56 protein-coding genes (2 of these 56 only partly in view) are annotated in these 55,606 nt (G+C 63.7%); 24 read left to right on the top strand and 32 right to left on the bottom strand.

What is annotated here, in order from left to right:
- On the bottom strand, positions 1 to 10 hold the start of the coding sequence (locus tag QQL28_RS31370; protein ID WP_284271730.1) for an IclR family transcriptional regulator. 773 nt of this gene lie to the left of the window's left edge; the window shows 10 of its 783 coding nt (coding positions 1-10); the start codon lies at positions 8 to 10; its stop codon lies beyond the left edge, outside the window.
- 180 nt (positions 11 to 190) lie between these two features.
- Here QQL28_RS31370 and QQL28_RS31375 point away from each other — a divergent pair, with 180 nt between their 5' ends.
- The 10 genes from QQL28_RS31375 to QQL28_RS31420 all read left to right on the top strand — a co-directional run bounded on the left by QQL28_RS31375 (position 191) and on the right by QQL28_RS31420 (position 10,831).
- A complete protein-coding gene (locus QQL28_RS31375) occupies positions 191 to 1,363 on the top strand; it encodes an aminotransferase class V-fold PLP-dependent enzyme (protein ID WP_284271731.1) in 1,173 nt (390 codons plus the stop codon).
- 29 nt (positions 1,364 to 1,392) lie between these two features.
- Positions 1,393 to 2,295: an amino acid ABC transporter substrate-binding protein gene (locus QQL28_RS31380; protein WP_284271732.1), complete on the top strand. Its 903-nt coding sequence runs from the start codon at positions 1,393 to 1,395 to the stop codon at positions 2,293 to 2,295.
- A gap of 64 nt (positions 2,296 to 2,359) precedes the next feature.
- A complete protein-coding gene (locus tag QQL28_RS31385) occupies positions 2,360 to 3,154 on the top strand; it encodes an amino acid ABC transporter permease (RefSeq protein WP_284271733.1) in 795 nt (264 codons plus the stop codon).
- Complete coding sequence (locus QQL28_RS31390) at positions 3,151 to 3,846, top strand: amino acid ABC transporter permease (protein ID WP_284271734.1); 696 nt, start codon at positions 3,151 to 3,153, stop codon at positions 3,844 to 3,846. Before QQL28_RS31385 ends, QQL28_RS31390 begins: the two co-directional genes overlap by 4 nt.
- A 35-nt stretch (positions 3,847 to 3,881) precedes the next feature.
- Positions 3,882 to 4,652, top strand: coding sequence for an amino acid ABC transporter ATP-binding protein (locus QQL28_RS31395; RefSeq protein WP_284271735.1), 771 nt, complete (start codon positions 3,882 to 3,884; stop codon positions 4,650 to 4,652).
- Positions 4,653 to 4,930: 278 nt separating this feature from the next.
- Entirely contained in the window at positions 4,931 to 5,782 is an 852-nt protein-coding gene (locus tag QQL28_RS31400) for a 3-hydroxybutyryl-CoA dehydrogenase (protein ID WP_284271736.1), read from the top strand.
- A 315-nt stretch (positions 5,783 to 6,097) separates the two neighbouring features.
- Entirely contained in the window at positions 6,098 to 7,555 is a 1,458-nt protein-coding gene (gene ccoG, locus QQL28_RS31405) for a cytochrome c oxidase accessory protein CcoG (RefSeq protein WP_284271737.1), read from the top strand.
- Positions 7,556 to 7,607: 52 nt separating this feature from the next.
- On the top strand, positions 7,608 to 8,072 hold the full coding sequence (locus QQL28_RS31410) for a group III truncated hemoglobin (protein WP_284271852.1): 465 nt from the start codon (positions 7,608 to 7,610) through the stop codon (positions 8,070 to 8,072).
- A gap of 266 nt (positions 8,073 to 8,338) precedes the next feature.
- The gene (locus tag QQL28_RS31415) at positions 8,339 to 8,992 is read left to right on the top strand and encodes a QcrA and Rieske domain-containing protein (protein ID WP_284271738.1); all 654 of its coding nucleotides are present in this window, start codon (positions 8,339 to 8,341) and stop codon (positions 8,990 to 8,992) included.
- Between the two features lie 111 nt (positions 8,993 to 9,103).
- Positions 9,104 to 10,831: a methanol/ethanol family PQQ-dependent dehydrogenase gene (locus QQL28_RS31420; protein ID WP_284271739.1), complete on the top strand. Its 1,728-nt coding sequence runs from the start codon at positions 9,104 to 9,106 to the stop codon at positions 10,829 to 10,831.
- 74 nt (positions 10,832 to 10,905) lie between these two features.
- On the opposite strand, the gene QQL28_RS31425 is transcribed toward QQL28_RS31420, so the two are convergent.
- The 6 genes from QQL28_RS31425 to xoxF5 all read right to left on the bottom strand — a co-directional run bounded on the left by QQL28_RS31425 (position 10,906) and on the right by xoxF5 (position 18,453).
- Positions 10,906 to 13,221 carry a xanthine dehydrogenase family protein molybdopterin-binding subunit gene (locus QQL28_RS31425; RefSeq protein WP_284271740.1) on the bottom strand — a complete coding sequence of 772 codons (2,316 nt, stop codon included), beginning with the start codon at positions 13,219 to 13,221 and terminating at the stop codon, positions 10,906 to 10,908.
- Between the two features lie 2 nt (positions 13,222 to 13,223).
- Positions 13,224 to 13,676 (bottom strand): (2Fe-2S)-binding protein, encoded by a 453-nt coding sequence (locus QQL28_RS31430; RefSeq protein ID WP_284271741.1) that lies wholly within the window; start codon positions 13,674 to 13,676, stop codon positions 13,224 to 13,226.
- 603 nt (positions 13,677 to 14,279) lie between these two features.
- Positions 14,280 to 14,843 (bottom strand): S-(hydroxymethyl)glutathione synthase, encoded by a 564-nt coding sequence (gene gfa / locus QQL28_RS31435; RefSeq protein WP_284271742.1) that lies wholly within the window; start codon positions 14,841 to 14,843, stop codon positions 14,280 to 14,282.
- Between the two features lie 33 nt (positions 14,844 to 14,876).
- Positions 14,877 to 15,986 carry an S-(hydroxymethyl)glutathione dehydrogenase/class III alcohol dehydrogenase gene (locus QQL28_RS31440; RefSeq protein WP_284271743.1) on the bottom strand — a complete coding sequence of 370 codons (1,110 nt, stop codon included), beginning with the start codon at positions 15,984 to 15,986 and terminating at the stop codon, positions 14,877 to 14,879.
- 60 nt (positions 15,987 to 16,046) lie between these two features.
- Positions 16,047 to 16,538 (bottom strand): c-type cytochrome, methanol metabolism-related, encoded by a 492-nt coding sequence (locus tag QQL28_RS31445; RefSeq protein ID WP_284271853.1) that lies wholly within the window; start codon positions 16,536 to 16,538, stop codon positions 16,047 to 16,049.
- A gap of 112 nt (positions 16,539 to 16,650) precedes the next feature.
- A complete protein-coding gene (gene xoxF5 / locus QQL28_RS31450) occupies positions 16,651 to 18,453 on the bottom strand; it encodes a lanthanide-dependent methanol dehydrogenase XoxF5 (protein WP_284271744.1) in 1,803 nt (600 codons plus the stop codon).
- A gap of 500 nt (positions 18,454 to 18,953) precedes the next feature.
- Between xoxF5 and QQL28_RS31455 the strand changes: the two genes are divergently transcribed.
- Positions 18,954 to 19,922, top strand: coding sequence for a helix-turn-helix domain-containing protein (locus QQL28_RS31455; RefSeq protein WP_284271745.1), 969 nt, complete (start codon positions 18,954 to 18,956; stop codon positions 19,920 to 19,922).
- 8 nt (positions 19,923 to 19,930) lie between these two features.
- On the opposite strand, the gene QQL28_RS31460 is transcribed toward QQL28_RS31455, so the two are convergent.
- From QQL28_RS31460 to QQL28_RS31475, 4 genes are all read right to left on the bottom strand, one after another.
- Positions 19,931 to 20,968, bottom strand: a complete 1,038-nt coding sequence (locus tag QQL28_RS31460; RefSeq protein WP_284271746.1) for an FUSC family protein — start codon at positions 20,966 to 20,968, stop codon at positions 19,931 to 19,933.
- 242 nt (positions 20,969 to 21,210) lie between these two features.
- Positions 21,211 to 22,137 carry a substrate-binding periplasmic protein gene (locus QQL28_RS31465; RefSeq protein ID WP_284271747.1) on the bottom strand — a complete coding sequence of 309 codons (927 nt, stop codon included), beginning with the start codon at positions 22,135 to 22,137 and terminating at the stop codon, positions 21,211 to 21,213.
- Complete coding sequence (locus QQL28_RS31470) at positions 22,134 to 22,436, bottom strand: c-type cytochrome (RefSeq protein ID WP_431309672.1); 303 nt, start codon at positions 22,434 to 22,436, stop codon at positions 22,134 to 22,136. The genes QQL28_RS31465 and QQL28_RS31470 overlap by 4 nt, the downstream gene beginning before the upstream one ends.
- Before the next feature lie 64 nt (positions 22,437 to 22,500).
- Entirely contained in the window at positions 22,501 to 24,165 is a 1,665-nt protein-coding gene (locus tag QQL28_RS31475; protein WP_284271749.1) for a methanol/ethanol family PQQ-dependent dehydrogenase, read from the bottom strand.
- Positions 24,166 to 24,486: 321 nt separating this feature from the next.
- Between QQL28_RS31475 and lanM the strand changes: the two genes are divergently transcribed.
- Positions 24,487 to 24,879: a lanmodulin LanM gene (gene lanM, locus QQL28_RS31480; RefSeq protein WP_284271750.1), complete on the top strand. Its 393-nt coding sequence runs from the start codon at positions 24,487 to 24,489 to the stop codon at positions 24,877 to 24,879.
- Between the two features lie 29 nt (positions 24,880 to 24,908).
- Here lanM and QQL28_RS31485 read toward each other — a convergent pair whose 3' ends face one another.
- Complete coding sequence (locus QQL28_RS31485) at positions 24,909 to 25,211, bottom strand: hypothetical protein (RefSeq protein WP_284271751.1); 303 nt, start codon at positions 25,209 to 25,211, stop codon at positions 24,909 to 24,911.
- 390 nt (positions 25,212 to 25,601) lie between these two features.
- On the opposite strand from QQL28_RS31485, the gene pqqA reads away from it, so the two are divergent.
- The 3 genes from pqqA to QQL28_RS31500 all read left to right on the top strand — a co-directional run bounded on the left by pqqA (position 25,602) and on the right by QQL28_RS31500 (position 27,160).
- Positions 25,602 to 25,682, top strand: a complete 81-nt coding sequence (gene pqqA / locus QQL28_RS31490) for a pyrroloquinoline quinone precursor peptide PqqA (RefSeq protein WP_035663753.1) — start codon at positions 25,602 to 25,604, stop codon at positions 25,680 to 25,682.
- A gap of 271 nt (positions 25,683 to 25,953) precedes the next feature.
- Complete coding sequence (locus tag QQL28_RS31495; protein ID WP_284271752.1) at positions 25,954 to 26,823, top strand: DUF6662 family protein; 870 nt, start codon at positions 25,954 to 25,956, stop codon at positions 26,821 to 26,823.
- A gap of 100 nt (positions 26,824 to 26,923) precedes the next feature.
- The gene (locus tag QQL28_RS31500; protein WP_284271754.1) at positions 26,924 to 27,160 is read left to right on the top strand and encodes a hypothetical protein; all 237 of its coding nucleotides are present in this window, start codon (positions 26,924 to 26,926) and stop codon (positions 27,158 to 27,160) included.
- A 9-nt stretch (positions 27,161 to 27,169) separates the two neighbouring features.
- Here QQL28_RS31500 and QQL28_RS31505 read toward each other — a convergent pair whose 3' ends face one another.
- Genes QQL28_RS31505 through QQL28_RS31525 form a run of 5 tightly spaced genes read right to left on the bottom strand, consistent with a single transcriptional unit; the run spans position 27,170 to position 30,824 of the window.
- Positions 27,170 to 27,520 (bottom strand): hypothetical protein, encoded by a 351-nt coding sequence (locus tag QQL28_RS31505; RefSeq protein WP_284271755.1) that lies wholly within the window; start codon positions 27,518 to 27,520, stop codon positions 27,170 to 27,172.
- A gap of 21 nt (positions 27,521 to 27,541) precedes the next feature.
- Entirely contained in the window at positions 27,542 to 28,336 is a 795-nt protein-coding gene (locus QQL28_RS31510) for a pentapeptide repeat-containing protein (RefSeq protein ID WP_284271756.1), read from the bottom strand.
- Between the two features lie 49 nt (positions 28,337 to 28,385).
- Positions 28,386 to 29,114: an ABC transporter ATP-binding protein gene (locus QQL28_RS31515; RefSeq protein ID WP_284271757.1), complete on the bottom strand. Its 729-nt coding sequence runs from the start codon at positions 29,112 to 29,114 to the stop codon at positions 28,386 to 28,388.
- On the bottom strand, positions 29,104 to 29,841 hold the full coding sequence (locus tag QQL28_RS31520; protein WP_284271758.1) for an ABC transporter permease: 738 nt from the start codon (positions 29,839 to 29,841) through the stop codon (positions 29,104 to 29,106). Before QQL28_RS31520 ends, QQL28_RS31515 begins: the two co-directional genes overlap by 11 nt.
- A 2-nt stretch (positions 29,842 to 29,843) precedes the next feature.
- The gene (locus QQL28_RS31525; protein ID WP_284271759.1) at positions 29,844 to 30,824 is read right to left on the bottom strand and encodes an ABC transporter substrate-binding protein; all 981 of its coding nucleotides are present in this window, start codon (positions 30,822 to 30,824) and stop codon (positions 29,844 to 29,846) included.
- 86 nt (positions 30,825 to 30,910) lie between these two features.
- On the opposite strand from QQL28_RS31525, the gene QQL28_RS31530 reads away from it, so the two are divergent.
- Positions 30,911 to 31,270 carry a hypothetical protein gene (locus QQL28_RS31530; RefSeq protein WP_431309668.1) on the top strand — a complete coding sequence of 120 codons (360 nt, stop codon included), beginning with the start codon at positions 30,911 to 30,913 and terminating at the stop codon, positions 31,268 to 31,270.
- A 65-nt stretch (positions 31,271 to 31,335) separates the two neighbouring features.
- Here the strand turns inward: QQL28_RS31530 and QQL28_RS31535 are convergent, their stop codons facing one another.
- Positions 31,336 to 32,160, bottom strand: coding sequence for a quinoprotein dehydrogenase-associated SoxYZ-like carrier (locus tag QQL28_RS31535; protein ID WP_284271761.1), 825 nt, complete (start codon positions 32,158 to 32,160; stop codon positions 31,336 to 31,338).
- 49 nt (positions 32,161 to 32,209) lie between these two features.
- Positions 32,210 to 33,136, bottom strand: coding sequence for a quinoprotein relay system zinc metallohydrolase 2 (locus tag QQL28_RS31540; protein WP_284271764.1), 927 nt, complete (start codon positions 33,134 to 33,136; stop codon positions 32,210 to 32,212).
- A gap of 143 nt (positions 33,137 to 33,279) precedes the next feature.
- On the opposite strand from QQL28_RS31540, the gene QQL28_RS31545 reads away from it, so the two are divergent.
- Together QQL28_RS31545 and QQL28_RS31550 are read left to right on the top strand one after the other, a co-directional pair.
- A complete protein-coding gene (locus QQL28_RS31545) occupies positions 33,280 to 34,158 on the top strand; it encodes a substrate-binding domain-containing protein (RefSeq protein ID WP_284271765.1) in 879 nt (292 codons plus the stop codon).
- 30 nt (positions 34,159 to 34,188) lie between these two features.
- Complete coding sequence (locus tag QQL28_RS31550; protein ID WP_284271766.1) at positions 34,189 to 34,752, top strand: PQQ-dependent catabolism-associated CXXCW motif protein; 564 nt, start codon at positions 34,189 to 34,191, stop codon at positions 34,750 to 34,752.
- 20 nt (positions 34,753 to 34,772) lie between these two features.
- Here the strand turns inward: QQL28_RS31550 and QQL28_RS31555 are convergent, their stop codons facing one another.
- The 6 genes from QQL28_RS31555 to QQL28_RS31580 form a co-directional block, all read right to left on the bottom strand.
- Positions 34,773 to 35,075 (bottom strand): copper-binding protein, encoded by a 303-nt coding sequence (locus QQL28_RS31555; protein ID WP_284271767.1) that lies wholly within the window; start codon positions 35,073 to 35,075, stop codon positions 34,773 to 34,775.
- A 140-nt stretch (positions 35,076 to 35,215) separates the two neighbouring features.
- A complete protein-coding gene (locus QQL28_RS31560; protein WP_284271768.1) occupies positions 35,216 to 35,830 on the bottom strand; it encodes a hypothetical protein in 615 nt (204 codons plus the stop codon).
- A complete protein-coding gene (locus QQL28_RS31565; RefSeq protein WP_284271769.1) occupies positions 35,827 to 36,678 on the bottom strand; it encodes an ABC transporter permease in 852 nt (283 codons plus the stop codon). The genes QQL28_RS31560 and QQL28_RS31565 overlap by 4 nt, the downstream gene beginning before the upstream one ends.
- A complete protein-coding gene (locus tag QQL28_RS31570; RefSeq protein ID WP_284271770.1) occupies positions 36,675 to 37,484 on the bottom strand; it encodes an ABC transporter ATP-binding protein in 810 nt (269 codons plus the stop codon). Before QQL28_RS31570 ends, QQL28_RS31565 begins: the two co-directional genes overlap by 4 nt.
- Complete coding sequence (locus tag QQL28_RS31575; RefSeq protein WP_284271771.1) at positions 37,481 to 38,440, bottom strand: YVTN family beta-propeller repeat protein; 960 nt, start codon at positions 38,438 to 38,440, stop codon at positions 37,481 to 37,483. Before QQL28_RS31575 ends, QQL28_RS31570 begins: the two co-directional genes overlap by 4 nt.
- Positions 38,441 to 38,637: 197 nt before the next feature.
- Entirely contained in the window at positions 38,638 to 39,834 is a 1,197-nt protein-coding gene (locus tag QQL28_RS31580; RefSeq protein WP_284271773.1) for an ABC transporter substrate-binding protein, read from the bottom strand.
- 128 nt (positions 39,835 to 39,962) lie between these two features.
- On the opposite strand from QQL28_RS31580, the gene QQL28_RS31585 reads away from it, so the two are divergent.
- Positions 39,963 to 40,466 (top strand): DUF3280 domain-containing protein, encoded by a 504-nt coding sequence (locus tag QQL28_RS31585; protein WP_284271774.1) that lies wholly within the window; start codon positions 39,963 to 39,965, stop codon positions 40,464 to 40,466.
- 214 nt (positions 40,467 to 40,680) lie between these two features.
- Here QQL28_RS31585 and fghA read toward each other — a convergent pair whose 3' ends face one another.
- Positions 40,681 to 41,526 (bottom strand): S-formylglutathione hydrolase, encoded by an 846-nt coding sequence (gene fghA, locus QQL28_RS31590; RefSeq protein WP_284271775.1) that lies wholly within the window; start codon positions 41,524 to 41,526, stop codon positions 40,681 to 40,683.
- Positions 41,527 to 41,600: 74 nt separating this feature from the next.
- The gene (locus tag QQL28_RS31595; RefSeq protein ID WP_284271777.1) at positions 41,601 to 42,221 is read right to left on the bottom strand and encodes a response regulator; all 621 of its coding nucleotides are present in this window, start codon (positions 42,219 to 42,221) and stop codon (positions 41,601 to 41,603) included.
- 196 nt (positions 42,222 to 42,417) lie between these two features.
- Here QQL28_RS31595 and QQL28_RS31600 point away from each other — a divergent pair, with 196 nt between their 5' ends.
- Positions 42,418 to 43,782 carry an ATP-binding protein gene (locus tag QQL28_RS31600; RefSeq protein ID WP_284271780.1) on the top strand — a complete coding sequence of 455 codons (1,365 nt, stop codon included), beginning with the start codon at positions 42,418 to 42,420 and terminating at the stop codon, positions 43,780 to 43,782.
- A 181-nt stretch (positions 43,783 to 43,963) separates the two neighbouring features.
- On the top strand, positions 43,964 to 46,360 hold the full coding sequence (locus QQL28_RS31605) for a TonB-dependent receptor (protein ID WP_431309669.1): 2,397 nt from the start codon (positions 43,964 to 43,966) through the stop codon (positions 46,358 to 46,360).
- Positions 46,361 to 46,377: 17 nt separating this feature from the next.
- Here the strand turns inward: QQL28_RS31605 and QQL28_RS31610 are convergent, their stop codons facing one another.
- The 4 genes from QQL28_RS31610 to QQL28_RS31625 all read right to left on the bottom strand — a co-directional run bounded on the left by QQL28_RS31610 (position 46,378) and on the right by QQL28_RS31625 (position 50,911).
- Complete coding sequence (locus QQL28_RS31610; protein ID WP_284271786.1) at positions 46,378 to 48,078, bottom strand: S8 family serine peptidase; 1,701 nt, start codon at positions 48,076 to 48,078, stop codon at positions 46,378 to 46,380.
- A 94-nt stretch (positions 48,079 to 48,172) separates the two neighbouring features.
- Positions 48,173 to 48,631 carry a hypothetical protein gene (locus tag QQL28_RS31615; RefSeq protein WP_284271788.1) on the bottom strand — a complete coding sequence of 153 codons (459 nt, stop codon included), beginning with the start codon at positions 48,629 to 48,631 and terminating at the stop codon, positions 48,173 to 48,175.
- Between the two features lie 80 nt (positions 48,632 to 48,711).
- Entirely contained in the window at positions 48,712 to 49,473 is a 762-nt protein-coding gene (locus QQL28_RS31620) for a hypothetical protein (RefSeq protein ID WP_284271790.1), read from the bottom strand.
- Positions 49,474 to 50,143: 670 nt separating this feature from the next.
- Positions 50,144 to 50,911: a zinc metalloprotease HtpX gene (locus QQL28_RS31625; protein WP_284271793.1), complete on the bottom strand. Its 768-nt coding sequence runs from the start codon at positions 50,909 to 50,911 to the stop codon at positions 50,144 to 50,146.
- Positions 50,912 to 51,543: 632 nt separating this feature from the next.
- Here QQL28_RS31625 and QQL28_RS31630 point away from each other — a divergent pair.
- Both QQL28_RS31630 and QQL28_RS31635 read left to right on the top strand, forming a co-directional pair.
- A complete protein-coding gene (locus QQL28_RS31630; RefSeq protein ID WP_284271795.1) occupies positions 51,544 to 53,007 on the top strand; it encodes a GH1 family beta-glucosidase in 1,464 nt (487 codons plus the stop codon).
- A gap of 308 nt (positions 53,008 to 53,315) precedes the next feature.
- Entirely contained in the window at positions 53,316 to 53,714 is a 399-nt protein-coding gene (locus QQL28_RS31635) for a RidA family protein (RefSeq protein ID WP_284271798.1), read from the top strand.
- Between the two features lie 757 nt (positions 53,715 to 54,471).
- Here QQL28_RS31635 and QQL28_RS31640 read toward each other — a convergent pair.
- Entirely contained in the window at positions 54,472 to 54,720 is a 249-nt protein-coding gene (locus QQL28_RS31640; protein WP_284271801.1) for a hypothetical protein, read from the bottom strand.
- Positions 54,721 to 54,998: 278 nt separating this feature from the next.
- Here QQL28_RS31640 and QQL28_RS46230 point away from each other — a divergent pair, with 278 nt between their 5' ends.
- Positions 54,999 to 55,606 carry the 5' portion of a hypothetical protein gene (locus QQL28_RS46230; RefSeq protein WP_431309670.1) on the top strand. The gene runs 280 nt beyond the window's last position, so only the first 608 of its 888 coding nucleotides appear in the window; its start codon is at positions 54,999 to 55,001; its stop codon lies off the right edge, out of view.

Consider the following 55,606-nt stretch of genomic DNA (forward strand, 5'->3'; position numbering starts at 1 on the left):
GCTCCGCCATTCGCGTTTCCTTCTGTCGATTAACAAATTATCATTTTTCGGAATAAAAACTACTGAAATATGAAAAATAGATTAGACGATTTCCCCTCGCTGCTCATATCGTTGGCTTCGCCGACCGGTGACCAGGATTTGTGCAGCGCAAAATTGGTCCCACCGGCGATGCGCCGAACAGGAGAGTGGGATGTCAGGTCATTACGACGTCGATGCCGTGCGGAAGGAATTTCCGGCTGCCGAGCGGATGACCTATCTCGACTCCGGATTCCAGGCGCCGCTCGCGCGCCCCGTGAAGGCGGCGATCGACCTCTTTCTCCGCGAGGGCCTCGAGACAGCCGGCCCGAAGAGCGTGTGGCTCGACCGCGTCGAGCAGACGCGCGCCAAGGTCGCGCGCTTCCTCGGCGTGTCCGCCGACGAGATCGCCTTCACCAAGAACACGTCGGAAAGCATGAACATTGCCGCGAACGCCCTGCGGCTGCGGGCGGGCGACAATGTCCTGATGGTTCACGGCGATCACCCGAACAACGCATACGCCTTCCTCAATCTTCAACGGAAGGGTGTCGAGGTGCGCTTCGTGCCGATGACCGATGTGGTGGATGCGGCGAGCTTTCGTCCTCACATCGATACGAACACCCGCGCGATCTCGATGTCGCATGTGACCTTTCACGCCGGCCACCGCTTCGATATCGAAAGCGTCGGTGGCCTGTGCGCGGAGAAGGGCCTCCATTTCATCGTCGACGTGATGCAGGCGATCGGCGTGGTGCCGATCGATGCAAAGGCCATACGCGCGAGCTTCATCGGATCCGGCAGTCACAAGGGCCTGCTCGTTCCCCAGGGACTCGGGCTCCTTTATTGGGACAGCGCGCATGCGGAGCTCGAGCCCGCTTATCTCGCTGCCGCAAGCCTTGCGGAGATCCCGGCCGATCTCATCGCCCGCCCGGACAAGCTTACGCCGGCTCCGAGCGCCCGCCGCTTCGAGCTCGGCAATTTCAATCTTCCGGCAATCCACGCGCTTGGCGCCTCGCTCGACCTGATCGCGCAGATCGGCGTCGAGAACATCCAGAACCACTGCTTCGATCTTGGTGATCATCTCATCGCAGCGCTCGATGCGCTCGATATCCGGCTCGTCGGTCCGCGCGAGCGGAAGCACCGCGCGCCGCACATCTACGTCGTCGCGTTGCCTGCGGCCGAATGGCTCGGCTACTTCGAAGAGAACGGCGTGCGCGTTTCGCCGGAACGGGACGGCATTCGCGTGTCGTTCGGCATGTTCAACACGTCAGCGGATGTCGATCGCCTGATCGAGCTCATCCGCCGGCGCGGTGTGAAGACATCATCCAAGGTAGCTGAGAAGGCCGCCTAGGCCGGAGATAAGAGAGGAGGGTGCAGGACATGAGGAATTTTGCACGGATGCTGGGGGCCCTGTCGGGCCTTGCGGCGGTCGCCGCCATGGTCGAGGCGTCGGCCGCGGCCGACAGCCCGACGCTGGCCAAGATCAAGTCCAGCGGCGCGATCACGATCGGCCACCGCGAGGCGTCGATCCCGTTCTCTTACCTCGGCCCCGACCAGAAGCCGATCGGCTTCTCGCTCGATCTCTGCGCCGCCATCGTCGAGCGCATCAAGACGGAGCTCAATCTGCCCAATCTCACCGTCAACTACACGCCGGTGAACTCGTCCAACCGGATTCCGCTGATCCAGAGCGGCACCGTCGATATCGAATGCGGCGGAACGGCCAACGACAAGAAGCGGCAGGAGCAGGTGTCGTTCTCGGTGACGACTTTCGTCAGCCAGCCGCGCTGGCTGGTCAAGGCCGACAGCGGCCTGAAGACCGCCGGCGATCTCAAGGCCAAGACCATCGTCGTCACGCAGGGCTCCAACGCGATCGGCTTCGCGCAAGGCGTGAACGCCAAGGAGCAGCTCGGTCTCAACATCGTCCAGGCCAAGGATCATGCGGAATCTTTCCTGATGCTGAACACCGGACGCGCCGCGGCCTTCATGGAAGACGATATCCTTCTCGCAGGCCTCAAGGCCGCAGCACCGAAGCCGGATGCGCTGATCTTCCTTCCCGAAGGTTATGCGAGGGTCTATTACGGGCTGATGTTCACGAAGGGCGATGCCGGCTTCAAGGCGCTCGTCGACGACGTTCTCTCCAAGCAAATGGCGTCGGGCCAGTTCGAGAAGACCTACACGAAATGGTTCACCAGGCCGATCCCGCCCAAGGGTGAGAATCTCGCGTTTCCGCTCACCGACACGCTGATGGAACGGATCGCGCAGCCCAGCGACGCGGTCGACTGACCGGAAACGCCGCGGGACTTGATCATGGTCGCCTTCGCTCGCACCGGTAACTCTGAGGTTTGCGATGTTCGGAGTGCTTTTTGAACAGACGGCGGATGGCCAGCGCTACATCGACTGGCTTCTCACGGGCCTCGGCTGGACGCTGGCGCTGGCCTTCTTCGGCTGGTGGATCGCCTTCGCCGTCGGTGTCGTCGTCGGGATCGGCCGCACCGTGCAGAACCGGTTCGTGGCGGCGCTTGCACGGCTCTATGTCGAGATCTTCCGGAACATCCCGGTGCTGGTGCAGATGTTTCTCTGGTACTTCGTGCTGCCGGAGATTCTTCCGGGCCGGCTCGGCGACGCCATCAAGCAGATCCCGCCGCCCTGGGGATCGTTCTTCCCTGCGCTGGTGTGCCTCGGTCTCTACACCGCCGCCCGCATCGCCGAGCAGGTGCGTGCGGGCATCGAGGCGTTGCCGAAGGGACAGACCGAGGCGGCAAATGCGCTGGGCCTCACTCCCCATCTGACCTATCGCCACGTCATCGTCCCGCAGGCGCTGCGGCTTATCGTGCCGAGCCTGACCAGCGAGGTCATGGGCATCTACAAGAACACCTCCGTGGCGCTCACGATCGGCCTGATGGAGCTGACGGCGCAGGCGCGGCAGATCAGCGAAGCGACCTTCCAGACCTTCACCGCCTTCGGTGCCGCGACGCTGATCTATCTCGTGCTCGCGCTCATCGCCTATCAATCGATGATGCTGATCGACAGGGCCGTGCGCATCCCGGGCTCCACGCCGGCGAAGGATGCGATCGAGCCGGCTCTGGCGGACGACGTGCAGCCGGGCGCCGCCTTGCCCCACGGGATGGAGGTCGTGAAATGAACAGCCTCGATTTCTCGATCCTCGTTCAGGCCTGGCCCTATCTCTGGTCGGGCCTGCTGTTCTCCCTCGCACTGACCGTCGCAGCTTTCGTCGTCGGCATGCTGCTGGGGACCTGCTTCGCCCTCGTGCAGCACTTCGAGCTGCCTGTCGTCAGCCAGATCGTGCGCAGCTACATCGCATTGATCCGCTCGATCCCGCTGATCCTCGTGCTGTTCTGGTTCTTCTTCCTGGTGCCGATCGTGCTCGGGCACCTCTATGGCAACGGCCGTCCGATTCCGATCGGCGCCACCTGGACGGCCTTCATCACCTTCGGCCTGTTCGAGGCAGCCTACTATTCCGAGATCATTCGCGTCGGATTGCGCGCGGTGAACAAGGGGCAGTTCGAAGCCTGCCAGGCGCTTGCCTTGTCCACCTTCGATACCTATCGATGCGTGATCCTGCCGCAGGTGATCCGGGTCGCGAGCCCGATCATCCTGAGCCAGACCATCATCCTGTTCCAGGACACCTCGCTCGTTTACGTGCTCTCGCTGACCGATCTCCTCGGCGCGGCCTCGAAGCTCGCGCAGCTCAACGGCCGGCTCGTCGAGATGTATCTCGTGGTGGCGATGGTCTATCTCGCCATCAGTTCGGCGGCGTCGCAGTGCGTCGCATCGCTCCGGCGGCGATACGCCCTCGGCGGAGCGCACCGCTAGCGAAACCGGCTCGGAAAACAGAGAGGGAGACCAAAATGCGACAGCAAGGCGCAGTGAGCCCGAGCGATGGTACTTCCGCGATCGTCGTCGTGGAGAAATTGATGAAGCGGTTCGGGCGCTTTACGGCGCTGAATGACGTCAACCTGACCGTCGCGAAGGGCGAGAAGATCGTTCTGTGCGGCCCCTCCGGCTCCGGTAAGTCGACCCTGATCCGCTGCATCAACCACATCGAGAAGCACGACGGCGGCCGGATCGTGGTCGACGGTGTGGAGCTGATGGATCGCATGGCCGATATCAACAGCGTTCGCTGCGAGGTCGGCATGGTGTTCCAGAGTTTTAACCTGTTTCCGCATCTCTCGGTCGTCGAGAACTGCATGCTGGCGCCGATGAAGGTGCGAGGGCTCTCGCGTGCCGAGGCGCACGAGCGCGCGATGGGCCTGCTCAGGAAGGTCCGCATCGACGGTCAGGCGGACAAATATCCCGCGCAGCTCTCGGGCGGCCAGCAGCAGCGCGTCGCCATCGCTCGCGCGCTGTGCATGCAGCCGAAGATCATGCTGTTCGACGAGCCGACCTCCGCGCTCGATCCCGAGATGGTCAAGGAGGTGCTGGACACGATGGTGCAGCTCGCAGGCGAGGGCATGACCATGGTGTGCGTGACCCACGAAATGGGCTTTGCGCGCGAGGTCGCCGACCGCGTCGTGTTCATGGACCAGGGCAGCATCGTCGAAGAGGGAGAGCCTGCGAGTTTCTTCCGCGCGCCTCGCACGGAGCGCGCAAGGGGCTTTCTCAACCAGATCATCCACTAGAGGCGATGTGGCCGCGGGGGGCGCCCGCGCCGGGTCTTTCCGGTGCCCTCCGCACCCGCAGGCTGACCAGGGCACATAGCTCGGGCCAAACAGGCCGCGAGAACGCCAAATCATGCCGTCTGCAATGCAAGAGGCGGCTTTATTCCCGCCATGGATGCTTTAAGGAAGGGCCTATCAGGGGCCAGGTCGGCCGCCCGCTTGCGGTGCGCGATCCTGGTTCAGGCAAAAGGGGTCGGGCCGGTTGGGCTCGCCCGACAAGATGAGAGGGATTTGAAGCAATGATCCAAACCGTTGGTATCATCGGGGCCGGCACCATGGGGAACGGCATCGCCCAGATTTGTGCCGCGGCCGGGCTTTCGGTCTTGATGGTCGATATCTCCGATGCGGCGGTCAACCGCGGGATTGCGACCGTCGGCGGCAGCCTGGAGCGCCTGGTCAAGAAGGAGAAGATGTCGGCGGCCGATCGCGAGGCGACGCTCAAGCGCATCACCGGCACGACCGACCGCGCCAAGCTCGCCGACTGCGACCTCGTGATCGAGGCCGCCACGGAAAATGAAGAACTTAAGGTCAAGATCCTCAAGGATCTCTGCGCGACGCTGTCGCCGCGCACGCTGATCGCCACCAACACCTCGTCGATCTCGATCACCAAGCTCGCCGCCGCGACCGATCGTCCCGATCGCTTCATCGGCATGCATTTCTTCAACCCGGTGCCGGTGATGCAACTGCTGGAGCTGATCCGCGGTTTGCAGACCTCCGACGACACCCACGCCAAGGCGCTCGATTTCGCCCAGCGCGTCGGCAAGGTCGCGATCACGGCCAAGAACAGCCCGGGCTTCGCCGTCAACCGCATCCTGTGCCCGATGATCAACGAGGCGATCTTCGCCCTTCAGGAGGGGATCGCGACGGCCGAGGAAATCGACGCCGGCATGAAGCTCGGCTGCAACCACCCGATCGGGCCGCTGGCGCTCGCCGATCTCGTCGGGCTCGACACCATGCTGTCGGTGATGGAGGTCTTCTACAAAGGCTTCAACGACCCGAAATATCGGCCGGCGCCCTTGCTCAAGGAAATGGTCGATGCCGGCCATCTCGGCCGCAAGACCGGCCAGGGCTTCTACACCTACGGCGCCTGACGGCGCCGACGCCTGCGGCTATATCGGGGGCGGCGCCTGACTGGCGTCGCCCCTTTTGCCTTGCGGTCGAGCATCGGTTCCCGCCGGCGACGGAAACTCAATTCATCCCGGAGTTTGCGCCCCGTCAAACAGGACGGCGCAGCCGGCCTGTACTGATCATGCGAAGCCTTCGCAAAAGCTGGTGACGCGGAGCGAGAGTGAAGAGCTCGCGCCGGGGCGGACGCTTTTGAAGCCGTCGATGATCGCACCGGAGGTGAAAAGCGCGCTCGGCTTGGCCGAGGTGAATTGAACCGGCAGACCGAGAACCCTTCCGCGATGACCGTCATCGAAATCGACCATTCCCGCACCCGCGCCAAGGGCGCCGTGGCCGGTGCAAGCAAGCCGGCCAAGGCCCGCGTCAAGCGGGCCGGGCCGATCGGGCCGCAAGCCGTCTCAGGGCGCATGCGGCGGATCAAATGGGCCATCCTCGTCCTGACGCTGTCGATCTATTACGTCACGCCGTTCCTGCGCTGGGACCGCGGGCAGAACGCGCCCGATCAGGCGGTGCTGCTCGATTTCGAGCATGGCCGGCTCTACGCCTTCTTCATCGAGATCTGGCCGCAGGACCTCTATCTCGTCACGGGTCTGCTCATCCTCGCCTCGGTCATCCTGATCCTGGCGAACGCGCTTGCTGGGCGGGTGTGGTGTGGCTTCGCCTGTCCGCAAACGGTTTGGACCGACCTGTTCCTCCTGGTCGAACGCCTCATTGAAGGCGACCGGCGGGAGCGGCTGAAGAGCATGAATGTTCCGCTGACTCTCGCGAAGGCACTCCGGATCGGCATCAAGCACAGCGCCTGGCTGCTGATCTCGCTGATGACGGGCGGCACGCTGATCTTCTATTTCACGGATGCGCCCGACCTCGTTCGCGCGTTTGCAGGCGGCGACGTCTCCGCGACGGCTCTGACCTGGATCGCCGTCTTCACCGGGACGACCTATGGCCTTGCGGGATTCGCGCGCGAGCAGGTCTGCACGTTCATGTGCCCCTGGCCGCGGTTACAGGGGGCCATCTGGGATCCGGAAGCCTTCACGGTCAACTATCGCGACTATCGGGGCGAGGAGCGCATGTCGGCCAAGAAGGCCACGGAACTTCGCGCGCGCGGCGCGGCCGCCGGCGACTGCGTCGATTGCGGCCTGTGCGTCAACGTCTGTCCGATCGGGATCGACATTCGCGAGGGGCCGAATTTCGCCTGCATCAATTGCGGGCTCTGCGTCGATGCCTGCGACAGCGTCATGACCAGGCTCGATCGCCCCCGCGGCCTGATCGATTATGAAAGCTGGCGCAATATCGAGCGGGGCCATCGCGGCGAGGCCCGTGGCTCCCGGCTGGTGCGCCCGAAGACCATCGCGCTCGCGGTCGTCAGCGTCGGATTGGCGGCCGGCCTGGTCGGATTGCTGGCAACCAAGGCCACGGGCGCGATAGCGGTGCTGCACGACCGCGATCCCCTGGCCGTGATCCTGTCCGACGGTTCGGTCAGAAATGCCTACACCGTCAAGCTTCTCAACAAGACAAGTGTCGCCCACCACTACACTTTGGCGATAAAAGGCATAGATGCCAGCTTGAGCATCGTCGGTCGCGACGATGGAACTCCCATCACGGTCGAGCCGGACGGCTCGGAATCGCTGCGTGTCACCCTGACCACAGCGAGTCCGAAGGACGCCGATGTGGTTTTCATCGCCAGCGACGAGACCGGAGGGTCGGTGCTGTCGACCGCCGACAAGTTCGTGGCCCGCTGAAGAACCCGGAACGAGAGGACTTGGAACAACGCGAATGGATACCGAGAACGAGATGTCTGACCGGATGACGGTCGATCGCAAAGCGGCGGCGGAGCGGCGCAGCCTGCTGGCGCAGGACGTGATGGAGCGAACCGGGATCAGCGAGGCGATGATCGGGGAACTCGTCACGAGGTTTTATGGCCGCGTGCGCGAGGACGCGTTGCTCGGTCCGGTGTTCGCGGTCGTAAAGAACTGGGAGGAGCATCTTTCCAAGCTGCGCGATTTCTGGTCGTCGGTGGTGCTGACCACCGGGCGTTATCACGGCCAGCCGATGCGGGCGCATCTGCCACTCGGCCTGATCGGCGATCATTTCGATCGCTGGCTCGATCTGTTCGAGCAGACCGCGCGCGAGGTCTGCCCGCCGGTCGCAGCGGCTCTGTTCATCGACAGGGCGCGGCGCATTGCCGACAGCTTTGAAATGGCGGCGGCGACGCAAAGCGGACGCATGTTCACACCGCGTCACATGCTGCGCTCTTGAACACGATATGCCTGCCTGACAAACGTGCAGACATCTTGAATTGAATCTGCAACGCGCTGCGCGATGGCGCGTCGCACCAATTCCAACATGATTAGTCTGGTCTGCAAAATGATCATGACCTATCGCGCATCTTGACGTTGCAATCGCGAAAACGCCGGTGAATGCGCATTTTCGCATTCAATCAAAGCGAGCATCATGAGAATGATGCACTGCGGCGCAAATCCTTCGCCTTCTTTTTGGCAGACTTCCAGCGCCTGTTGGCGTGCATGACGCATTCAACGCACGGCACGTCATCTCCATCCTCCGACAACCCTGCGGAACCTGAATCCTGCGTCTGTGCGGCGCAGACGCGACGGACGCTGCTGATCGGTGCACTCGCCACCACGGCCTGCTTTGCTGGCTCCGGGCACGCTGCCGCGGGCGAAGATCCGCCCGGCGCCGACGAGCGGCCACAGAAGGGCGATGTGCTGGTGTTCTCCGAGGGCGATCAGGAAGGCAAGCTCGTCACGTTCACGGATCTTCCGCTCGGTGGCCCGCCAGTACACGCCTGGCCAAAGGATCCCAAGACATCGGTGGTGCGCAGCGCCTCGCGCCTCAACGAGATCCTGATCATCCGGCTCGATCCCGCCGGGCTCGACGATCAGACGCGCGCGCGTGCGCAGGACGGCATCGTCGCTTATTCGGCGATCTGCAGCCATGCCGGCTGTCCGGTCACCGCCTGGGTCAAGAGCGACGTCGGCGACAAGGAGGTGTTCAAGTGCATGTGCCACAACTCCGAATACGATCCGCGACAGGGCGCGCAGGTCGTGTTCGGGCCGGCGCCGCGCCGGCTTGCAGCGTTGCCGCTGGCGCTCAGTGACGGCTCGCTCACGGTGGCCGGCAATTTCATCGGAAAGGTAGGTGGCCAGCAGCCAGGGTGATCAGCCGCGGGTGTATCCCGCGCCAGAAGAGGTCGCGTCCGCAGGCGTGCGGGCGAGGAGACAAACAAGCTTCAAGAATTCAACAGCAAGAATTCAAAAGGGGAAACGTCCATGACCACTAAGCAATGGTTGTTGTCCGGCTTCGTCGCCTTCACCTGCATCGTCTCGACCTCCGCGGGCGCCGGTCCGATCGAGAGTTACGCGCCAGTCACCTCGCAGCGTCTGGAAAATCCGGAACCCGGCAACTGGATGCTCTATAGGCGCACCTATGATGGGCAGGGCTTTAGCCCGCTCGACCAGATCAACACCAGCAACGTCAAGGATCTCACGCCGGTCTGGACCTTCGCCACCGGCGTGATCGAGGGCCATGAGGCGCCGCCGATCGTCAATAATGGCGTGATGTTCGTGGCAACGCCGATGGGGCAGGTGATCGCGCTGAACGCCAAGACCGGCGACGAATATTGGCGCTACAAGCGGCAGCTCCCTGACGATCTGTTCCAGCTCCATCCGACCAGCCGCGGCGTCGGGCTATGGGACGACAAGCTCTATCTTGCCACCACCGACGACCACGTCGTCGCGCTCGACGCCAAGACCGGCAAGGTAGTCTGGGATACGAAGGTGCAGGACTACAAGAAGGGCCAGTACATGACCCTGATGCCGCTTATCGTCGACGGCAAGGTTATCGTCGGCGGCTCCGGCGGCGAGCTCGGCGTGCGCGGTTACGTCGCCGCATACGATGCCAAGGACGGCAAGGAATTGTGGCGCACCTTCACCATTCCAGGCGAGGGCGAGCCCGGTCACGATACCTGGCAGGGCGACGACTGGAAGACCGGCGGCGGCTCGGCCTGGATGACCGGCACCTACGACAAGGATTTGAAGACGATCTACTGGGGCGTCGGCAACGCCGCGCCATGGCCCGGCGATAGCCACCCCGGCGATAATCTCTACACCTCCTCGGTGATCGCGCTCGATCCGGCCAACGGCAAGATCAAGACCTATCACCAGTACCACCAGAACGATTCCTGGGACTGGGACGAGGTCGACGCGCCGATGCTGGTGGACCTGCAACGCGACGGCCGCTCGATCAAGAGCCTGATCCATCCGGGACGCGATGCGATCTTCTGGGTGCTCGAGCGCACGCCGACCAAGATCAACTACGTCGCCGGCTGGCCGTTCGTCTCCACCGACGTCTGGAAGGGCATCGATGCCGAGAGTGGCCGACCGATCGTTGATCCCGCGCATAAGCCTGTGATCGGCAAGCGCGTCGAGTTCTGCCCGTCGCTGTGGGGCGGCAAGGACTGGCCCTCGGCGTCCTACAGCCAGAAGACCGGCCTCGTCTACGTTCCCGCCAACGAGAACTTCTGCGGCGGCTTCACCGGCGAGAAGGTGGCGCTCAAGCCCGGCGAGCTCTGGCTCGGCACCAAGCCGGAAGATATCGGCCTGAAGGCGAAGCCCGGTGCGGATCATTTCGGCGAGCTCCAGGCCTGGGATCCCGCGACCGGCAAGAAGGTGTGGCAGCATGACTTCCCGAAGTCGCAGCTGTTCGGATCGGTGACGGCGACGGCAGGCGATCTCGTCTTGGCCGGCGGCACCAACGACCGCTACTTCCGCGCCTTCAACGCCAAGACCGGCGAGCTACTGTGGCAGCAGAAAACCAACTCCGGCATCATGGGCATGCCGATCTCCTACGAGATCGACGGCACGCAATATGTAGCGATCCAGTCCGGCTGGGGCGTCGACGCGCAACGCATCCAGGATGCGCTTGCGACCAACAACATCGGCATTGAGGCCAACGTGCCGCAGGGCGGCGTGGTCTGGGTGTTCGCGCTGAAGAAGTAGGGCCTCAAGCGGCGCGGCCAGGGGGGAGTAGCAAATGCGGCGGACGGAAACGTCCGCCGCATTTCTGCTTGTGCTTACGCCTCCAATTGCTTGCCGATCGGCAAGGAGCGGATGCGCTTGCCGGTCGCGGCGAAGATCGCGTTGATCAGCGCCGGCGCGAACGGCGGCACGCCAGGCTCGCCGACGCCGCTCGGCGGCGTGTCGGGCCCTGGTGGCACGATATGGACGTTGGTCACCAGCGGAGACTCGTCCATCCGGATCACCGGGAAGTCGTCATAGTTCTTCTGCTGGACCTTGCCGTCCTTGAAGGTGATCTCGCCATATTTGGCGAGACTCAGGCCCATGATCGCAGCGCCCTCGATCTGGGACTGGATGCGTTCGGGATTGACGAAGGTGCCGCAGTCGATGGCGGTGTCGACCCGCGGGATCGTCAGCTTGCCCTTGTCGTCGACGGCCACTTCCACGATCGTCGCGATGTAGCTGACGAAGCTGCGGTGTGCGGCGATGCCGAGGCCATGGCCCTTCGGCACCTGCCGGCCCCATTCGCCCTTCTCGGCGACCAGCTCGACCACCTTGCGCAGACGCGCGGTGTCGATCGGGTAGCTGTCATAGGGCTCGCCATAGTTCCAGAGGTCCTTGACCGAGGCCAGCTTGACGATGCGGGGCGAGCCGATCAGCTCGAGCAGCATGTCCTTCTGATCGCGGCCGGTGGCCTGCGCGATTTCGCCGACCATCGACTGCACGGCGAAGGCGCGCGGGATGTTGGAGACCGAGCGGAACCAGCCGATCCTGGTATAGGCGGCCGCTTCCGGATTCTCGCAGGAGATGTTGGCGATCTCGAAGGGCATGTCGACGAGGCCCATGCCGAGCTCGAACGAGGCCTGATGCACGGTCCCTGCCGCAAACGTCGAGGCGATGCTGGGGGCGACGCTGCGGTGGCGCCATGCGATCACCTTGCCGCTCTTGTCGAGACCCGCCTCGATGCGCTCGACCGAGACGGTGTGCAGGAAGCCGTTGTGGAGGTCGTCCTCGCGCGTCCACTGCACCTTCACGGGCGCGCCGAGCTCCTTGGAGAGCAGGGCGGCCTCGAGCGCATAGTCGCATTTCGACTTGCGCCCAAAGCCGCCGCCGAGCAGCGTCACATTCACGGTGACGTTCTCTTCCGGGATTCCGAGCGTCTTGGCGACGTCCTCGCGGGTGCCGCCCGGGCTCTGCACCGGCGCCCAGATCTCCGCCTTGTCGCCCTTGACGTCGGCAACCGCCACCGGCGGCTCCATGCTGACATGGGCGAGGTGAGGGACGTAGTACTCGCCGACGATCACCTTGTCGGCGCTCTTCAGCGCCGCATCCGCATCGCCCTCCTTGCGAACGACGAGACCGGGCTTGCGCGCAGCCTCCTCGAGTTCCTTGCGGTAGGCGACCGACTCGTATTTGCCGTTCGGCCCGTCGTCCCAGACGATCTTCAGCGCATCGCGGCCCTTGATCGCCGCACCCGTATTGCGGGCGATCACCGCCACGCCGCCGAGCGGCTGGAATTTCGAGGGCCACGGCCAGCCGCGCACCTGCATCACCTTCTCGACGCCCGAGACCTTCATCGCGTCGGCCGGGTCGAACGATACCAGCTTGCCGCCGGTCACCGGCGGGCGCGCGATGACGGCGTATTTCATGCCGGGCAGCCGCACGTCGGCGCCGTAGCCTGCCTTCCCCGTGGTGATGTCGTGGAGGTCGACGATGCTGATCTGGCCCTTGGTGAGATAGCGGAAATCCTTGGGGGCCTTCAGCTTCAGGCTGTCGACGCTCGGCAGGGATTCCTTGGCTGCATCGGCTGCGAGCTCGCCGAAGCCGAGCTTGCGTCCGCTCGCGCTGTGAACGACCTCGTGATTGACCGCCTTCACCTCCGTCGCCGGCACGCCCCAGCGCTTGGCTGCAGCCTGCTCCAGCATGATGCGTGCGGAGGCGCCGATCTGGCGCATCGGGATCAGATAGTGCCGCGTGCTGCGGGAGCCGTCGGTGTCCTGGTTGCCGAACTTGACCTCGTCACCATGGGCCTGCTGGACCTTGACCTTCGACCAGTCGGCTTCCATCTCCTCGGCGACGATCAGCGGCAGGCTGGTGCGCACGCCGGTGCCCATCTCCGAGCGATGCGCGACGATGGTGACGATGCCGTCGGGCGCGACCGCGACGAACACGCGCGGGTCGACCACGACGCCGTGCGGCATCTTCCCGGCGCCGGTCTCATAGGCGAAGGCCTGGCGCGACATCACGGGTGCGGCGAGCACGAAGCCGCCGGTGACGCCCAGTCCCTTCAGGATGCTGCGGCGGGAAACCTTCTCGATCCTGACATGCTTCTCGAAGCCGCGAAGCTTCTTTGGGTTGTCGATGAAATTCATGGTCACACCCCCGTCGATGCGAGATGGACGGCGTTCTCGATGCGCTGGTAGCAGCCGCAGCGGCAGATGTTGCCCGCCATCGCCTCGCGGATCTGGTCATGTGACGGCTTTGCATTGTCCATCAGCAGCGCCGCGGCCTGCATGATCTGGCCGGCCTGGCAGAAGCCGCATTGGGGAACGTTGACCTGGCGCCACGCTTTCTGCACGGGATGATCGCCGTTCGGATGCAGGCCTTCGATGGTGGTGACCTCGCGGCCCGCAACGTCATTGACCGAAGTGATGCAAGAGCGCACCGCTTCCTTGTCGACGATGACGGTGCAGGCGCCGCACAGCGCCTGGCCGCAGCCGAATTTGGTGCCGGTCAGCCCGACCTCGTCGCGGAGAAACCAGAGCAGCGGAAGATCCGGGTCGCCATCCCAGCTTTGTTCCTGGCCGTTGATTTTTATCTTGATCATGATCGTTTCTCGCTCTTCTTAAGCCGATGATCCGATGGGCGTGATTGATTGGTGTGGCGGCGCCCGCATCCCCTGCTTCCGCAAGCCCAGGCAACTCCCGGGACGGAGGGAATGACGACGGGCGATGTCTGGAATGTGCTCGATACCTCCCGGTCGATTCTTATTTGATGATTTCGCGCGGCATCGTGACGAGCGTGATGCTAGCAGAAACCGGACATGGCGGGCATCACAGCCGCTTGTGCTCGCGACCAGATTGCATCCGCGGTTTGTCAAAAGCTGGGCGCGACCTGTCGTTCGCCGCTCGCGCGGCGCGGCAGGGCCTGATTGCGGCAGACATAAAAAAGCTTCGTCCGGCGGGATCTGCGCGGACGAAGCAGGCGACCTCAGTCGAGGGAGGGAGAACGCAGGGCGCAAGCTTTGCGAGCTGGCGACGCTGCGGAGTCGGTCAGATCTCGATACTGAGGGAACCGCGCCGCCTCACCAGAAAATGAGGCGGCAAGGCTGACTATCCAGATTTGCCCTCGATGGTCTCTCCGGTCCGGCTCGCCGGCGATGGTCCGGACCGGCGAGCGGACGGGAGGCGGCGAGGGCTGACGACCTGGCTCAGGCTGCTTTCGCCTTCGCGACGTGAGTCGCGATCGCGTCCATCAGCGCCGGCGACAGGCAGTCATAGGGCTCGAGCCCGATTTCCTTCAGCCGCGAACGGATCCCGGCCATCTGCTCCGGCTTCACGCCCGATTCGATCACCGAGGAGACGAAGGCGGCAAATTGCGGCGCCTGCGAACCCTGCTCCTGGAACAGCTCGGGATGGATGAAGTCGAGACCGTAGAATGGATGGCCCTTGTTCTCGATGCGGCCGAACATGTGCGTGCCGCAGGCCTTGCAGGCGTGGCGCTGGATCACCGCCGAAGGATCGACGATCTGCAGCTTGTCGCCGTTCTCGAGCACGGTGACGTTCTGGCGCGGCACCACGGCGACGACGGAGAACGTTGCGCCCTGCGGTTTCCAGCACTTGGTGCAGCCGCAGGCATGGTTGTGGGCGACGTCACCTTTGACGCCGACCTTGACCTGGTGATCCGCGCATTTGCAGGCCAGCGTGCCGCCGGCAAAGCTGCCGCTGCCTTGTTTGACGCCATTGTCGATCGAGGGATGGAGAGCAACAGTCATGGGACGATCCTCCTTGTGGGTGATGGTTCTGGTTTAGTAGACGACGACCGAACGGATCGATTTACCCTCGTGCATCAGGTCGAAGCCCTTGTTGATCTCTTCGAGCTTCAGCACGTGGGTGATCATGGGATCGATCTGGATCTTTCCGTTCATGTACCAGTCGACGATCTTGGGCACGTCGGTGCGGCCGCGCGCGCCGCCGAACGCGGTGCCTCTCCAGTTGCGCCCGGTGACGAGCTGGAACGGACGGGTGGCGATCTCCTTGCCGGCTTCCGCAACGCCGATGATGATCGAGGTTCCCCAGCCGCGATGGCAGCATTCCAGGGCCTGGCGCATCACGGTGGTGTTGCCGGTACAGTCGAAGGTGTAGTCGGCACCGCCATCGGTCAGCGTCACCAGATGCTGGACGATGTCGCCGGTGACCTTCTTGGGGTTGACGAAGTGCGTCATGCCGAACTTGCGGCCCCAATCCTCCTTGGAGTCGTTGATGTCGACGCCGATGATCTTGTCGGCGCCGGCCATCTTGGCACCCTGGATGACGTTGAGACCGATGCCGCCGAGGCCGAACACCACGACGTTGGAGCCCGGCGTGACCTTGGCGGTGTTGACGACGGCGCCGACACCGGTGGTGACGCCGCAGCCGATGTAGCAGCTCTTGTCGAAGGGGGCGTCCTCGCGGATCTTGGCGACCGCGATCTCCGGCAGCACAGTGAAGTTCGAGAAGGTCGAGCAGCCCATATAGTGATAGATCGGCTTGCCCTTGTAGGAGAAACGGCTGGTGCCGTCGGGCATCACGCCCTTGCCTTGCGTCGCGCGGATCGCGGTGCAGAGGTTGGTCTTCCCGCTCAGGCAGCTTTTGCACTGCCGGCATTCGGGCGTGTAGAGCGGGATGACGTGATCGCCAGGCTTCACCGAGCTCACGCCTGCACCGATCTCGCGGATGATGCCGGCGCCCTCGTGGCCGAGGATCGAGGGGAAGATTCCTTCGCTGTCGAAACCGTCGAGCGTGTAGGCGTCGGTGTGGCAGATTCCGGTCGCCTTGATCTCGACCAGAACTTCGCCGGCCTTCGGCCCTTCCAGGTCGACCTCGACGATTTCAAGCGGCTTTTTCGCTTCGAAAGCGACCGCGGCACGTGTCTTCATCGTAAGCTCCTCAAATTCTCATAAGACGCCAGGAAGTAGTCTTGGCAGTCCTCGTAACGTTCATTTGTGGCCCATGCAGGCGTCTTCCGCCTTGGTGTAGGCCTCCGTCTTCTCTTCCTTCTTGGCGGGACGCTGCCGGCCCCATGCATCGTTGGAGCGGGCGCGTAGATAGACGTAGAGATCGTCCATGTAGCAGGCGACGTTCGGGTTGTCGCCGAAGGCCGGCATCACGTTCTCCTGCGCGGTCGAGATATTCTTGCGACCGGAGGCGACCACGCCGAGGAAGTCGCCGTAGCTCATGGTTTTAACGGAGTCCTTCAGTGCCGGTGCGTAGGTGGATCCCATGCCGTCTGGGCCATGGCAGACATGGCAGTCGGAGTGATAGCGGCGGTATCCGGAATAGGTGAACCAATCCACGGTGCCGTCGGCCGAAATCTTGTAGGTGGGAGTTCCTTCCTTATCGAGCCACTTTCCGTCGTCCTCCTTCTTGACGGCGGTCGGGTCGCCCGGACCTTCCGCTTGTGCAAGTCCTCCGGACGCGACGAAGATCATCGCAGCTATGGCAGAGCAGATTCTACGCAAGAGATTTTTCCTCGACAGCGCGCGGTGGAGACGAGCCGGCGCGTGGAGTTGATCCACGCGCCGGGACGATACCAGGTTGAGGCTAGTTCGGCAGCGAGAACACTGTCAGCGTACCGCCGAGCGCCGTGTAGTTCGACAATGCCGCGTAGCCGCCGACTGCGCCGAGACCGGCGGTCGGATCGGTCAGGCCTGCCGCCAGACCGATGCCGGCCCAGCCGCCCACGCCCGAGAGCACTGCGACGTACTGCTTGCCGCCGTTCTCATAGGTCGTGACGTTGCCGATGATGCCGGAAGGAGTCTTGAACTTGTAGAGCTCCTTGCCGGTCTTGGCGTCGACTGCCTTCAGGTAGCCTTCGAGCGTGCCGTAGAACACCACGCCGCCGCCGGTTGCGAGCGCGCCCGACCAGACCGAGAACTGCTCCTTGTTGGACCACACGATCTTGCCGGTCTTGCCGTCCCAGGCGATGAAGTTGCCCATGTTGGTCTCGCCTTGCGGCGGATACATCGAGAGCGTCGCACCCACATAGGGCTGGCCCGCGGTGTAGCTGACCTTGAACGGTTCGTAGTCCATGCAGACGTGGTTGGTCGGAACGTAGAACAGCTGCGTGTCCGGCGAGTAGGCTGCCGGCTGCTCGTCCTTGGTGCCGAGCGCGGCCGGGCAGATGCCCTTGGTGTTGTGATCCTCGCCGCCCTTTTCGGTCGACGCGGCGTCAAGGACCTTCGGACGACCATAGGTCGGCGAGTTCTTGTCCATGTCGACGCCGGAGGTCCAGTTCACCTTCGGATCGTACTTCTCGGCGACCAGCAGCTCGCCGGTTGCACGATCCAGCGTGTAGCCGAGACCGTTGCGGTCGAAGTGCGTCAGGAGCTTGCGCGCCTGACCGTTGATCGATTGATCCGAGAGGATCATCTCGTTGACGCCGTCATAGTCCCACTCGTCGTGAGGCGTCATCTGATAGACCCACTTGGCCACGCCGGTGTCGGGATTGCGTGCCCAGATCGTCATCGACCATTTGTTGTCGCCCGGACGCTGCTTCGGATTCCAGGTCGAGGGATTGCCCGATCCGTAATAGATCAGGTTGAGCTCGGGATCGTAGGAGACCCAGCCCCAGGTGGCGCCGCCGCCGATCTTCCACTGATCGCCTTGCCAGGTCTTGAGGCTGGAGTCCTTGCCGATCGGCTTGCCCAGAGCCGTGGTCTTGTCGTCGACCAGGATCTGGTCATCCGGCCCTTCCGAGTACCCACGCCAGGCCAGCTTGCCGGTCTTGAGGTCGTAGGCCGTCATGTGGGCCTGCACGCCGAATTCGCCACCGGAAATGCCGACCAGCACCTTGTCCTTGACGACCATCGGCGCCGAGGTTCCGGTCTCGCCCTTGGTGGGATCGCCGTTCTTCGCTGTCCAGGCGACCTGGCCGGTCTTGGCATCAAGCGCAACCAACGTGGTGTCGGCCTGGTGCAGGAGGATCTTGCCGTCGCCATAGGCGAGACCGCGGTTCACCGTGTCGCAGCACATCACCGGGATGACGTTCGGATCCTGCTTGGGCTCGTACTTCCAGACGATCTTGTTCTCGTTCGAAAGGTCAAGAGCGTAGACCTTGTTCGGGAACGGCGTGTGGACGTACATGATGTTGCCGATGATCAGCGGCCCGCCTTCATGGCCGCGCAGCACACCGGTCGAGAAGGTCCAGGCGACCTGAAGCTTGCCGACATTCTGTGCGTTGATCTGGTTCAGTTTGGAATAGCGGCTGTTGGCATAGTCGCCCGTCGGCATCACCCAGTCTTTCGGGTTCTGCGACATCTTGATCAGCTCATCATTCGCTGAAGCGCTGCCGACGGACAGAGCCGCGGCAGAACCAAGAAACGTCGCCAGTAGCACCTTGCGCATAGTCATTCCTCCTAGGTCTCGTTTATTGTTTCCGAAGCATTGCGTAGTGCTGGGCACTGAGGTCCAGCGTCTGCTCGTGCAGGGCGGTCACGATTGGGACCAGAAACGATGCTGTGCTGTTTCCTCCTCCTGGTGTGAGCCACGGGTCCGCTTGCGAGGTGCGGCCCGTTTCTTATTGTTCCTGGCGCAATCCGTAACCGGTTCGTAAACGGGAAACTTGCCCAAGAGAGAAGGGCATTTGCTTGACAGCGCAAAGGCGCGAACTTTTTGATTTTGCAGTAGCGAATTCAGCATCTTCTGTGCTGCCTGGCCGCGGGCACTGACTCAGGTTCCCCTTGACGGCGCTGCAACTAAAGCGGAGGATCGCCTATTAAGGATGGCAGACGGGGCACTGGCGCTTGCTCCAAAGACCGCCCTAATTTGAGGTAAACGTCGCTTCATCGTGACAGGGGGCCTCTGGCGGTCCCATCACGATTTGAATCAAATCAGTGGCTGGGATCATGTCCGACACAATACATACGCTCAGCACGACCGGACTTACGCCGAAGAGGCAGATCCAGAGCTGGGTCGACGGGTTGACGAGCCTGTGCGGCCATTTCGACGTTGATCCGCTGGAAGCGTCCGCGCTCGAAGGCCGCATCGACTACACCACGGTATCGCGCCTGAAACTCTGCCAGATCGAGGTGAGCCAGCATCGCATCGCGCACACGCATGCGCGCGCGAAGGCCAATGAGCATCCCTACATCAAGATCCATTTCCAGACCTACGGCGTCTCCTATTTCGAGCAGGAAGGCCGCCACATCGAGCTGATGCCCGGCGACATCATCGCCTATGACGTGTCCTGCCCGCACTCGATCATCAGCCCCGCCTTCACGCGGCACGACGTGGTGATCGTGCCGAAGTCGCTGCTGCGCGATCGCGGCTTCCCGTCCCAGCGGATGCCGGCATGCAAGCTGTCGGCGCGCACCGGCACGGGGCGAATCGCCCACGACTTCGTCCACGCCACCTTCGACGAGGCCGCCAAGCTGTCGGCGAACAGCGCGGTCGGCGTCGCTGATTCGCTGATCGACCTGCTGCTGCTGCCGCTGCGTGAGGCCGACACGATGTTCGATCGGGTCGGGCCCGAGGCGATGTATGTGCGTGCCCAATTTTTCATCCGCGAGCACCTGCGTGATCCGGATTTGTGCATCGACCAGATTTCCGCCGAGCTCGGTTGCTCCAAGCGTTATCTGCACATGCTGTTCAGCGAACGCGGCACGACGGTGAGCGACTACATCTGGCAGGCGCGGCTTCAGAACTGCCGCCAGGAGCTCGAGGCCCACGCCGGCAAGACCATCACCGACGTCGCCTTCTCCTGGGGCTTCTCGAGCTCGTCACATTTCAGCCGCGTGTTCCGGAAGTACTTTGGCGTCGTGCCCTCGTCGATCCACAAGGCGCAGCAGAACGCCGTTGCCTCCGAAGAGCATTAGGACCGGCTTCACGACGAAGCTTGTGACGGCCCGCCGCCCTTCTGCATCAGGCGTCGCCAGACGATTTCCGTCAGACCCACCGCAACGAGGCCGAACGTGCCGCCCGTGATCACGTTGACCACGCGCTCCTCGGCAATTCCGCTTGCCCCACCCGCGAACGACGCCGCAAGGGCGATGAAGAAGCAGCGCAAGCCGAAGCCCACGATATAGCGGGAGAGTGCGATCAGCGTCAGCGTCGCGCCGAGAACAGCGAGCGCATAGCCGGCGCGGCTTTCGGGCAGCGCGATTCCTGCGAGGAAGCCGAGCGGGACGCCGACGAATGCCCCGATGGCGCGCTGCTTCAGCTTTCCGGTGGAGGCCGCGAGATCGCCGACGATGACGCTTGCGGCCGACCACATCACCCATTGCCCCTGGGCCAGATGCAAAACCTCGACCAGGGCTGCCGCGGCAAAGACGGCCATCGCCGTTGCGGCCGCGGGCAGAAACCATTCGGCGGCGGGAGGTCCGTAAGAGGGCGGGGTGTGATCGGGGCGGCGCCGCTGGTCATAGATCTGGATGCCGCAGACGAGGGCGAGGGCAATCGGGGACGACGCCACGATCACGCCGGCATGACGCAGCGCCTCGGACGCGCTCACCCCCTCGCGCACCTCGCAGGCGAGATAGACCGCCGGGATGAAGACCCAGTTGCCCAGCGTCCGCAAGGCGTCTCCGTAGCGCGTCACCGCCACGGCAAGGAAACCGGCCAGCGCCGTCAGCGCTACGAAAAGCGGCTTGACGGGGGCGGCGAGGAAAAGGGTGACGAAGGTGACGACGATGGCGAGGTAGTGCAGCGCGACCGCCCGTGGAGCCAGGTGCAGTTTCAGCGCGGGAATGAGCAGGGACACCGCGACCAGTCCCAGATTAAGCAGCGCCGCCTCACGGAAGAGGAAATAGGCCGCCACGAGCGGGCCGACGACGACCAGCGCTCTGACGAGCTCGCTGGTCTTGATCTCCCGGAAGAGAACATCGCGCAGGCTTGCGGCGGGCGGGATGGTCGGCGAGCTCACGATGGCACCGGATCGTCAGGGGACCACGATGCATAGCACGGAAATGGGCTCAATGCCTTTGGCTCCGAGCAATCCGGGGCGCATGCGAGAGCCGTGTGCACTCTTGGTGTCATCGCCCGGCTTGACCAACGACCAACCTGTCAGTGATGTGTCCGAACAGGTCTCAGCCATGTCTCCGGACTAAACATCAAGCCGGGGCATGACAGCGGAGAGCGAAGCGCCGCTTTCTCAGTGATGAGTCCTCACCGCTGGATGATCTGCTTCCAGACGTCGCCGAGAATCGCGGGCTCGCGCGGCGGCAGGTAGGTGAGACCGGCCTGCTTGCCGAACTCGGCTATCTTGCCTTCTGCCATCAGCTCGGAGAGCGCCTTGTTGACGGCGGTGATCAAAGCGGGATCGCTGGCAAGCCCGACATAGCCGCGATTGGCGCCGATCGGATAATAATAGCCGGATGCGGTGATCGCGGTGTCGGGATGGGCGGCGCGGTGGGCGTCGAAACGTGCGAGATCGAGCAGTGTCGCATCATAGTCGCCGCGGTCGAGCGCGCCCAGGAGGTCGTCACGGCCGGGGACGAGATGCGTGATGCCGTCGATCAGCCGCCCCTTGTCGAAGGTCATCAAGATGGCATCGCCGAGCGATCCGCTTTCGATCGCGAGGCGGAGACCTGCGAGGTCGCCGATGTCGGCGATCTTGCGATCGCGCGCCTTCGGACCGAGCACAACCGTCATCGGCGAATAGATGTAAGGTTGGCTCGGCGCGAGCACGCCCAGTGCGACACGGCGCCGACGATCGTCGCGAGTGGCGCCGTCGAAATCCGGGAGCCTTGCGGTCTTCATGCCGGGCACGACGAGGGAATCGCGGGTCAGCGCGTAGCTGCCGACCAGCGCGCAGCGTCCGTCCGACAGCAGCGCGTTGGCCTCGAGCTGCGGGCTCGAATCCTCATCCAGCTTGCTTTCGAACCACTGGATCTGGAGCGGCCGGTTGAGCCGCTGCGCGATCGCCTGCGCCAGCGTCACGTCGAAGCCGGTGCCCGGCTTGCCGCGGTGATGCACGGACAACGGCGGCCGGTCCTCGTCGAGGCATATTCGCAAGGGATCGGCCGCATCGGCAGCCGTTGCGAGAGCCGCAAGCATCGCGGCAAGGCCGAACGCTGCAAACCGCCCCTTCATGGCCGTCTCCGGCTGGAAATGTAGGCCCAGAGGTCGGTGATCTCGTCCTCGCTGAGGATGTCGCCCCATGGCGGCATCTTGTTGTTCTTGCCGTTCTTCACCGTGGTGACGAACCGCGTCCGGTCGTCGGGGAAGGCGCGCAGATCCGGCGTGATGGTGCCGGAGTTGACCATGTTGGGACCGTGGCAGTGCGAGCATTTCTGGGCGTAGGTCGCCTTGCCGTGGTCGAGCTGCGTTTGGATGCTGGCATTCTGTTCCTGCGCGATACCGGCGGTCGCAAATACTGCGCCAAGCACCATCGCGACGGCGGCGAACGTCGCCGCCGTCCTGACAGTTGGGTTCCTGAGCACGGGCGACCTGTGATTACTGCTTGACCGCAAACACCCACAGCGAACCGCCGGCTGGCACGTTTGCGAGCCGTTCGTCACCCGAGAAGATCGAGTAGACGCCACCATAACCGCTGGTCACGGCGACATACTGCACGCCGTCCTGCTGCCAGGTGACGGGTTGTCCTTCGATCCCCGAGCCGGTCTGGAATTGCCAGAGCTTCTTGCCGCTGTCGGCGTCAAAGGCCTCGAATTCGCCGGTCAACGCACCGGTGAAGACGACGCCGCCCGCCGTCGACAACACGCCGGAGAAGCGTGGGATGTCGCTCGGCGCTTCCCACTTGGCCTTGCCGGTCATCGGATCGATCGCCTTGAGATGACCGCGCGGGCCATCGTTCCAGTCCCAAAGATCGGTCAGGTCCATGCCGAGATACCATTCGCCGGCCTTGAATGTGGCCGGTTCCGTCTTGTAGTGACCGCCGAACGCGAGCGTGTTTGCGTAGGCGAGTCCAGTCTGTGGGTTGAAGGACATTGGCTCCCAGTTCTTGCCGCCAAGCAGCGATGGATACACGACGACCTTCTTGCCCTCGCGCGCATCCTTGGAGACATCGGTCTCGATCGGCTTGCCGGTCTTCATGTCGATGCCGGTCGCCCAGTTGACCTTCACGTAGGGATTGGCCGCGAGCAGCTTGCCGTTGGTGCGATCGAGCACGTAGAAGAAGCCGTTGCGGTTGGCGTCCATCAGCACCTTGGTCGGCTTACCCTCGACGTTCATGTCGGCAAGCACCATCTCGGCGACCGAGTCATAGTCGAACGGATTGTTCGGCGAGAACTGGTAATGCCACTTGATCTTGCCGGTCTTGGGATCCATCGCCAGCACCGAGCAGGTGTAGAGGTTGTCGCCCGGACGCACCGCCGAGTTGAACGGGCCCGGATTGCCGATGCCCCAATAGACCGTGTTCAGCTCCGGATCGTAAGAGCCGGTGATCCAGGTTGAGCCGCCGCCGAGCTTCCAGGTATCGCCTTTCCAGGTGTCGCCACCCGGCTCATCCGGTGAGGGGATCGAATGGGTGCGCCAGAGATGCTTGCCGGTCGCGGGATCCCAGCCGTCGATGAAGCCGCGGATGCCGAACTCGGCACCAGAGATGCCGGTGATGACGACGCCGTCGGCGACCAGCGGGGCCACCGTCATCGAATAGCCTTCCTTGATGTCGGCGGCCTTCTCGCGCCATAGCTCCTTGCCGGTCTTGGCGTCGAGCGCGATCACATTGGCGTCGAGCGTCGTGCGGAACACCTTGCCGTCGTACAAGGCCGCGCCGCGATTGATGATGCCGCAGCAGACGATGCGGGGTGTTTCGGCGGGGTACTCGATCTTGGACTTCCAAAGCTGCTTGCCGGTCTTGGCGTCGATTGCCATGGTGGCGTTGTGCGACGTCACGTAGATCACGCCCTGGTACACCAGCGGCTGCGATTCCTCGCTGCGATCGTCGTTGAAGCTGTAGTTCCAGACCGGGACGAGGTTCTTGATGGTGTCCCTGTTGATCTGGTTCAGCGTCGAGAAGCGCTGAAGATTGTAGCCCATCCCGTAGTTGAGGACATTCGAGGTGTCTGACGCGCCCTTGTTGAGTTGTTCTGTGGTCTGGGCATTCACACCCGTCGACGCAAGCATGACGAGGCTCGCGGCCATCGCAAAGCGTTTCATCCGTTCCTCCCAATGTGCGCGCCTTTTTGACGCTGCGGTCGCAACACTCCGATGGAACGTAAAATGCGTCAATACGAAAGTCGTAAACGCGTTGCTGAATTGTTGGACGCCGGACGACAGTTACCCCTGGTAAACCGCTCGCCATTTCGCACTGCATACAAGATGCCCAGCGAGAATTCCGCAGCACGAAGATTTGCGCGCCATGTCTTCGCCAGTTTTGCGTGGGCACGACGAGCCGCGTAGACTTCGAACCATGGCCCCGGCTGGCGACTTGTTTCGATTCCACTAACGAGCCGGGACGCTCGAGCCGGGAGGTTTTCGATGATATCGCGTCGATCCATTGCATGCGCAGTTGCAGCCACATTGCTCGGCGGTCCGGCCTGGTCGGCATCGCCAAACGCCATCAAGATGTTCGACACGGACAATGACGGCACACTCGATCTCGCCGAGGTGAAGAAGGCCGCGACCGCGCTGTTCGCCAAGCTCGATCCTGATCATGACGGCACGCTCGACGCGCGTGAGCTGCGCGGCCGCTTGACTGCCAAGGAGCTCGCTGCCGCCGATCCGGATCACGACGGAACGTTGACGCTCGACGAATATCTCGCCGTCGTGGAGCAGCGATTCAACGCAGCCAATCCCGACAAGGACGGAACGCTCGACGCCAAGGAGCTGAGGTCGCCCGCCGGACGCGCGCTGCTGCGGCTGCTCAGATGAGCGCCTGACGGCGCCTTCAGGCCCTACGTCTAGTTCGTCAGCGCGTTCGGGCAGGTGATCGGACGCAGCCTCGCGCCGCGCTTGTCGGGGGGCACGTTGCAATCATCGATCCGCTGTTCATCCGTCCATTTCGGGCCGAGCCGTTCCTTGCCGGTGAGAACTGCCTTGCCGGTGAGAACTGCGTTGCCGGTGAGAGTTGCCTTGCCGGTTGGCGTGGCTGTCGCGCCCGATGGCGGAGCGGCTCGCTCATCGCGGCGCTCGCCGGCGATTGCCGGATATGCAAGACCCGCAACGAGCAGTGACATCAAGAATCGTCCGCAGAACGTGGCCATGAATCTCTCCGAGATCCCATGCATTGGTGCGACTACATCGCAATCAATCCTGTCACGCCACCCGGAATCTGGGACGCGGCACAACGCGCAGAAGGCGCAAGGCCACTCTGCAAGCAGCCGACAATGGTTGTTAACGATGCGCTGACATCAGCCGACATCGGTGTCGGGAAAATCTCCCGTTGCATCGGACTCGGGAAAGTCTCCCGATGCATCGCACAAGTCTGCGCGCGCGTTTGCCCAGAAGTGAAGACGATTTGCCCGAGAGAGAACTAGGTTTGCAAAGAATCGAACAAGAAATGTTCGGCGCGTGATTACAGGCTTGCGCGATCGGCGGTGCAGCCCTAGGTTTTGCCTCGCGCGATGTCGCGCTCAATACCTTGGGAGACCCCGATGGCTTGGAAAGCTCCGAAGATCGTCGAAGTGTCGGTCGGCATGGAAATCAACATGTACGCCTGCGCTTCGCGCAAGTAAGACGATCCTGACGACCTGCCGCGGCTTCAACGGTCAACACGTTGAAGCCGTGGCAGTGTCGGCGAGCCCCGATGTCTCCACGCGTATCGAATTGAACGCTCTCCTCCCTGAAGTCGTCGTGGCCTGAGGCCACAACTTGAAGCCACAGCTGGGTCGGCTTCGACGACCCACGCTCCAAAATCTCGACTCAACCGCCGCCGTAGTGTGTTACGCTGCTGCTTGGTCAGCGCTGTTGCCGCTTTTGGAGCGGCGCGCGCTTGTGGGAGCGGGGATGCGGCGGATCGCACACGGGGTTTTGATTGTCGTCGCATGCGGTATCGCGCTCGCGCCGCTCTGCACGCGCGCCGAGGAGGGGTTTGATACCGAGCACATCTTCGGCTTCATGATCGGATCGGATGTCGGCAATCAAGGCGAGCGCGAATTCCAGAGCCAGACGACGGGGCGGTTCGGCAAGGGCGGCGGGACCTATCGCGCGGTCGGACAGGAAGTCGAGATCGAGCTGGTGCCGCTGCCGAACTTCCGCATCGAGATCGGCAGCATCGTCGCGCTGCACGACATCACCGGCGTCCCCGATATCGCCGACCGCCGCCAGCTCAATTTCCAGGGGTTCTCGCTCGACCTGCGCTATCGCCTGCTCGATCGCGAGAGCGCGCCATTCGGAATGACCATCGCCGCCGAAAGCCATGGCGAGCGCATCGATGAAATGACGGGTGCGAAGGCGCGCAGCTACGGCACCGACTTCACCCTCGCATTCGACCGCGAGCTCATCCCGAATTTCGCGATCGGCGCGCTCAACCTGATCTATCAGCCGGAATGGACGCGGTTCGAGATTTCTGGCATGTCCGACAAGAGCTCCACCATCGGCGCGGCGTTCGCCGGCATGGTGCGCGTGCGTCCGAACGTGCTGCTCGGCGGCGAGTTGCGCTACTTCCGGCAGTATGAGGGCATCGGCCTCGGCGACCTCGCCGGCCAGGCGCTGTACGTCGGCCCCACCGCCTATTTCCAGCTCTCCGAGCGCTCGCGCCTGACGGCAAGCTGGAGCACCCAGGTGTGGGGACGCGCTGCCGGGACAGGTGCCAATCTCGACCTCGTTAATTTCGAGCGCCACCAGGCGCGATTGGTGTTCGGCGTGAATTTTTAGGCCCGGTTCCGCGCTGCACTCTCACGCCGGTTTGAAACTTCCGGCTGCGTCGGGCGTAGCTCGTTATGCTATCTCTTGGCGACTATGAGGGATTTCAGGCATGAATCCGATTGATCTGATTGTGACTGTCTGTGCGGTGCTTTCGCCGACGACCTGCGAGGAGCAGCATCTGGTGTTCGCCTATGGCGGCTCGCCGGCGCAATGTGCCATGGCGGCGCCGCCCTATATCGCGCAATGGGTCGGCGAGCATCCGAAGTGGCAGGCCGTGCGTTGGCGCTGCGAATATCCGCACAGGAACGACCGTGCCGATGCGGGCGGAGCAAAGTCCGCCGCCTGAGCCATCGCGCTATTTGGTGCAGTCCTTCAGGTCCTTGTCGGCAATCGAGAACACCGCGTCCGCTCTGATCTCGATATTGCGCACGATACACTGCCGAGAGTTGGGATAGCTGACCTTGGCGTCGTAGCGACCCGACTCGACGCCGGTGATGCGCAGCCGCTCGTCATGGTCGACCTCCTTGTCCTTGTCGTTCAAGGTCTGGTTCGGTCCCCACTCGGTCTTGCCGGCGGGCGAGAGCTGAAAGCCGGAGATGGTCTCCGAGGTCAGATTCCAGAAACGGATGCCTTTGCCCTTGCTCTGCGCGGCAGCCTCGCCGGCACACGCCACCACCACGATCAAAGCCAGACACCAACGCGTCATCTGCCGTTCCTCCGCATGCCGTCATTCTCTGATGACGCGCTCGACGTTCCTTGCCTTGTCGAAATTCTTCGCGCGGTCAAGCCCGATCGGCGCGATCAGCCTGGTCGAAACGAGATCGGCGCCCTCGAAATCGGAGTCGATGACGGTCGCGCCGCTGAGATCGGCACCGCCGAGCTGGGCGCCCTTGAGCGAGGCGCCGGTCAGGTCGGCGCCCTTGAGCACGGCGAATTCGAGATCGACGCGCGACAGGTCGGCATTGCGCGCGTTCAGCCCCGTAAGCTTTGCGGAGCGCAGCACCGTCCGCATCAGCCCCATCGACTGGTTGCGCATGTCGGCGCCGAGTTGCGCGCCCACGATGGACGCGCCAATGAGGCTTGCACCGGAAAGGTCTGCGGCGATGCGCGCGCCGGTCAGATCGGCGCCGTCCAGACGCGCGCGCGCCATCTGCGAGGCGAACAGATTGGCGCCCTTCAGGCTCGCGCCGGTAAGGTCGGCCTCGAGCAGCCAGGCCTGATCGAGAATGGCGCGGTCGAGCCGCGCGCCGGCGAGCTTCGTCTTGTTGAGCCGAGCCGCGCGGAAGATGGCGCCGGAGAGGTCCAGCCCGGAGAGGTTGAGGCCCGACAGCCGCTTGCCGGTGAAATCGGCCGGCGCTGCCGCGCTGGCTTTGGCCAGCACCGCCTCGACGTCCAGCCTCGTCATTTCGGCCGAGACCATCGCGGGCGAGGTGAGGTCGAGGTCGCGCATCATGTCCTGCGCGTTGGCCGCAACCGCGACGAGCGCGAGGCCGAACATCATCAGAGCGACCGTTCGCTTCATGATCAAACTCCGCCGCCGGCTTGTTTAGCACGTCAGCTTAAGGGGCGCCTTATGAGACGTCGCGACCGGCGCGCTCGCCTTGCGTCCGGCGCACGAGGCCGGCCTTGATCGCGGCGATCTCGGCCTCGCCCCGCGCGCCGCGGGGGATGCCGATGGGCACCTCGGCCAGAATCCGCGCCGGCCGCGGCGACAGGAAGAACAGGCGGTCGCCGAGACGCACGGCGTCGTCGAGGCTATGCGTCACCAGCAGCGTCATCACCGGGCGACTTGCGACCAGCGTTGCGATCTCCTCGCGCAGGCGGCCGGCCAAGGCGTCGTCGAGCGAGGCGAGGGGTTCGTCCAGCACCAGCAGGTCTGGTTCGACGGCGAAAGCGCGGGCGAGGGCGACGCGGCGCGCAAGTCCGAGCGACAATTCGCCGGGATAGTGGCTACGATGGGCCTCCAGCTCGAGGATCTTGAACAGTTCGGACAGCTTGACGTCGTCGACCTCGGGCGCCGCCAGCCGCACGTTCTGCTCGACCGAGCGCCACGGCAACAGCCGCGGCTCCTGGAACACCATGCCGATGCGCGCGTCCGGCGGGCGCTTGACATCGCCCCGGAAATCGTGGTCGAGACCCAGGATGATGCGCAGCATCGTGCTCTTGCCGCAGCCGGATGGGCCGACGAGGACACCGACCTCACCGGCGCCGAGCGAGAACTGGACCGGCGCGAGCACCTCGTGCGTGCCGCCCGCCGCACTCGTGAAGGTCTTGCCCAAAATGTCGACTTCAAGCCGCACGGGGCCGCCACCGGGTTGAGCGGGTTTCAAACGGCTGCACCAGCAGGGTTTCGATGACGAGCACGACGGCCGCGAAGGTCAGCGAATAGGCGAGCAGGCGCGGGGTGTCGAAAAGCTGGAAGGCGACGCCGATCTCGAAGCCGACGCCGTTCGGCCGTCCCAGAAGCTCGGCGACCAGCACGATCTTCCAGACCAGCGACAGGCCGGAGCGCGCGGCGGCCGCGACATAGGGCGCAAGCTGCGGCAGCACGACGTGGCGGAAGGTACGCCAGCGCGACATCGCGAACACCGTCGCCATCTCGTCCAGCGAGCGGTCGAGCGCGCGGGTGCCCTCGCGCAAGGTGACCACCGCGGTCGGCAGCTTGTTGATGGCGATCGCCGCGATGGCGGCAGCTTCGGTGAGGCCAGCCCAGATATAGGCCAGCACGATCACGACCAGCGCCGGCAGGTTGAGCAGCAGGATCAGCCAGGGATCGCCGAGCCGGTCGGCAAGCTTGTTCCGGCCCATCAGATAGCCGATCGCGCTGCCCAGCGACATCGCCAGCACGAAGGCCAGCGTCACGCGCGCCAGCGTCGCGCCGAGATGGAGGAACAGCGCGCCGGAGGCGGCTTCCGCGATCATCACGTTGAGCACCGCAGGCGGCGAGGGCAGTTTCGCCCCGCCGACGAACAACGCGGCGATCCACCAGGTCACGAGAAACAGCGCAAACGAGACGAGACGCAGCAACGTCAGTCTCCGCCGGGTGCGTGATAGAAGGTGCCGGGATCGAGCTCCGGTGCGGGGCCGACCAGCTCGCGGCCGCCGACCTCGGCAAGCACGCGATAGAGCACGCGCGCATCGGCCTCTTCGTCATCGATGCTCCGGTGCGGAATGCCGTCGCGATAGCGGTTGCGATAGGCCTGGAGCAGGGCGGGATCGCTGGTGCCGGTCAGCGGTGCGACCTTCTCCCATGCGGCATCCGAGGTCGTCAGCAGCTCCTTGGCCTTGCGCGTCATCGCGATGAAGCGCGCCACGACGTCGCGGTGGCTCGCCGCCCAGCCTTCGTCGAAGACGTAACCGACCGCGGCAACCGGTCCCTTGGCACCGAGCCTGGGCAGGATCTCCTCGATGCCCGCGAGGCGGCGAAAACCCTTGGCTTCCAATTGGGCGCAGAAATTCCAGAAATTCAGGCTCGCATCCATCTCGCCGTCGAGCGCCTTGGCGGCGAGCAGCGGCGGGGCGCCATAGACGATGCTCGCGTCCGATTTGAGGTCGATGCCGTCCTGCTTCAACCGCGCCTGCAGCAGCAGCCAGCTCTTGTCGATGGCGCCGCCGGCGACGCCGAGCTTGCGGCCCTTGAGGTCCGCGAGCGTCCTGATCGGCGAAGCGGCCGGCACCATCACCGCGCCCAGCGCGCTGGAATAGGGATAGAAGGTCAGCTTGGCGCCAAGTGCGCGCTCGCGCGACACCCACAGCCAGTCCGACAGCATGATGTCGGCATTGCCGGCGCGCATCGCGATCTTGCCGGGCTCGGTGCTCGCAAGCTCGGTGACCTCGAGCGACAGATTGGCGGCCTTGTCGAGGCCCTGGTCGCGGATCGCAGCCAGTTCCCAGGAGAATGTCCCGGTTTTCTGAACCGCGAGGCGGATTGTGTCCGCAGCGTGGCCGGTCCCGCCTTGCGTCAGCGCGAGAGCAATCGATACGGCCAATGTTCGAACCAGGCGTCCCATCACTTCCAGGCCATTTCCTCAAGACGTGTGCTTTTCAGAACAATAGGCATAGCATAGTTTCCATCGCAACCAGCGGGAGGACGGCCATGATCTCAGCACGACTGCTACGACCGATTGTCGCCGCTCTGGCCGTGCTTGCCGCCACCGCGATGGCCGCGCTGGCCGAAGAGGCCAATGATTATCCGACCGCGGCGCGCGCCGAATACGTCTATGGTTGTATGAAGGCCAATGGCGAGACCCGGCAGGCGATCGAGCAATGCTCCTGCTCGATCGACGTCGTCGCCTCGATCGTGCCCTATGAACGATATGTCACCGCGGAAACCGCGCTCAGCATGTCGCAGGTACGCGGAAACCTCGGCACCCAGTTTCGCACCTCCGAGCAGGCAACCTCAGCCGTCAACGATTTGAGGCGGGCGCAGGCGGAAGCTGAGGTGAGGTGTTTTTGACGCTTGCAGCAGCGGCAGTGTGCTATCCCTTCTCTCCTTGTGGGAGAAGGTGGACGCAGCGTCCATCACATCCCCGGCTTCGCGACATCCCATTCGTTCCGGAACACGTGCCCGTCCGTATCCTTCGCCTCCGCGCGAAAATGCTTGGCGCCGTTGGAGACGTAGGTGAAGCGGATGTTGGGATCCTCCGAGATCGAGATGCCGCCTTCCACCGCGAGCACGAGGCTGTTGTCCTGCCACAGCTTGAGCTCGTTCACGAAGAAGGCGGGAATATAGAGCTGCGTGACCTGATCCATCTGCAAGCCGGAATTGTTGGGATGGCCGACCATGATCTGCGCCTCGCGGATCCGGCTGGCGGGCGCTTCGTCCGCGCGTGCGAACTGCCGGTAGCGCATCTGGCCGAGCCGGTTCTTGGCTTCCTCGGCGTTCTTTGCCGCCGGCGCGGAGCAGCCGCCGGACGCTTTCACATAGGTCTTGCTCACATAGAGCTGACCGTCGCTGAGCTCGGCGACGGCGTGGACGTCGGTATAGTTGTTGACTCGCACGCGCGTAGAGATCTCCGACACATTGGCGTCTGGCCCGAGCTCGAACTTCGCCGCCATCGGCGCCGGGTTGCGGTCGATCACCAGCGTGATCGCGCGAATGCGCCTGTTGTCGCCGGGCGAGAGCTTTGCGCGCAGCGTGACCGGCACGATGGCCGCATCTTCCGCACGATAGGGCATCTCGATGCCGATGACGTTATTACCGTCGTTCATCGGACGGTTGTTGAAGATGTCCTGCACGAGGCCCGGCCAGGGATCATAGGCCTCTTCAGTGCGCGCAGGCGTTGCGGCGAGGGCAATGCCGAGCAGCGTGGCCGCAAGGGGCAGGCGAAGCGAATGTTTGATCATGCGCGCGGCTCTCGCGGTGACGAAGCAGGGCCGCAGCGTAGCGCGACCGCTACTCCCATTCAATTTCCGAAAATGCTGCGGTTGCGTTGCGTGCGTTGTAGTCGTCGAACAATTGCCAGCGCCCTCGCTCGCTTGCGCCCGCCTTGTCCGCAGCCGCCCGGATCGGCTCGCCCTTTTGATTGAGAGCGCGGACGTCGGCGAGCAAGGTCTCGAGATAACGACGCTCATCGGCGAGCGCTGCGGGCCAATCGCTCACGGGACCGTGACCGGGAACGACGCGCTGCGCTGGAAGGGTTTCGAGCTGCTTGAGCGCACCGAGCCAGCCTAGGATGCTGCCGTCCATCACGGGAACATGGCCGAGGAAGACGAGATCGCCGGCAAACAGCGTTTTGCTCGCCTCGTCCAACACCGTCAGGTCATTGTCGCTGTGCGCGGCCGGCCACGCCTTGAGGACGAGACTGCGCGATCCCAGGTCGAGCCGCAGCGTGTCGGTGACGAGCAGCGTCGGCGGCACGATTCTGACGGGATCGATCAGCTCCGCGCCCATGGTCCGGCGGAAATTGTCGAGATAAAAGGATCCGCGCGTCGCAAGCGCCTGCGGCAGTTTGGCATGGCCGACGAAGCTCGTGCCGTCGCGCGCGAAGGCGATATTGCCGAAGACGTGGTCGGGATGGCCGTGGGTGTTGATGACATAGCGGATCGGCTTGTCGGTCCGCGCCCGCACGGCAGAAAGCAGTGCCTCGCCCTCGCGGGCGCTGCCGCCGGTGTCGATCACAGCGACCGCGTCCTCGCCGATGATGAAGCCGACATTGGCGATGGCGCCCTCGTTCTCGGAATTCATCAGGGCAATTGACCCGGCGTGCACGAAAATTCCGGGGGCGACTTCGCTCACAGGCAATTCAGGTGGGGTTGCGCGTGCTAGCGTCGGCAGCCCCAGCAGGGCAAGCACCGCGATCAGCCGAGCGACATGCGCCATCTTTACGCCCCAGTTCCGACCGTCGCGCTGCATTGCACTGCAACAAGTCGAGTCATCAGGCGAAGTCACCAGAAACTTCGCAAACCATGGCGCGTAACGTGATCCATGGATAGCATTCAATCAAGAAAACAGGAGGAAGCGCGATGACGGAGGCCGGACGACATCGTCGCTGGTTGTTCTCGGTGTTGGCGATTGCTGCACTATCTGTCGCTGGAGGCGCCGCGCGCGCGCAGACTACTGACAGCGGCGATCTCTCGTTCGAGCTTGTCGATCCAAAAGTGCTGCGCGTCTGCGCCGATCCGCGCAACCTGCCGTTCTCCAACGAGAAGCACGAAGGTTTCGAGAACAAGCTTGCGGAATTCTTCGCCGAGAAGCTCCAGAAAAAGCTCGACTACGTCTTCTTCCCGCAGGCGACCGGCTTCGTGCGCATGACGCTGGGCGCGCATCGCTGCGACGTCATCATGGGCTTTCCACAAGGCGACGATCTCGTCCAGGGCACCAATCCCTATTACCGCACCTCCTATGCGCTGATCGCCAAGGCCGGCAGCGGACTCGAGGACGTGGACACGCTCGAGGACGCGCGGCTGAAGGGCAAGCATATCGGCATCATCGCAGGCACCCCGCCGGCGACGAACATGGCGATCGCGGGCCTGATGGTGAACGCAAAGCCGTATCCTTTGATGATCGACACGCGCTTCGACAATTCGGCGCAGGCGATGGTCGACGATCTCACCGCCGGCACGATCGATGCCGGCGTGCTGTGGGGCCCGATGGCCGGCTTCTACGCCAAGAAGGCCGCGCAGCCGCTCCATGTCACTCCGCTGGTGAAGGAGACCACCGGGCCAAAGCTCATCTATCGCATCGGCATGGGTGTGCGTCCCGCCGACCAGAACTGGAAGCGGCAGCTCAACCGTCTCATCCAGGAGAACCAGGCCGAGATCAACAAGATCCTGGTCGATTTCGGCGTGCCGCTGCTCGATGAGAGCGACCGGCCGCTCGGCGCGGAGACTGCCAAGAAATAGCTATGACGAAATCACCATGAGTATGTTCTCATGAAGCGGCATCTTGCCGCTGCGCTCGTTGTCGCAGCGCTTGTTGCTCCGGCGCTCGCGCAGCAGCAGGAGCCGTTTGAGCCGGAGGGCTATCGCACCGACAACTACCGCGCTCCGGTGCCGGCGACGCTTGCCGGCGCGCGCGTGCTGACGACGGCGCAGGCGGAAGCGATCTGGCACGAGAAGCGGGGCGCCTTCATCGACGTGATGCCGCGCCCGCCGAAACCCAGGAATCTTCCCGCGGGTACGGTCTGGCGCGATACGCCGCGCTTCGACATCCCCGGCAGCATCTGGCTGCCCGATACCGGCTACGGCACGTTGCCGCCGGCGATGGACGACTATTTCCGCCGCGGCCTTGAACGCGCCTCGCACGGCAGCAAGTCGGCGCTGCTGGTGATCTACTGCCTCGCCGACTGCTGGATGTCGTGGAACGCGGCCAAGCGCGCGCTCGCCTACGGCTACGCCAATGTCGCCTGGTATCCCGACGGCACCGACGGCTGGGAACGCGCCAGGCTGATGACAGCGGAGGCGCAGCCGGAGCCGCGGCCGGACGAAGGCAAATGACGGGCGCGCGCGAGGCGCCGCTACTTCGCCTTTTGCAGCTTGGTGATGGTCCTGGAGCCGTTGGCCTCAGTGGAGAAGCTCACGCGATCGCCGGCGTGGACGCTCTCAAGCATGCCGGCATCCTTGGCCTTGAACTCCTGCACCGGGCCCGTCGCGCCGCCATTGGCGCCGACCGTGCCACCCTGCACCTGCTGGATCGAAATGGTGCTGTTGAGCCGGTCGATCTTGGTGATCATTCCGTTCATGTTGTCTTCGGCGACAGCCGCTGACGCAAGCATGCCGATGGCCGCAGCGCTGGCGAGAAGAAGTCTTGCTGTTCCCATCGATGCCTCCCGACGTCTAGGATTCACTTCGACAAGACATCCTAGATCGATTTGGTTCCGGCCGACAGTGCAGCAAAGGTTAACGATTCCCGCCGGGGAGCGCTGGAACTTTCTGCGTTGAGGCGTCAGCGAGGCTGACGCTATTCCATTTCCTGCTGGATCACGCGCCCGAGCGCGAACAGGCGCTGGTCGATCGCGGTCGGCACCTCGCAGACGAAGCGAACCACCTTGCGGCGGTCCTCGAAGATGCGGGTTTCCCAGATCAACTGGTTGGACAGCGCGTCGACCTTGCTGTCGTCGCGTGGGGTCGCGTCCTGCAGCCTCTGGAGCTCGATCGTGTCGTCGCGGATCCTGTCGGCGGCCTCGCGCTGCTTGCGGGTGACGCGCTCGAGCCCGTTCATGACCGAGGAGCGCTGGGCGTTGAGCGTATCGAACAGGCCGGCGAACAGCAGCTTGGCATTGGCGGTCTTGTCGGAGGCGGAGCTTGCCAAAAACTCCTTCACGGATTTTTCCGCGTCATCCAGCGGCGTCTTCCGCGCCGCCAGTTTCGATACCAGCGCGCCGACCTTGGCATTGTCCTTCCACTTGTCCTGGACGTCATCGAGGGGCGGGCCGGCCCAGACCGCGGCGAGTGAGACTTCCGGGACTTTTGCCTGCGTGCAGGGCCAGTCGGGATAGCGCGGATCGGCCGCCCGCGAGGCCGCGGACGATGCCGCGAGCGCCAGGGCTGCTATGGCCACGATCCGAAATCTCATCCTTCGCCTCCCGCGGGCCCGCGTCGCGCCAGCCCTCGCGACGGATCATAGGCATAGATCGCGCCGATCATGAAGACGATTGTGCAGGCCGCGACCACCGCCAGCGAAATCCAGTTGATCTGCCCATAAAGCGCAAAGCGGATCAGCTCGACCGCATGGGTGAACGGATTGGCCTGGCAGACGTAATAGAGATACGGGCTGCCTTCCTGCACCCGCCACAGCGGGTAAAGCGCCGACGAGGCAAAGAACATCGGGAAGATCACGAAGTTCATCACGCCGGCGAAATTCTCGAGCTGCTTGATGCCGGAGGAGATCAGCATGCCCAGCGATCCCAGCATCAGCCCCGACAGGATCAGCGCCGGCAGCACCGTGAGGTAGCCGAGCGGCGGCGGGGTGATGTCCCAGGCCCAGGCGATGATCAGGAACGCGTAGACCTGCAAGAGCGACACCGCGGTGCCCGCGAGCAGCTTGCAGAACAAGAGGAACCAGCGCGGCAGCGGGCTCACCAGGAGCGTGCGCATATTGCCCATCTCGCGGTCATAGACCATCGAGAGCGAGGACTGCATGCCGTTGAAGAGCTGGATCATCGCCATCAGCCCGGGCGCGATATAGACCTCGTAGAGGATGTAGGTCTCGTAGGGCGGGATGATCGAGATGCCGAGGACCTGACGGAAGCCGGCGGCGAAGATGAACAGCCAGACCAGCGGACGCACCAGCGCGGAGACGAAGCGTTCGCGCTGGTGCAGGAAGCGCAGGCCTTCGCGCCAGACGATGCCGGTGAGGCAGGTCATGTAGGCCGAGAGCGGGAAGCCGCGCGGCGTGGCGTCGCGCGTGGTGATGCTGCTCATGCGCCGCCTCCCGGCATTGTCTGCGCCCCGGTGAGGCGCATGAAGGCGGAATTGACGTCCTGCGCACCGGCCTCGGCGATCACGCGGCCGACCGGTCCCTTCGCCAGCACCTTGCCCTGGTGCAGCACCACGAGGTCGTCATTTCCCGTGATCTCGTCGAACAGATGGGTGGCCCAGAGTACGCCAATGCCTTGTTCGGTCACAAGCTGGCGGACATGGCTGATGATGTCGGCGCGGGCCTTGACGTCGAGGCCGACGGTCGGCTCGTCCAGCAGCAACAGGCGCGGCCGGTGCAGCAGCGCGCGCGCAATCTCGAGGCGCCGCATCTGCCCGCCCGAGAGATCGCGCACCTTGTTGCCGGCACGATCGGCAAGGCCGATGCGGCCGAGCAGCTCGGCGGTGCGCGCGGCGGCCTCGCGCCGGCTGATGCCGTGCAAGGCGGCGTGGTAGAGCAGGTTCTGCGTCAGCGACAGATCGAGGTCGAGCGTGCGCGGCTGGAACACGACCCCGAGCAGCCGCAGCGCCTCGCCGGGATTTTGGCTGATGTCATGGCCGAAAATGCCGACGCGGCCGGTCTGGATGCCGAACAGTCGCGTGATCAGCGAGAACAGCGTGCTCTTGCCGGCGCCGTTGAGGCCGAGCAGTGCCGTGAAGCTCGCCGGCGCGACCGTGAAGGAGACGTCGATCAGCGCGCGGCGCGGGCCATAGGCGTGGCTGATGCCGTCGATCGACAGCGCAGGCACCGCGGCCGGGTCAGGCCGGGGCGCGCTTTCGGTCGAGGCGGCGATGGGGGCAGGTGTCGTCATGGCGCGATCGCAATGCCCCAGGGCAATTCGCCGACCTGAATGGTCTTGATCACTTTTTGCGCGGCGACGTCTATGACCGAGACGTCGTTGGATACGCCGTTGGTGGTGAGGAGGTATTTCTCATCCGGCGTGAACGCCATGTGCCAGACGCGCTGTCCGACCAGCAGGTACTTCGTCACCTTGCGCGTGGCGGTGTCGACCACGGCGATCCGGTTCGCCGGGCCCAGCGCGATGAAGGCGGTCTTGTCGTCCTTGGTCATGCCGATGCCGACCGGCTGGATCGCCTCGCGCCGCAGGCCCGGAATTTCGAACGTGACCTTGCCGATCACCTCATGTTTCTTGGGATCGATGATCGAGACCGTGCCGCCGATCTCCGAGGACACCCACAATTCGGAGCTGTCGTGCTTGAATTCGGCGAAACGCGGCCGCGCGTCGACCAGCACGTTGGCGACGATCTGGCGCGAATTGGTGTCGATGAAATGCGCCATGTTGGTGGTTTCGGACGTGTTGATCAGCGTCTTGCCATCGGGGCTGATCGTCATGCCCTCCGGCTCGACGCCGACCTGGATGTCGCCGATCCGCGCGCGCTTTTCCAGATCGATCACGGTGACCGTGTTGTCGTTCTCGTTCGCGACATAGAGCACCTTGCCGGCCGCATCCTGGGCGAACAGCTCGGGGTCGGGGCCGGAGGGCAGGGTGTCGACGATGCCTTGCGTCTTGGCGTCGATCACCTGGATGGTGTCGTCGTCGCCGACCGCGACCATCACGAATTTCCCGTCGCGCGTGAAATCGATGCCGCGTGGGCGCTGGCCGACCTTGATAGTCTTGGTCACCGTCCAGCTATCTGTATCGATCACGGTAACGGTGTTGCTCTTCTCGTTCGAGACATAGGCGATGAAGGCATGCGCCGGGGCTGCCACGAGCGCGAGTGCGACAGGCAAGGCTGTCCCCAGCATGCGCAAGGTCCGTCCGCGCGCTGTCTTCACCTCCCCCGCTTGCGGGGGAGGTCGTATCGCATCGTGAGATGCGATACGGGAGAGGGCTCGCTCCTCTTGGGGAATCTTCGTCGCGGAGATACCCTCTCCCCATCCCTCTCCCGCAAGCGGGAGAGGGGGCGCACCATCTCTGCAGCGACTCCGTCGCATTACAATGCTCATTTCAACTTGCATTTGCTCTCCGGGCGATCATAGCCGAGCGTATCGAGCTCGGAGACCTGGTGCAAAAAACCTTCCTGCGGCGACACCGACACCACCATGCGGCCGTCGACCAGCAGGATCGGCTGGCGAAGCTGGAGATTCCAGTCGCGCAAGGTCAGCCGCGTGCCCTTGAAGGCGGCGACGGAAAAATCCGGCCCCTTGATGAAATCGGTGACCTTCTTGACGTCGCCGGAATTGGTGCGCGAGGTCGCTTCGCCAATCATCCGCGCCGCGGTCCAGGCCTGCATGTCCAGCGCCGTCATGCGGCGCGAGTTCAGCTTCATGAAGCGGTTCTGCATCTGGATGGCGCCCCACTGGTCCTGCGCCGCATCCCAGCTGCGCGGCACGAGGCCGGCGGAGCCCGCGACGGGCCGCGGATCCCAGGTGCGGTAGGGCAAATAGGCGCCGAACACCTCGCTCTCGTCGGCGGCGACCAGCACGTCATAGGCTGGCGCCTGCTGGGTAAAGACCGGCATCTGCCGCTGGATCAGCGTCACGCCGCTATCGGTGCGGCGCGCACCGCCGGTGTCCTCGAAGGTGCGTTCCTGCACGATCTTGGCGCCGAAGCGCGCCGCGGCGCGGCGCAGCGCATCGGCATAGAGCTTGTCCTCGTCATGCGAGCCGACAACGAGCAGCCAGCGCGGCCACCGCTTCCACACCAGATATTGCCCGAGCGCATCGGCGAGCATCGACCGCGTCGGCGCCACATGGATGACGTTGGCGTGGCAATCGGTCTCGCGCAGCCGCTCGTCGATCGCACCTGCATTGAACAGCAGCGTGCCGCGATCGCGCAGGCCGTCGGCGACTTTCAGAAGCGCATCCGCCGGCAGGTCGGCGATGATGAAACCGTTATGCTCGGCGAGCGCGGCCGCCGCCTGAACAGGATCCTCGCCTTCCTTCAGGCGCCGCTCCTCGAGCTTGAAGCGCTGGTTGAGGAATTTGCCGGTGGTGTTGTTGTCCTCGACGGCGAGCCGCGCGCCGGCGACGCCGTCATTCTCGGCGGGCTGCTCGACCAGCGACAGGGTCGATCTGGTGCCGGCGACGCCGAGATAGCCGATCCCGATCTCGGTGGGGTCGGCCGCGAGCGCCTGCGTCACCGCAAGACCAGCGCCAACGAGACTGACGCCGATCAGGCCGACCAACCATCGGATCATGTTTCCTCCTGTCGTCCTCCCCGGCTTGGATGTCGGTGGAGGCATTTCCCACCTTGAAACATGACCGATTTGGCTTAGCTTGCAACCCCGCATTTCGTCGTCGCGATGAGAAGGAGCAGGTCACGATCATGCGAGCGCTTTTGCCGGCCGCCTTATTTGTGTTGACTGGTACGGCCGCGTTCGCCGATCAGCCGAAGCTTGCGGTGTTCGATTTCGAATTGATCGACACCAGCCTGCCGGGCGAGTTCTACGGATCGAAACCGGAGAACGAGCGCATGCTGCGAATCGGCGATCAGTTGCGCAAGGAATTGGCACAATCAGGCAAGTTCCAGGTCGTGGACATCGCGCCGGTGAGCGATGCGGCCCGCCACAGCAATCTCCAGGCCTGCGGCGGCTGTGACGTCAAGCTGGCGGGGCAGTTAGGGGCCGATCTCGAAATCACGGGCGTGGTGCAGAAGGTCTCGAACCTGATCCTCAACCTCAACATTTACCTGCGCGACGTGCACACCGGAAATCTCGTCACGGTGGCCAGCGCCGACATGCGCGGCAACACCGACGAATCCTGGTCCCGCGCCATGAGCTACCTGATCCGCAACCGCCTGCTCGCACCGAACTACGGCAAGCCGGAGTAGGTTTTCTTCGCGCCCCGAACGCCGCTTACCCCTCTCCCCTTGTGGGAGAGGGTGGCTCGCCGCGGAGCGGCGAGACGGGTGAGGGGGTTCTCTCCGCGCGTGAATCTGTTGCAGTGAAAAACGCGGGGAGAACCCCTCATCCGGCGCGCTCAGGAGCGCAATTGCGCTCCAAAGCGCGCCACCTTCTCCCACAAGGGGAGAAGGGAGGAAGAATTCACGCCGTCAATCTCGCCGCGTGCCAGTGCAGATGGTCGCTCATGAAGGTCGAGATGAAGTAGTAGCTGTGGTCGTAGCCCGGTTGCCGGCGCAGCGTCAGCGGGAGGTTCGCTTTGGTGCAGGCCGCTTGCAGCAATTCGGGGCGAAGCTGCTCGGTCAAGAAATTATCGGCATCGCCGTAGTCGACCAGAAAGCCGGAATATTTCGCGCCGTCCTCGATCAGCGCGACGGTATCGTGCGCGCGCCAGGTCTCCTTGTTGGGACCGAGATAGCCGGTCAGCGCCTTGGTGCCCCAGGGCACTTGCGAGGGTGCGACGATCGGCGCGAAGGCGCTGGCGGCGCGATAGCGATGCGGATTGCGTAGCGCGACCGTCAGCGCGCCGTGGCCGCCCATCGAATGGCCCATCACCGATTGCCGCTTGGCATCGACCGGAAAGTGCTCGGCCACCAGTCGCGGCAGCTCGTCGGTGACGTAGCTCCACATATGATAGTTGCGCGCGAACGGCTCCTGCGTGGCGTCGACATAGAAGCCGGCGCCGAGGCCGAAATCATAGGCATTGTTGGGATCGCCGGGCACGTCGGCGCCGCGCGGGCTGGTGTCGGGCGCGACGAAGATCAATCCGAGCTCGGCGCAGGCGCGGCGGAATTCGCCCTTTTCGGTGACGTTGGCGTGCGTGCAGGTGAGGCCGGAGAGATACCAGACCACCGGCAGCTTCGCGCCGTCCTGGTGCGGCGGCACATAGACCGAGAAGGTCATGTCGGTCTTGGTCGCGCTGCTCGCATGGCGATAGACGCCCTGCACGCCGCCGTAGGATTTGTTGGTCGAAACAGTCTGGATCGTCATGCCGAAAACTCCGTGGCGTCTCGCCACATCAGGATTGCAACGCGTATGTGACCGAATTCTTGCGTGGCGCTTCGTCAGGCGACGCCGCTGTCGATCGCCAGCCGCACCAGCTCGACCGAGGTTTTGACCCCGAGCTTCTGGCGCATGATCGACGATGTGTTGGCGACCGTCTTGTAGGACGATTGCACCAGCCAGGCGATCTCGGAAAGGCTCTTTCCGGCGCTGAGCAGTCGCAGGATCTCCATCTCCCGCGCGTTCAGCTTCGACAATGGATTTTGCGCGAGCTGCGGACCGGCGAACGCAATGCTGCGGGCGATCGCGCTCGGCAAATAGGTTTCGCCCTTGCCGACGGCGCGGATCGCCTCGACGAGGTCGTTGGGATCGCCGGTCTTGGAGACGTAGCCCTTCGCGCCGCACTCGATGGCGCGCGCGGCAAAGGCCGGATCGTCGTTCATGCTGAACATGATGATGCGGGCATCGGGCGTGCGCTCGAGGATGCGGCGCGCCAGCTCGAAGCCGGAGACTGTGGGCAGGTTGATGTCGATGACGCAGATATCGGGGCGCTCGACGATGAACACGCATTCGCCGCTTTCGGCGTCGGCGGCTTCCAGGATATCGATCTCGCCTTCGTCGGCCAGCACGGCACGGCAGCCGGAGGCGACGATAGGATGATCGTCAACGATCAGAATGCGCATCGGCGTTGTCCCCCGACAGCCAATTCGGCCTTTATGTCTTGCACGAATTCGTGTCACGGCAACGCTCGCAGCGAACGCCCCGGGTCGGACCATGCAAGGTGGCCGAGATTGCTGTACGGTCCGGATTAGATATCGGGCGCTTTGGTCATGTCAACGCTCCCGATGGACGAACCTTCGCGGGCAGCGGGCGAAAGCAATGTGGCAAAATTTATCCTTGCGCGGGCGCATCAATCTCCTGCTGGCGCTCGTGCTGGCGCTGGGGCTTGGCGTCAACATCGCGCGGCAGGTCGCGGAGGCGGGGCCGCGCGTCCAGGCGGAGGACCAGAGCGTGATCCACCTGGCGCGCGAGTTCATTGAGATGATCGTCGCCGAGTTGAAGGAGGCGCCCGATCCGGATGGCAAGCTGAACCAGATCGCCCACGACCTCAACCGGCAGCGCCATATCAGCATCGCCCTGCGCGATGCCGCGGGCAACGCGCTGACGCCGCCCCGCGCGGACGAGGATGATGACGCGCGTGCCCCGCCGGCCTGGTTCGTCAGCCTGGTTCATCCCGAGCAGACTGCGGTGAGCGTTCCCGTCTCGATCCATGGCAAACCGGGCTCGCTGGTAATCACCTCGCATCCCAATGACGAGATCGCCGAGATCTGGGACGGCATCCTGACGCAGCTCGAGATCGGCTCGGCCATTGCCCTTTCGCTGTTCCTGGTGATCATGACGGTGGTCGGCCGCGCGCTGAGGCCGCTCGAATCGCTGTCGCAGGCCATGATCGCGCTTGAAGCCGGCCGCTATGACGCGCGCGTTGCGCCCGGCGGCGCGCCGGAACTCGCTGCGATCTGCACCCGGCTCAATCACCTTGCGGCGACGCTGGGGGAGGCGGTCGACGAGAAGCGACGCCTTGCCGAGCGTACGGTGTCGCTCCAGGACAGGGAACGCAAGGAGATCGCGCGCGAGTTGCACGACGAGTTCGGGCCCTATCTGTTTTCGCTGCGCGCGCATGCGAGCGCGCTGGCCAAGCTGTCGGAGGCCCGCGAACTGAGCACTGAGGCGGTGCGCAAGCATGGCGGCGCGATCCTCGAGCAGATCAACGCGCTCCAGCAATTCAACCGCCGCGTCCTGGAGCGCCTGCGGCCAGTGGGCCTTGCCGAGCTCGGCTTGCGGCAGGCGCTCGAATCGCTGTCGCGGCTGTGGCGGGAGTCGCATCCCGAAGTTACCATCGAAACCACGATCTCGCCGGCGCTGGGGGCGACCGGCGAGACTGCCGACCTCACCATCTACCGCATCGTGCAGGAGGCGCTGACCAACGTGTTCCGTCACGCTCGCGCGACCTCGGTGAACGTCACGATCGAGCCGGTCGAGCAGCCGGGCGGCGCGCGCGAGGGGCGGGGCTGCGCGCGTGTGCGCATCCGCGACAACGGCCACGGCATGGAGCCCGACCAGAAGCTCGGCTTCGGCCTCGTCGGCATGCGCGAGCGGATTCTCGCGCTCGGCGGCACGCTCAACGTCGCCTCGGGCGAGGGCGGCGTGACGGTGGAGGCGCTGATTCCGACGGCGGCGAGTTGAGGATCGGGAATAATTCCCGATTTTGTCGGGAAATATGGTGCCGATACCGTCCGACCTTTTGTAGCTGGCGCGTTGCTCACCGTCGATTACACTTTCTCCCGCAATCGGCGACGTTCAAAACAGCCGACGCGTGGGAATGGGACGGTTGGGGATGGGCGTGCGAAGGCTGTTGATTGCCTCGATGTCGACGGGGTTGGTGTTGTGGCCTGACGCCGGGATGGCGGCGCAGGACGAGGACACGAATGTCCAGAACCTGCCGCCGGTCGAGGTGGTCGCGCCGGAGCGGACCGTCCGCCGTGCGCCGTCGCGCCCCGCAACGCGCGTCGTGAGCCGTCCCCGCATCTACGTCTACCCGACCGCGCCGGGCAACGCGAAGGGTCTCGACGTCGACAAGGTTCCCTCCAGCATCAACGCCGTCGATGCCAACCAGATCAAGCGCACCGGCTCGCTGAACGTCACCGACGCGCTCCGCGACAATGTGGCCGGCGTGAACATCTCCGAGGTGAGCGGTAATCCATTCCAGCCGAATGTCGAGTTTCGCGGCTTCGTCGCCTCGCCCATCGTCGGCACGCCGCAGGGGCTTGCCGTCTACCAGAACGGCGTGCGCATCAATGAAGCCTTCGCCGACAGCGTCAATTGGGATCTGATCCCGACCGCCGCGATCCGGTCGGTCACCGTCGTGACCAACAATCCGGCCTTCGGCCTCAATGCGCTCGGCGGCGCGGTCAACCTGCAAATGAAGGACGGTTTTACCTATCAGGGCGCCGAGATCGACACCATGGGCGGCGCGTTCGGCCGCATCCAGAGCTCGGCGCAATGGGGCAAGCAGATCGACACCAACTACGCCGTGTATGCCGCGCTCGAAGGCCTGCACGACAACGGCTTCCGCAACTTCTCGCAGTCGGACGTGCGCCGCTTCTACGGCGATGTCGGATACAAGGGCGGGGATAGCGAATTCCACGTCAATATGGGGCTCGCCAACAACAATTTTGGCGCTTCCGCCACCGTTCCCGCCGAGCTGCTCCAGCAATATTGGGGCGCGACCTACACCACGCCGCAGACCACCAACAACCGAGTCGGCTACGTCAACCTGACCGGCAAGGTCGAGGCCACGCCGACCTGGACCTTTGAAAGCACCGCGCATGCGCGCGTGTTCGAGCAGCGCGTGGTCGACGGCAATCCCACCGACGTGCAGGAATGCGCCGCTGCCGGCCTGTTGTGCTTCGGCAACGACACCACGCCGGCCAACGGCCTGAACGGCGCGCAGCTCACAAATCCGTTTGCGCCCGGGACGCTGCTTGGCGAGATCGACCGCACGACGACGCGATCGACCACCTTCGGTGTCTCCGGGCAGGCGACCAATACCGACAGACTGTTCGATCACGAGAACCGCTTCGTGGTCGGCGCAAGCTTCGATGCCAGCGTGACACGCTTCAACGCCACGGCCGAGCTCGGCACCATCGGCACGGACTACGTCGTCACCGGCAGCGGGATTTTCTTAGGGAAATCCGGCACCCCCACGACGGGCGAGATGGGCCCCGTGTCGCTGCGCACCGTCAATCAATATACCGGACTCTATGCGCTCGACACCTTCAACGTGACCGATGCCTTCGCGATCACCGGCGGCGGCCGCTTCAACCACGCCCGCATCACGCTGGAGGACCAGCTCGGCACGGATCTCAACGGCGATCACACCTTCGACCGCTTCAATCCGATCATCGGCGGCACCTACAAGATCACGCCGGAGCTCACCGCCTATGCCGGCTATTCGGAAGCCAATCGCGCGCCGACGCCGCTCGAGCTCAGCTGCGCCGACCCGGCCAATCCTTGCCTGATCGCCGCATTCCTGGTCTCCGATCCGCCGCTCAAGCAGGTCGTGTCCAAGACCGTCGAAGCAGGCTTGCGCGGCACCAGGGAATTGAGCATCGGCACGCTCGGCTGGAAGATCGGCGGCTTCCGCGCGACCAATTATGACGACATTCTTGCCGTCGCAGTTCCTGATCGCACGGGCTTTGGTTACTTCACCAACGTCGGAAGGACGCGGCGCCAGGGTCTTGAAGCAGAGATCAACATCAAGTCGCCCACGCTTCAATTCCAGGCAAGCTACGCCTTCGTCGATGCGCGCTTCCTCGATCCGTTGGTGCTCGGCTCCAATAGCCCTTTTGCTGATCCGATCACCCAAACCATCCAGGTTCTGCCTGGCGACCAAATCCCCGCCGTGCCGCGTCATCGCGTCAAGGTCGGTATCGACTATGCGGTCACCGATGCGTGGAAGGTCGGCGGGAACGCGCTGTTCGTGTCGAGCCAGTATTTCGTCGGCGACGAATCCAACCAGGCAGCCAAACTGCCGTCCTACACCGTGTTCAACCTGCACACGTCCTATCAGGTCAACAAGACCATCCAGGTCTACGGCAGGATCGACAACATCTTCGACAATCGCTACGCGACCTACGGACAGTTCTTCGACACCACCGCCGTGCCCAACTTCACCAACGGCGGCAATCCCTTCACCGACCCGCGCTCGCTGAGCCCGGCAAGGCCGCGGGCCTTTTATGCCGGCTTGCGCGCGACGTTCTAGGCCTGCGGGGTCCCGATCTAAGGTCCTTCTGCCAGACCCGCGAGCGCCATCGCTGCTCTGAGCTCTTGCACCGTTGCTGTTCCCCCGTCGGCGGCCTGGAACGACAGCGGGGCCGGATTCAGCGGAAGCCGCGTCACGTTGGCCGGGCCGCGCGGCGGCTCGAACATCATTGCCTGGCTTGCGCCGAATGGAATCCGATCGAGCTGCCGAATGGCGCTGCGCATCTCGTGCAATCCGGCATTCAGAGGCATGGCAAGGGGCCGCTGATCGGACCAGACGCCGAGCGCGCGGGCTGCATCCGGCAATCCGGCTCCGGTCTGCCATGGATGGCCGATGGGCTGCGCCGTATCCTTCAGAATCTGGAACAGACGTTCGACCCGGTGTGCATCCTTCGCGATGAAGCTGCCCTTGAAGTCGCCGTGGTCGGCGAGGATCAAGGCTGCAAGCGCGGCAACGTGAGCTGCTGCGAGCGAGGTGCCGTCGCAGACGGCGTAGCCGTCCGGCGACTGACAGGCAATGACCGCAACACCGGGCGCGCACAGGTCGAGCTCGGCCCCGCGGCAGGAGAACGGCGGTACGAACAACCCACCCGCCGCCGCAGTGGCGGCTGCGGCCTGCGCCGCCTGCGGACTGTCGTCCGGGAAGCTCCCCATCCGTCCGACCGCACCGACTGCCATGACATGCGGGGAGCAGGCCGGAAACAGCACGCCCTCGCCGGAATTGCCGGCAGCGGCGATGATGCTGACGCCTTGCTGCTTGGCCATGGCAATGTGCTGCTCGACCAGTACGGAGCCGCGCGCGCAACCGACCCCGATGCACGCCACGTCGATGCCGTTTTGCAGGCAATCATCGAGCGCCGCGATCAGGTCGCTGCAACGGGCATCCAGGGGAAGCTTGCAAACATGCAGCTCGCTGTCCGGGGCGTAGCCGCGGATGCCGTGATCTGCCTGCGCAGCCGCATTGATGATGCCTGCGCAAGGGGTGCCGTGGCCGGTGACGTCCTTCGACCACGAGCGATCTTCGCCGGTTCGGGCGTCGATACCGTGCTCGATCCTCCCCAATTGCTGGTGGCTGGTCGCCACGCCGCTGTCGATGAGCGCGATCTTGACCTCGGCTCCACGGCAGTGGTCGGGAATCTGATCGAAGCGCATCGCTTCGCCGCCCCAATCCAGCCGGCCAGGGAGCGGCAACGGTTTCAGGGTGAGGGTGTTCACCGCATCGGCCTCGATGTTGGGCTGCTGTTGCCACAAGCCCCAATGGCCGGAGCGTGCGCTGACGAAAATGGCGGCGATTGTTTCCGGCACTTCGTCCCGCAGCGTCAGATCGACGTTGCCGTCGCGGTCCGTCCGTCCCTGAACCGACGCCTGCTCGCCAACGAGCTGCACGGTTGCCTGTTCCACAGGCGCACCTGTCTCGCTCAGGACCCGGATCGTCACCTTCAAATCCGGGCCGAGCGCGGTCATGGTCGCGGCCGCAGGGATGAAAGAGGAGGCCGGACCCGCGAAGGATGCAGCTCGCAGATGGCTGTCCGGCTCGATGATCAAGCTGCCGGCCGTAGAGCGGCGCAAGGCGGCAGCGGCTTCGTCAGGCATGCGCACGATCGCAATAGGCGGGCCACTGATGCCGCGCTGGTCATGAGTCCACAGGATGTTGCCGAACTGGTTCAGTTGCTCGGCCAGCGTTTGAGCGCTGACGCCGGGGCCCGCTGGCGCGATCATGTATTGAGTGCTGCGCCCTGGTCTACGTCGATTGTCGCTCGAGGTCGGTCGCGCATCATCTGGACTTGGTGCCATGGCGTCGCCTCCTTTGATTTCAGTGGATGGAAGATTGCGTGCGATCGATCGACGCCTGGCGCAGCAACGGAACGCGGGGATCGGCCGCGCGGGCGGCTTCGATCGCGCGATAGGCGAAATAAATCAGGTTGAAGGCCTGCGCAAAATCCCGCTCGGTAAACTTGTTGGCCGCCTGGGTGACGATCGAAACGCAGTTTTCGAGGCCCGCATGCTGTGCCGCGTTGGCCTCGAGATAGGAAGAGAGCGAACGCAGCGATTCTGCGATCATGTCGCCCATCATGTTTTCCGCAGCCTGATGATCGAGCGCCGGGTTCGGCATCGCGAAGTTGCCGGGGACGGTTCGGAACGGCTGCTCGAAGGTTTGCGACTGCAGGCGCAAGAGCAGCGGCATCAGATTGCCAAGCAGGCCCACGAGCTGCTGAATGTCTGAGGACTGGCGCTGTGACGCGGATGCTGCGGAGGGATTGGAATCCGACATGAGGGTTCTCCTTCGGAGGAAGCATGCGCAACGGCAGGCGCGACCGCCGCTTTTGGCGGCGGTCGCGCCTTACCGCGCGGTCAGATCATCCGCTGCTGGCCGTAGGCCTGAAGGTTACCGATGACCTGGGGAATGACGCCGATCAGCTGGCGGGTGATGTCGGCGACATCCTGCTGCGTCAGTTGTCGCTGCTGGCCAAGGCCGGTCTGACCACCGCCGAACGCCGCCTGGAACTGCGGCGCGCCGAACTGCGTACCCCACATCTGCCCAGGCTGAGTCTGCGCGGGATGGCCGAGACCGAATTGACCGAAGCCTCCGAATTGACCCTGACCGAGACCGCCGTGTATGGCCGAATGCTGCATTTGGGGCTGGCTCTGCAGCATTCCCACGATCTGCGGCACGATGGGCAGGATCTGCCGCACGACCTCGCTCACGTCTTGCGGACTTAGCTGCCGCGGCGCCTGGCCGTAAGCCGCATAGCCCATTCCTGCGAACGGCGTTTGAGCTTGCGCGAGAATTTGAGGCAGCGCCGGGACCAATTGCCGCACGACCTCATTCACGTCCTGTGGCGAAAGCTGCCGCTGTTGCCCGCCCCAGTGCTGCTGACCCCAGCCCGTTTGTCCGCCCCAGCCAGGGCCGTATCCAAACGCGCCAAAGGTCGGCTGACCGCCGAACTGTCCGTATTGCTGTCCATAGGCCGCCTGGCCCAGTCCAAGACCGCCTCCGCCAAATTGTTGGCCGCCTTGCGAACCGAATGCTCCCGATCCCCATTGTTGCGGACCGAACTGTCCGAATGGCGAACCATGCGCGAGGTTCTGTTGCAGGGTATCAAAATACGTCATCGCTTGGCCTCCTTGCGATGGTGGTGCCCTCAGCCCAAAATTCTGCCAAGAATCCTGCGAAGGCCGGTCGCGGGCGCGCCCTCTTCGCGGGCAATAGCGGTCCGTCACGCCGGTGCGACGGCGTTGGACCTTCAAGTTCAAATGCTTGGCACGGAAGTCTCAGCAGTCGGCAATGTCGCCCGCCGGGGAAGCACATGCGTTGTGTCCCCTGAGGTGACAAGCCGACGGTAAGATGTTTTAGAGCGGCAAAAATAAAAGCCGTCGAGAGATGTGGAGCGGATTTTCCTCGCTGGCACCGTGGGCCAGCCATTTATCATTTACGTCCTACGTCCGCTCAAACGCTCGGCAATTACGCTGGTTTCTCCCCAGTTCCGCAATGAGCAGAGACTCTGCAAGGAGCAGAGACGCGAAAAACGTACTCACGTCAAAATAGTTTCGCCAAAGCGCGGCGATATTTTGGCGGCGATCAAACACCGAAAAAATTTCAAGCGCGCAGATTTTCGTCAGCACTCTTTGCCTGGTCAGCGAGCCTTCCGATGTGCATCGATGCCAACTTGCGTGAATGCTGGAGCATGATCCGAAAAAAATGAGAAGCGCTTTTCCCTCGCGACAAACGTGGAGCGCGTTTGCGTGAAAGCGCGATGACGACTCATCCCGATCTCATCCCGCTCTAGTAGGCGAGGTTGAGCAACGTGCCGACGCGTTCGGAGGTGGCGGGATGGCTGCGAAGCAAGCGCGCCGGATCATGCACGAATGCGGACGTGCGGCTTGGTGCAGAGCCGGTGTGATGGCGCTCCAGCTTGTCGAGTGCAGCGATGAGTGCTCGCGAGTCGCCGGTCAGCTCGAGCGCCGTTGCGTCTGCATCCAGTTCGCGCACGCGCGACAGAGCAAGTCCAAGGAGCTGGCCGAGAGTTGGTGCTGCGCTCAGCAGCATCGTCAATGGCCGGCTCGATGTCATGCCAGCGTGATGATGGCTGGTTCGCAGCAGCGCGAGACCGGCGAGCGAGGTCCAATCGATCGCGCGCCGTAACGCCGTCGCCCAGCCCATCGTCCAGGCGTCATTGTTGCGGATATGAGCGACTTCATGGGCCAATATCCCGGCAATTTCGTCGCGCGTCATGCCGCGCAGCAGGCCTTCGGTCAACACGATGGCGCTGCGTTCCGGCCCGCCGAGTGCATAGGCATTCATGTCGCGCGGTGTCGGCAGGCAATAGAGATCCGGCAATCGCACCAGCCCGGCCCGGCTGCAAACTTTTGTCAGGATGGCGAACAGGTCCGGCACCTCGGCAGGGGACAGCGGGCGGGCGCCGAACCAGCGATACACGTTCTCGCGCGAGATGATCGTTTCGTCGGGACGGGGCGTGCTTCCCGCCAGCGCCCGCTGCATGCCCTCGGCTCCGCCGACGATCCAGCCGCAGACGCCGAGCAGCAATGTCATTGCAAGGATCGCCAGGTGAGATGATTGATGGTTCGCAGCCTGATGGGCGTGCCGCCGATGCCGCAACCGCCACGGGTCTCTCGGGCTCAGCTCGATACGGCATCGCAGGAAGAGGCCTGCCTCTCCCGACGGCCAATGCATCTCCACGGTGACGTTAGGGCCGCACTGTAATACGCGCAGCATCTCTCGCGGCGCGTGTCGCACCAGGGCGAACGAAAGGCCTGGCGTGAGGCCGGCAACGACATCCTGGCCGTGCCGGTCACCACGCAACGCCATCGGGCTTACGCCAGCGTGAATCACCCTGTCCCCTCGTGCGCCTTCAAAGCGAAAAAACTACGGATCTCCCGGTGCCTTGTCATGCGAGTTTCATGCCTTGGACACAGAAAGTCCCGGTATCCACACGGGGCGACGTCCGATTCGCTTCGGTGCAAGCTGTCCGAAAGAGACCTCAGGAACCGGGCTCACTTCAAGCTAAACCATGGTTTGGTCCGATAACACGTTACCGACGTCACACTCGGAGATGACAGATTCCGTGCGAGTGTTGCAGTCGAGCCAACGCGGGAACCCGGCTTCTCAAATCAGGCGAGAGCAGCCATTGTGCCGGCTGCAACAGTCCCAGTGGAGCAGCATCAATGCCGGACAAGTTCTCGCGTCGCCAGTTCGCGAAGATCGTGGGGCTTTCCGCGGCGGGGATGGCAACTCCCGGGCAATCCGCGGAGGCTAAGCCGGGACCGGCGCCGCGCCCGGCGGGAGGCTTTCCGGCGGGCTTCCTCTGGGGCACCGCGACCTCCTCCTATCAGGTCGAGGGCGCCGTGAACGAAGACGGGCGGGGGCCGTCGATCTGGGACACGTTTACGCGCGTGGCCGGCAAGATCGAGGATGGCACCAACGGCGACCGCGCCAACGAGCACTACCATCGCTACAAGGACGACATCGCGCTGATCAAGGAGCTCGGCTGCAAGGCCTATCGCTTCTCGGTCGCCTGGCCTCGGGTGTTTCCGGACGGCGACGGCAAGCCGAACCCGAAGGGGCTCGACTTCTACAATCGCCTGATCGACGAGCTCCTGACGAACGGCATCGAGCCGTGGCTCACTCTCTATCATTGGGACTTGCCGCAATCGCTGCAGGATCGTTTCGGCGGCTGGCGATCGGCCGAGACCTGCAAGGCGTTCGGTGACTATGCGGCCTATGTCGCGCAGCACCTGACCGATCGCGTCAAGAACGTGTTCACGTTGAACGAGAGCGGCAGGTTCGTCTATTTCGGCTACGGCATCGGCATCGACGCGCCGGGCCTGGTGCTATCGCAAGCCGAGGTGAACCAGGTCAGGCACAACACCGCGCTGGCACACGGGCTTGCGGTGCAGGCGGTTCGCAGCTCCGGTCGCCGCGGCACGAGGGTCGGGCCGGCCGAGAATATCGATGCCTGCATTCCCGCGATCGACACGCCCGAGAACGTCCGCGCCACCGAGATCGCGCTGCGCGAACTGAACGCGAGCTATCTCAACGTGATCATGGAGGGCAGATACACCGACGCGTTCCTGAAGTTTGCAGGGCCCAACGCGCCGAAATACACCGATGCGGAGCTGAAGATCATCTCCTCGCCGGTCGACTTCCTCGGCCTCAACATCTACGCGCCGCAGCATTATGTCCTGGCCTCCGACAAGGGCGCCGGTTTCTCGCTGCTGCCGATCCCGAAATCGTTTCCGCACATGAATTCCGACTGGCTGCGCGTCGGCCCCGAGACGATCTACTGGGTGCCGAAGCTCGCCGCAAAAATCTGGAAGACCGGTCCGATCTATATCAGCGAGAACGGCACCTCCGGCGACGACCAGGTCCGGCCCGACGGCAAGATCTACGACACCGACCGCATCATGTATTTGCGCAACTACCTTGCGCAGCTCCAGCGCGCGACGGAGGAGGGCGTGCCGGTGCGTGGCTATTTCCTCTGGAGCCTGATGGACAATTTCGAGTGGATCTACGGCCTGAACAAGCGCTTCGGCCTCTATCATGTGAACTTCGACACGCAAGTGCGCACGCCAAAACTCAGCGCAAGCTTCTACCGCAACGTGATCGCAAGGAACGCGGCAGGGGTGTGAGCTCCCGTCTCCCCGCTCGCCGCAGGGCTATCGCATATGGCCGTGTCGCGTACTCGGCCTCATGGTTCTCCAGGCGATGCGAAGCATCATGGTGGGCATGCCTCAAGTTTGTCTATCGGAAATGATGCAGCCTACCGGGACGTGTTGGGACGTTCGGCTTTGATCACGAGCGTCGCCCGCTGCGATAGATGGCGGCCTGTGAGCCCCGTTAGCGACCAAACTCGCGCAGCATTGCAATATGTAGCGGACGGCCACTTCCTGACATCCCACCCAGATGCTATGGAGAGTCCAAAAATGGAGCGATACTTTTGAAATCGCGCGTCGAAACATTTACGCCACCGAACACGCCGGTGCCCATCGGCCCGTACAATCACGTTGCCAGGGTTGGGGAGCACATCTGGATTGGCGGGACTGCGGGTGTTGATCCGTCGACGGGTCAGTTGGCGGGGTCGGACGTAGGCGCACAAACCCTGCAAATCCTGAAATCCTTCAAAATCATGCTTGAGGCCGTTGGCTCTGATCTCGACCATGTTGTCCACGTCAACGTCTTTCTGGCGAACATGTCCGATTTCGAGGCAATGAATGCGGCTTACATACAGATGATGGGAAATCACAGGCCCGCTCGCACGGTATTCTCAGTACGGGAACTTCCGAAGCCAGGTGTCCTTCTCACGATGAACCTTACCGCCGTGACCAAGGCGCAGTGATAGGTGTCCACGACGAGTCCAGTCTACCTTCGTTGGCTCCCGACGAACCAGGCGTGATGACCGCTTCAGGTCCAATTGCGTCGATTTGCTTCTCCCATGATGGCGTCCAGTCAACTCCGGTGAGCGGACATATTCAGTGATGCCCATCGCGAGGTCTCAAGAGGGCCACTTTGCGGAAGCGCCACTTGATCACCTCGTTGGCGCGGGCAAGCATTGTCGGGCGGAAATTCATATCCGGCGAGGCGATGCAAGCATTCGGGTGCCGCGGTTGTGATTGGTCGTTCTGGTGCAACAGATCGAGGCGGCGTGAGCTAGATGCTATCTTAGCGCGGGCAGGACGATCGAAGGGAGATGCGATGCGTTCTATCTTGGCCCTGAGCCTTCTTATCGCCCTGTATGCATCTGCCAGCGCCGACACGGCGTCTCACTCACACCGGCGGCATGCCGCTGTTCACGCCAGGCAAAGCGCGCTCGTAGGGACCGTACCAGGTTTTGCCTACGCACCGCCTTGGCCGCCGGTCCACTACCAATCCGCACCGCTTGGTAACCAGCCCAGCCCGTATGATAATCGTTATCCGAACTGGGGTGGAGGTGGAGGTTCAATGTAAGTCGATTGGGGGGTAGCGGCCGGTCTGTTTGGACAAAATTGGGAATTGATGCGTTGAATTTTGTCCGACCGCAAAGCACACGGCCGTCCTCTTCGGTCCGCGATGGCGACGCGATTTCTCGCGCCGCATAGCGTCGACCTCGGCAGCTCTCAAGGCGTCAGGCAGTTTGCCCCAGGCGGGCAACGCACGTTGGGCGTCGCGGCACCGCCTATTCCATACGCTCCGCTGTCTGTGGTCGCAGGGAACCGGTGTTGCGGCAGCCGAATCCTCGCATTCGGGTTGACGCTGTTGTGCATGCCGTTTTCCTTGAGTGGCATCTGGGAGGCCATGGCTGGCACGAGAGAAACCGCGACGAGCGCGGTGGCTGCCGCGAACGAGCGGCGGAAGGTCTTGAACATGTCTCTGATCCTTTGGTTTGATCGCTTGCGTGCATGCAAGCCGCCGCACAGTGCGAGACCAGAGCGTCTTCATCCATGAGGCTCGTCACAGTGCAAGCTCGGCCAAGGGCATAGCCAAGGCTGGGTCGAGCAGCGGCTCGTGCGCGACCCAATGCTCAGCAGGGAGTGAAACCCGAGCGCGCGACATGCTTCGGCGCGGAACGTGCAATCGATCACAGTCGCTTCCGTTTCGATGGGCCAAGTTTGGCTGGTTCGGCCATCGAACGACGGGTAACCACATGAGCGCAACGCGTATCAACACCATCCGCAAGATCGGCTTGACGCTGGGTCTGGTGCTTTCCCTGTCGACAGCAGCGACTTCGTCGAGTTTTGCTTACAGCGCCAGGGCACGAGAGATGTGCATGGGCGATGCATTCCGTCTTTGCAGTGCAGAGATCCCGAATATTTCCAGGATCGTCGCCTGCATGCGGCGGAACAGGGCGAACCTCAGCCAGGGATGCCGTTTGGTGATGGATCAGGAAGACGGCGCGGCAACCAAGACGAAGCCCGTTCAGACGGGCCCTGTCGAGCAGAAGGCGACCACCTCATCACGCGCTGCGCCGCCTGCAGCGACCGAGACGAAACCGGTTCAGGCTGCGCCGGTCGAGCGAAAGCCGACTGTCGCGTCGCCTGTCGAACAGCAAGCAGCGACGGATACGAAACCCGTTCAAACGGCGCCCGTCGAGCAGAAGCCGACCACCGCTCCACCCGTCGAGCAGCCGGCAGCGAGCCAGGCGAAACCCATTCAGGCTGCGCCGGTCGAGCGAACGCCGACTGTCGCGTCACCTGTCGAACAGCCCGCAGCGACGGATACGAAACCTGTTCAAACGGCGCCCGTCGAGCAGAA

Source organism: Bradyrhizobium iriomotense, assembly GCF_030160715.1.
In the GTDB taxonomy this organism is placed as follows: Bacteria; Pseudomonadota; Alphaproteobacteria; order Rhizobiales; family Xanthobacteraceae; genus Bradyrhizobium; species Bradyrhizobium iriomotense.

Bases quoted from the DNA above. Each gene is read 5' to 3' on its own strand.
- QQL28_RS31385 (WP_284271733.1), top strand. From the start codon at position 2,360: ATGTTCGGAGTGCTTTTTGAACAGACGGCGGATGGCCAGCGCTACATC.
- QQL28_RS31465 (WP_284271747.1), bottom strand. From the start codon at position 22,137: ATGAAGGGGCGGTTTGCAGCGTTCGGCCTTGCCGCGATGCTTGCGGCT.
- QQL28_RS31565 (WP_284271769.1), bottom strand. From the start codon at position 36,678: ATGAGCAGCATCACCACGCGCGACGCCACGCCGCGCGGCTTCCCGCTC.
- QQL28_RS31425 (WP_284271740.1), bottom strand. From the start codon at position 13,221: ATGAATTTCATCGACAACCCAAAGAAGCTTCGCGGCTTCGAGAAGCAT.
- QQL28_RS31475 (WP_284271749.1), bottom strand. From the start codon at position 24,165: ATGAAACGCTTTGCGATGGCCGCGAGCCTCGTCATGCTTGCGTCGACG.
- QQL28_RS31535 (WP_284271761.1), bottom strand. From the start codon at position 32,160: ATGATCAAACATTCGCTTCGCCTGCCCCTTGCGGCCACGCTGCTCGGC.
- QQL28_RS31575 (WP_284271771.1), bottom strand. From the start codon at position 38,440: ATGCTGGGGACAGCCTTGCCTGTCGCACTCGCGCTCGTGGCAGCCCCG.
- QQL28_RS31550 (WP_284271766.1), top strand. From the start codon at position 34,189: ATGAAGCGGCATCTTGCCGCTGCGCTCGTTGTCGCAGCGCTTGTTGCT.
- xoxF5 (WP_284271744.1), bottom strand. From the start codon at position 18,453: ATGCGCAAGGTGCTACTGGCGACGTTTCTTGGTTCTGCCGCGGCTCTG.
- QQL28_RS31455 (WP_284271745.1), top strand. From the start codon at position 18,954: ATGTCCGACACAATACATACGCTCAGCACGACCGGACTTACGCCGAAG.
- QQL28_RS31470 (WP_431309672.1), bottom strand. From the start codon at position 22,436: ATGGTGCTTGGCGCAGTATTTGCGACCGCCGGTATCGCGCAGGAACAG.
- QQL28_RS31545 (WP_284271765.1), top strand. From the start codon at position 33,280: ATGACGGAGGCCGGACGACATCGTCGCTGGTTGTTCTCGGTGTTGGCG.
- gfa (WP_284271742.1), bottom strand. From the start codon at position 14,843: ATGACTGTTGCTCTCCATCCCTCGATCGACAATGGCGTCAAACAAGGC.
- QQL28_RS31585 (WP_284271774.1), top strand. From the start codon at position 39,963: ATGCGAGCGCTTTTGCCGGCCGCCTTATTTGTGTTGACTGGTACGGCC.
- QQL28_RS31430 (WP_284271741.1), bottom strand. From the start codon at position 13,676: ATGATCAAGATAAAAATCAACGGCCAGGAACAAAGCTGGGATGGCGAC.
- QQL28_RS31530 (WP_431309668.1), top strand. From the start codon at position 30,911: ATGATCTCAGCACGACTGCTACGACCGATTGTCGCCGCTCTGGCCGTG.
- QQL28_RS31445 (WP_284271853.1), bottom strand. From the start codon at position 16,538: ATGATCTTCGTCGCGTCCGGAGGACTTGCACAAGCGGAAGGTCCGGGC.
- QQL28_RS31600 (WP_284271780.1), top strand. From the start codon at position 42,418: ATGTGGCAAAATTTATCCTTGCGCGGGCGCATCAATCTCCTGCTGGCG.
- QQL28_RS31410 (WP_284271852.1), top strand. From the start codon at position 7,608: ATGTCTGACCGGATGACGGTCGATCGCAAAGCGGCGGCGGAGCGGCGC.
- QQL28_RS31395 (WP_284271735.1), top strand. From the start codon at position 3,882: ATGCGACAGCAAGGCGCAGTGAGCCCGAGCGATGGTACTTCCGCGATC.
- QQL28_RS31610 (WP_284271786.1), bottom strand. From the start codon at position 48,078: ATGATCGCGCCAGCGGGCCCCGGCGTCAGCGCTCAAACGCTGGCCGAG.
- QQL28_RS31570 (WP_284271770.1), bottom strand. From the start codon at position 37,484: ATGACGACACCTGCCCCCATCGCCGCCTCGACCGAAAGCGCGCCCCGG.
- QQL28_RS31615 (WP_284271788.1), bottom strand. From the start codon at position 48,631: ATGTCGGATTCCAATCCCTCCGCAGCATCCGCGTCACAGCGCCAGTCC.
- QQL28_RS31625 (WP_284271793.1), bottom strand. From the start codon at position 50,911: ATGACATTGCTGCTCGGCGTCTGCGGCTGGATCGTCGGCGGAGCCGAG.
- fghA (WP_284271775.1), bottom strand. From the start codon at position 41,526: ATGACGATCCAGACTGTTTCGACCAACAAATCCTACGGCGGCGTGCAG.
- QQL28_RS31400 (WP_284271736.1), top strand. From the start codon at position 4,931: ATGATCCAAACCGTTGGTATCATCGGGGCCGGCACCATGGGGAACGGC.
- QQL28_RS31375 (WP_284271731.1), top strand. From the start codon at position 191: ATGTCAGGTCATTACGACGTCGATGCCGTGCGGAAGGAATTTCCGGCT.
- QQL28_RS31420 (WP_284271739.1), top strand. From the start codon at position 9,104: ATGACCACTAAGCAATGGTTGTTGTCCGGCTTCGTCGCCTTCACCTGC.
- QQL28_RS31560 (WP_284271768.1), bottom strand. From the start codon at position 35,830: ATGAGATTTCGGATCGTGGCCATAGCAGCCCTGGCGCTCGCGGCATCG.
- QQL28_RS31540 (WP_284271764.1), bottom strand. From the start codon at position 33,136: ATGGCGCATGTCGCTCGGCTGATCGCGGTGCTTGCCCTGCTGGGGCTG.
- QQL28_RS31620 (WP_284271790.1), bottom strand. From the start codon at position 49,473: ATGACGTATTTTGATACCCTGCAACAGAACCTCGCGCATGGTTCGCCA.
- QQL28_RS31485 (WP_284271751.1), bottom strand. From the start codon at position 25,211: ATGGCCACGTTCTGCGGACGATTCTTGATGTCACTGCTCGTTGCGGGT.
- QQL28_RS31505 (WP_284271755.1), bottom strand. From the start codon at position 27,520: ATGACGCGTTGGTGTCTGGCTTTGATCGTGGTGGTGGCGTGTGCCGGC.
- QQL28_RS31525 (WP_284271759.1), bottom strand. From the start codon at position 30,824: ATGGGACGCCTGGTTCGAACATTGGCCGTATCGATTGCTCTCGCGCTG.
- QQL28_RS31440 (WP_284271743.1), bottom strand. From the start codon at position 15,986: ATGAAGACACGTGCCGCGGTCGCTTTCGAAGCGAAAAAGCCGCTTGAA.
- QQL28_RS31605 (WP_431309669.1), top strand. From the start codon at position 43,964: ATGTCGACGGGGTTGGTGTTGTGGCCTGACGCCGGGATGGCGGCGCAG.
- QQL28_RS31580 (WP_284271773.1), bottom strand. From the start codon at position 39,834: ATGATCCGATGGTTGGTCGGCCTGATCGGCGTCAGTCTCGTTGGCGCT.
- QQL28_RS31555 (WP_284271767.1), bottom strand. From the start codon at position 35,075: ATGGGAACAGCAAGACTTCTTCTCGCCAGCGCTGCGGCCATCGGCATG.
- QQL28_RS31500 (WP_284271754.1), top strand. From the start codon at position 26,924: ATGAATCCGATTGATCTGATTGTGACTGTCTGTGCGGTGCTTTCGCCG.
- QQL28_RS31595 (WP_284271777.1), bottom strand. From the start codon at position 42,221: ATGCGCATTCTGATCGTTGACGATCATCCTATCGTCGCCTCCGGCTGC.
- QQL28_RS31630 (WP_284271795.1), top strand. From the start codon at position 51,544: ATGCCGGACAAGTTCTCGCGTCGCCAGTTCGCGAAGATCGTGGGGCTT.
- pqqA (WP_035663753.1), top strand. From the start codon at position 25,602: ATGGCTTGGAAAGCTCCGAAGATCGTCGAAGTGTCGGTCGGCATGGAA.
- ccoG (WP_284271737.1), top strand. From the start codon at position 6,098: ATGACCGTCATCGAAATCGACCATTCCCGCACCCGCGCCAAGGGCGCC.
- QQL28_RS31380 (WP_284271732.1), top strand. From the start codon at position 1,393: ATGAGGAATTTTGCACGGATGCTGGGGGCCCTGTCGGGCCTTGCGGCG.
- QQL28_RS31640 (WP_284271801.1), bottom strand. From the start codon at position 54,720: ATGTTCAAGACCTTCCGCCGCTCGTTCGCGGCAGCCACCGCGCTCGTC.
- QQL28_RS31495 (WP_284271752.1), top strand. From the start codon at position 25,954: ATGCGGCGGATCGCACACGGGGTTTTGATTGTCGTCGCATGCGGTATC.
- QQL28_RS31510 (WP_284271756.1), bottom strand. From the start codon at position 28,336: ATGAAGCGAACGGTCGCTCTGATGATGTTCGGCCTCGCGCTCGTCGCG.
- QQL28_RS31415 (WP_284271738.1), top strand. From the start codon at position 8,339: ATGACGCATTCAACGCACGGCACGTCATCTCCATCCTCCGACAACCCT.
- lanM (WP_284271750.1), top strand. From the start codon at position 24,487: ATGATATCGCGTCGATCCATTGCATGCGCAGTTGCAGCCACATTGCTC.
- QQL28_RS31390 (WP_284271734.1), top strand. From the start codon at position 3,151: ATGAACAGCCTCGATTTCTCGATCCTCGTTCAGGCCTGGCCCTATCTC.